The 57,671-nt window shown below is 40.3% G+C and carries 45 protein-coding genes and 2 pseudogenes (2 of these 47 cut by a window edge); 26 read left to right on the top strand and 21 right to left on the bottom strand.

The window, feature by feature from the left end:
- Nucleotides 1–360: the 5' portion of a DUF1997 domain-containing protein gene (locus QUD05_RS14755; protein ID WP_289796716.1), read on the bottom strand. 312 nt of this gene lie to the left of the window's left edge; 360 of the gene's 672 nt are visible here — the first part of the coding sequence; it begins with the start codon at nucleotides 358–360; the stop codon falls past the left edge of the window.
- Between the two features lie 178 nt (nucleotides 361–538).
- On the opposite strand from QUD05_RS14755, the gene QUD05_RS14750 reads away from it, so the two are divergent.
- Nucleotides 539–1,195, top strand: a complete 657-nt coding sequence (locus tag QUD05_RS14750) for an NAD(P)H-binding protein (RefSeq protein WP_289796715.1) — start codon at nucleotides 539–541, stop codon at nucleotides 1,193–1,195.
- Between the two features lie 141 nt (nucleotides 1,196–1,336).
- Here the strand turns inward: QUD05_RS14750 and QUD05_RS14745 are convergent, their stop codons facing one another.
- The 9 genes from QUD05_RS14745 to hpsA form a co-directional block, all read right to left on the bottom strand.
- The gene (locus tag QUD05_RS14745; protein WP_289796714.1) at nucleotides 1,337–1,990 is read right to left on the bottom strand and encodes a TIGR04282 family arsenosugar biosynthesis glycosyltransferase; all 654 of its coding nucleotides are present in this window, start codon (nucleotides 1,988–1,990) and stop codon (nucleotides 1,337–1,339) included.
- Nucleotides 1,991–2,020: 30 nt separating this feature from the next.
- Complete coding sequence (locus tag QUD05_RS14740; protein ID WP_289796713.1) at nucleotides 2,021–2,671, bottom strand: pilus assembly FimT family protein; 651 nt, start codon at nucleotides 2,669–2,671, stop codon at nucleotides 2,021–2,023.
- A 54-nt stretch (nucleotides 2,672–2,725) separates the two neighbouring features.
- Nucleotides 2,726–3,691, bottom strand: coding sequence for a glycosyltransferase (locus tag QUD05_RS14735; protein ID WP_289796712.1), 966 nt, complete (start codon nucleotides 3,689–3,691; stop codon nucleotides 2,726–2,728).
- Between the two features lies 1 nt (nucleotide 3,692).
- Nucleotides 3,693–4,685, bottom strand: a complete 993-nt coding sequence (gene hpsE, locus QUD05_RS14730) for a hormogonium polysaccharide biosynthesis glycosyltransferase HpsE (RefSeq protein ID WP_289796710.1) — start codon at nucleotides 4,683–4,685, stop codon at nucleotides 3,693–3,695.
- 25 nt (nucleotides 4,686–4,710) lie between these two features.
- Entirely contained in the window at nucleotides 4,711–5,670 is a 960-nt protein-coding gene (gene hpsE, locus QUD05_RS14725; protein ID WP_289799973.1) for a hormogonium polysaccharide biosynthesis glycosyltransferase HpsE, read from the bottom strand.
- 188 nt (nucleotides 5,671–5,858) lie between these two features.
- Nucleotides 5,859–6,578, bottom strand: a complete 720-nt coding sequence (locus tag QUD05_RS14720) for a prepilin-type N-terminal cleavage/methylation domain-containing protein (RefSeq protein WP_289796709.1) — start codon at nucleotides 6,576–6,578, stop codon at nucleotides 5,859–5,861.
- Nucleotides 6,579–6,603: 25 nt separating this feature from the next.
- Nucleotides 6,604–7,623: a hormogonium polysaccharide secretion pseudopilin HpsC gene (gene hpsC, locus QUD05_RS14715; RefSeq protein ID WP_289796708.1), complete on the bottom strand. Its 1,020-nt coding sequence runs from the start codon at nucleotides 7,621–7,623 to the stop codon at nucleotides 6,604–6,606.
- Between the two features lie 65 nt (nucleotides 7,624–7,688).
- Nucleotides 7,689–8,336 (bottom strand): hormogonium polysaccharide secretion pseudopilin HpsB, encoded by a 648-nt coding sequence (gene hpsB / locus QUD05_RS14710; protein ID WP_289796707.1) that lies wholly within the window; start codon nucleotides 8,334–8,336, stop codon nucleotides 7,689–7,691.
- A gap of 205 nt (nucleotides 8,337–8,541) precedes the next feature.
- Nucleotides 8,542–13,410 (bottom strand): hormogonium polysaccharide biosynthesis protein HpsA, encoded by a 4,869-nt coding sequence (hpsA, locus tag QUD05_RS14705; protein ID WP_289796706.1) that lies wholly within the window; start codon nucleotides 13,408–13,410, stop codon nucleotides 8,542–8,544.
- Nucleotides 13,411–14,178: 768 nt separating this feature from the next.
- Between hpsA and QUD05_RS14700 the strand changes: the two genes are divergently transcribed.
- The 3 genes and pseudogenes from QUD05_RS14700 to QUD05_RS34400 form a co-directional block, all read left to right on the top strand.
- On the top strand, nucleotides 14,179–14,994 hold the full coding sequence (locus tag QUD05_RS14700; RefSeq protein ID WP_289796705.1) for a transposase: 816 nt from the start codon (nucleotides 14,179–14,181) through the stop codon (nucleotides 14,992–14,994).
- Nucleotides 14,957–15,377, top strand: a pseudogene (locus tag QUD05_RS14695) (protein kinase domain-containing protein); the annotation flags it as partial. The gene QUD05_RS14700 and the pseudogene QUD05_RS14695, both read left to right, overlap by 38 nt.
- A gap of 32 nt (nucleotides 15,378–15,409) precedes the next feature.
- Nucleotides 15,410–15,895: pseudogene (locus QUD05_RS34400) on the top strand (DUF8082 domain-containing protein); the annotation flags it as partial.
- On the opposite strand, the gene QUD05_RS34060 reads toward QUD05_RS34400, so the two are convergent.
- Nucleotides 15,893–16,078, bottom strand: a complete 186-nt coding sequence (locus tag QUD05_RS34060) for a hypothetical protein (RefSeq protein WP_354666182.1) — start codon at nucleotides 16,076–16,078, stop codon at nucleotides 15,893–15,895. The pseudogene QUD05_RS34400 and the gene QUD05_RS34060 sit on opposite strands and share 3 nt — an antisense overlap.
- Nucleotides 16,079–16,427: 349 nt before the next feature.
- On the opposite strand from QUD05_RS34060, the gene QUD05_RS14685 reads away from it, so the two are divergent.
- Complete coding sequence (locus QUD05_RS14685; protein WP_289796701.1) at nucleotides 16,428–17,282, top strand: phosphate/phosphite/phosphonate ABC transporter substrate-binding protein; 855 nt, start codon at nucleotides 16,428–16,430, stop codon at nucleotides 17,280–17,282.
- 93 nt (nucleotides 17,283–17,375) lie between these two features.
- Here QUD05_RS14685 and QUD05_RS14680 read toward each other — a convergent pair whose 3' ends face one another.
- The 5 genes from QUD05_RS14680 to QUD05_RS14660 form a co-directional block, all read right to left on the bottom strand.
- Entirely contained in the window at nucleotides 17,376–18,146 is a 771-nt protein-coding gene (locus QUD05_RS14680; protein WP_289796700.1) for a hypothetical protein, read from the bottom strand.
- A 628-nt stretch (nucleotides 18,147–18,774) separates the two neighbouring features.
- Nucleotides 18,775–21,516 carry a GAF domain-containing sensor histidine kinase gene (locus QUD05_RS14675; protein ID WP_289796699.1) on the bottom strand — a complete coding sequence of 914 codons (2,742 nt, stop codon included), beginning with the start codon at nucleotides 21,514–21,516 and terminating at the stop codon, nucleotides 18,775–18,777.
- Between the two features lie 554 nt (nucleotides 21,517–22,070).
- A complete protein-coding gene (locus tag QUD05_RS14670; protein ID WP_289796697.1) occupies nucleotides 22,071–22,541 on the bottom strand; it encodes an N-glycosidase in 471 nt (156 codons plus the stop codon).
- Nucleotides 22,542–22,789: 248 nt separating this feature from the next.
- Nucleotides 22,790–23,563, bottom strand: a complete 774-nt coding sequence (locus tag QUD05_RS14665; RefSeq protein ID WP_289796696.1) for an SDR family oxidoreductase — start codon at nucleotides 23,561–23,563, stop codon at nucleotides 22,790–22,792.
- Nucleotides 23,564–23,702: 139 nt separating this feature from the next.
- On the bottom strand, nucleotides 23,703–24,542 hold the full coding sequence (locus QUD05_RS14660; RefSeq protein WP_289796695.1) for a DUF8623 domain-containing protein: 840 nt from the start codon (nucleotides 24,540–24,542) through the stop codon (nucleotides 23,703–23,705).
- 84 nt (nucleotides 24,543–24,626) lie between these two features.
- Between QUD05_RS14660 and murG the strand changes: the two genes are divergently transcribed.
- Both murG and QUD05_RS14650 read left to right on the top strand, forming a co-directional pair.
- The gene (murG, locus tag QUD05_RS14655; RefSeq protein ID WP_289796694.1) at nucleotides 24,627–25,700 is read left to right on the top strand and encodes an undecaprenyldiphospho-muramoylpentapeptide beta-N-acetylglucosaminyltransferase; all 1,074 of its coding nucleotides are present in this window, start codon (nucleotides 24,627–24,629) and stop codon (nucleotides 25,698–25,700) included.
- 25 nt (nucleotides 25,701–25,725) lie between these two features.
- On the top strand, nucleotides 25,726–27,015 hold the full coding sequence (locus QUD05_RS14650) for a murein transglycosylase A family protein (RefSeq protein ID WP_289796693.1): 1,290 nt from the start codon (nucleotides 25,726–25,728) through the stop codon (nucleotides 27,013–27,015).
- Nucleotides 27,016–27,038: 23 nt separating this feature from the next.
- Here QUD05_RS14650 and QUD05_RS14645 read toward each other — a convergent pair whose 3' ends face one another.
- A complete protein-coding gene (locus QUD05_RS14645) occupies nucleotides 27,039–27,404 on the bottom strand; it encodes a VOC family protein (RefSeq protein WP_289796692.1) in 366 nt (121 codons plus the stop codon).
- A gap of 313 nt (nucleotides 27,405–27,717) precedes the next feature.
- Here QUD05_RS14645 and psbA point away from each other — a divergent pair, with 313 nt between their 5' ends.
- From psbA to QUD05_RS14625, 4 genes are all read left to right on the top strand, one after another.
- Nucleotides 27,718–28,800, top strand: coding sequence for a photosystem II q(b) protein (gene psbA / locus QUD05_RS14640; protein WP_289796474.1), 1,083 nt, complete (start codon nucleotides 27,718–27,720; stop codon nucleotides 28,798–28,800).
- A gap of 157 nt (nucleotides 28,801–28,957) precedes the next feature.
- Entirely contained in the window at nucleotides 28,958–30,046 is a 1,089-nt protein-coding gene (aroC, locus tag QUD05_RS14635; protein ID WP_289796691.1) for a chorismate synthase, read from the top strand.
- 128 nt (nucleotides 30,047–30,174) lie between these two features.
- Complete coding sequence (locus QUD05_RS14630; protein WP_289796690.1) at nucleotides 30,175–31,968, top strand: hypothetical protein; 1,794 nt, start codon at nucleotides 30,175–30,177, stop codon at nucleotides 31,966–31,968.
- A gap of 27 nt (nucleotides 31,969–31,995) precedes the next feature.
- Nucleotides 31,996–32,901, top strand: a complete 906-nt coding sequence (locus QUD05_RS14625) for an RpnC/YadD family protein (RefSeq protein ID WP_289796689.1) — start codon at nucleotides 31,996–31,998, stop codon at nucleotides 32,899–32,901.
- A 266-nt stretch (nucleotides 32,902–33,167) separates the two neighbouring features.
- Here the strand turns inward: QUD05_RS14625 and QUD05_RS14620 are convergent, their stop codons facing one another.
- Nucleotides 33,168–33,317 (bottom strand): hypothetical protein, encoded by a 150-nt coding sequence (locus QUD05_RS14620; RefSeq protein WP_289800146.1) that lies wholly within the window; start codon nucleotides 33,315–33,317, stop codon nucleotides 33,168–33,170.
- Here QUD05_RS14620 and QUD05_RS14615 point away from each other — a divergent pair.
- The 13 genes from QUD05_RS14615 (at nucleotide 33,244) to gshB (ending at nucleotide 47,824) form a co-directional block, all read left to right on the top strand.
- Nucleotides 33,244–33,441: a SemiSWEET transporter gene (locus QUD05_RS14615; RefSeq protein WP_289799972.1), complete on the top strand. Its 198-nt coding sequence runs from the start codon at nucleotides 33,244–33,246 to the stop codon at nucleotides 33,439–33,441. The genes QUD05_RS14620 and QUD05_RS14615 overlap by 74 nt on opposite strands.
- 21 nt (nucleotides 33,442–33,462) lie before the next feature.
- Entirely contained in the window at nucleotides 33,463–35,118 is a 1,656-nt protein-coding gene (locus tag QUD05_RS14610) for a B12-binding domain-containing radical SAM protein (protein WP_289796688.1), read from the top strand.
- 97 nt (nucleotides 35,119–35,215) lie between these two features.
- Nucleotides 35,216–35,404: a CPXCG motif-containing cysteine-rich protein gene (locus QUD05_RS14605; protein ID WP_012411100.1), complete on the top strand. Its 189-nt coding sequence runs from the start codon at nucleotides 35,216–35,218 to the stop codon at nucleotides 35,402–35,404.
- A 19-nt stretch (nucleotides 35,405–35,423) separates the two neighbouring features.
- The gene (locus QUD05_RS14600) at nucleotides 35,424–35,867 is read left to right on the top strand and encodes an SRPBCC family protein (RefSeq protein WP_289796687.1); all 444 of its coding nucleotides are present in this window, start codon (nucleotides 35,424–35,426) and stop codon (nucleotides 35,865–35,867) included.
- Between the two features lie 457 nt (nucleotides 35,868–36,324).
- Nucleotides 36,325–37,086: a beta-carotene ketolase CrtW gene (gene crtW, locus QUD05_RS14595; RefSeq protein WP_289796686.1), complete on the top strand. Its 762-nt coding sequence runs from the start codon at nucleotides 36,325–36,327 to the stop codon at nucleotides 37,084–37,086.
- Nucleotides 37,087–37,199: 113 nt separating this feature from the next.
- Nucleotides 37,200–38,171, top strand: coding sequence for a 7,8-didemethyl-8-hydroxy-5-deazariboflavin synthase subunit CofG (gene cofG / locus QUD05_RS14590; RefSeq protein ID WP_289796685.1), 972 nt, complete (start codon nucleotides 37,200–37,202; stop codon nucleotides 38,169–38,171).
- Between the two features lie 92 nt (nucleotides 38,172–38,263).
- On the top strand, nucleotides 38,264–38,725 hold the full coding sequence (locus QUD05_RS14585) for a hypothetical protein (protein ID WP_289796684.1): 462 nt from the start codon (nucleotides 38,264–38,266) through the stop codon (nucleotides 38,723–38,725).
- Between the two features lie 10 nt (nucleotides 38,726–38,735).
- Nucleotides 38,736–40,955, top strand: coding sequence for a Z1 domain-containing protein (locus QUD05_RS14580; RefSeq protein ID WP_289796683.1), 2,220 nt, complete (start codon nucleotides 38,736–38,738; stop codon nucleotides 40,953–40,955).
- A gap of 243 nt (nucleotides 40,956–41,198) precedes the next feature.
- Entirely contained in the window at nucleotides 41,199–42,968 is a 1,770-nt protein-coding gene (hflX, locus tag QUD05_RS14575) for a GTPase HflX (protein WP_289799971.1), read from the top strand.
- Nucleotides 42,969–43,424: 456 nt separating this feature from the next.
- On the top strand, nucleotides 43,425–44,306 hold the full coding sequence (locus QUD05_RS14570; RefSeq protein WP_289796682.1) for a 2OG-Fe(II) oxygenase: 882 nt from the start codon (nucleotides 43,425–43,427) through the stop codon (nucleotides 44,304–44,306).
- 448 nt (nucleotides 44,307–44,754) lie between these two features.
- Nucleotides 44,755–45,945, top strand: coding sequence for an XDD4 family exosortase-dependent surface protein (locus tag QUD05_RS34395; protein WP_289796681.1), 1,191 nt, complete (start codon nucleotides 44,755–44,757; stop codon nucleotides 45,943–45,945).
- A gap of 396 nt (nucleotides 45,946–46,341) precedes the next feature.
- Entirely contained in the window at nucleotides 46,342–46,614 is a 273-nt protein-coding gene (gene grxC, locus QUD05_RS14560) for a glutaredoxin 3 (protein ID WP_289796680.1), read from the top strand.
- A gap of 235 nt (nucleotides 46,615–46,849) precedes the next feature.
- A complete protein-coding gene (gene gshB / locus QUD05_RS14555; protein ID WP_289796679.1) occupies nucleotides 46,850–47,824 on the top strand; it encodes a glutathione synthase in 975 nt (324 codons plus the stop codon).
- Between the two features lie 483 nt (nucleotides 47,825–48,307).
- On the opposite strand, the gene ftsZ is transcribed toward gshB, so the two are convergent.
- From ftsZ to QUD05_RS14540, 3 genes are all read right to left on the bottom strand, one after another.
- Complete coding sequence (gene ftsZ, locus QUD05_RS14550; protein WP_289796678.1) at nucleotides 48,308–49,624, bottom strand: cell division protein FtsZ; 1,317 nt, start codon at nucleotides 49,622–49,624, stop codon at nucleotides 48,308–48,310.
- A 60-nt stretch (nucleotides 49,625–49,684) separates the two neighbouring features.
- On the bottom strand, nucleotides 49,685–49,972 hold the full coding sequence (locus QUD05_RS14545) for a hypothetical protein (RefSeq protein ID WP_289796677.1): 288 nt from the start codon (nucleotides 49,970–49,972) through the stop codon (nucleotides 49,685–49,687).
- Between the two features lie 729 nt (nucleotides 49,973–50,701).
- Complete coding sequence (locus QUD05_RS14540; protein ID WP_289796676.1) at nucleotides 50,702–51,535, bottom strand: cell division protein FtsQ/DivIB; 834 nt, start codon at nucleotides 51,533–51,535, stop codon at nucleotides 50,702–50,704.
- Between the two features lie 881 nt (nucleotides 51,536–52,416).
- Between QUD05_RS14540 and QUD05_RS14535 the strand changes: the two genes are divergently transcribed.
- Together QUD05_RS14535 and QUD05_RS14530 are read left to right on the top strand one after the other, a co-directional pair.
- Nucleotides 52,417–53,748, top strand: coding sequence for a P-loop NTPase fold protein (locus tag QUD05_RS14535; protein WP_289796675.1), 1,332 nt, complete (start codon nucleotides 52,417–52,419; stop codon nucleotides 53,746–53,748).
- Nucleotides 53,749–53,832: 84 nt separating this feature from the next.
- Nucleotides 53,833–57,671: the 5' portion of a WD40 domain-containing protein gene (locus QUD05_RS14530; protein ID WP_289799970.1), read on the top strand. It continues 1,210 nt past the right edge of the window; only the first 3,839 of its 5,049 coding nucleotides appear in the window; the start codon lies at nucleotides 53,833–53,835; its stop codon lies beyond the right edge, outside the window.

Genomic DNA, 57,671 nt, shown 5'->3' with positions numbered 1-57,671 from the left:
TGTACGGATGCGGTAAATACCCTCCTCTGGAGGCAACAATTCCAAACCTATTTTTGGTTCTACTTCATAACCGAAAGAACCAAAACGACCAATTGTTAAAGCATAGCCATTTTCCCCAAGTGATTGTACCTTCATGGGTTCAGCACAGCGCGAAAACCATGAGGAGTGAGAATTGAGATACTCAGCAACCTTCTCTACTGGGGCACCCATTTCCATACAATCTTGATAACGACCGTAAAATTTTGTGAGCGTCGCTACATTTGGTTCTGTTAATGTGTCCTCGGCTTCTTGGCTGGACGCTACAGGTAAAACTGCTTCTGTTATTTCCCAGGATTTATATTCGCCTTTTCTTGAAAGCATAAATGCATTACTGTATATTTTGGCGTTGGTCTATATTAATGATTCCCCATATACCTGGGTCATTTCGCATTCAGATCCCATTTTGACCGAAACCTCATTAATCTGCGAGCGACTCCATAGAATTACTAAAATAAAGAACTAAACAGGCACACAATAGTTTCCCAGGATAGCATTTATTATGAAAGCATTTGTAGCAGGGGCAACAGGTGAAACAGGTCGCCGAATTGTACAAGAATTGATAGCGCGGAATATTCCCGTCCGAGCTTTGGTGCGGGATATAGAGAAAGCTAGAGCTATTCTGTCTCCTGAAGCTGAATTAGTAGTAGGTGACGTATTGCAACCAGAAAGTTTAACTACTGCGTTGGGAGATAGCACAATTCTGTTGGTTGCGACTGGGGCAAAACCTAGCTTTGACCCCACTGGCCCCTATAAAGTGGATTTTGAAGGGACTAAAAATTTAGTAGATGCTGCTAAGGCAAAGGGAATTGAACATCTGATCTTAGTTTCTTCTTTGTGTACTTCCCAACTTTTCCATCCGCTAAACTTGTTTTGGCTAATTTTGTTGTGGAAAAAACAAGCTGAAGAGTATATTCAGAAAAGCGGTCTTACTTATACAATTGTCCGGCCTGGTGGGTTGAAGAATGAAGACAACTCCGACCGCATAGTGATGCAGAGTGCAGATACACTGTTTGATGGTAGTATCCCCAGGCAGAAAGTCGCCCAAGTTGCTGTTGAAGCGCTTTTTGAAGCAGATGCACGCAATAAAATTGTCGAAATTATTGCCAAACCTGAAGCAGCCTCAAAAAGCTTTAAGGAGCTATTTCAGCAGTGCTGATATTCCACAGGATTTTATTGCTTCTGCCTCTTAGTCTCATCCCCAAGATCATCGGCTCACATCTTTGATGGAAAAGTAATGCCTACGCACTTTTTCAATTAGCTTGCATTATCTAAATTGACCGACCTTTGATGCCACTCCCTAAAGCGATCGCTCTATTTTCCCTGCAAGGGCTTGTTCCCAAATTGGTAGATCCTCCGGTCGGTCAACATCAGCTAAGGGCAACAAGTCCACGTATGACAAACTAAGTTTCTGGGCAATATCCACGGTTTTCTGGAATACGTGAGCAGTTCCCCACTCGATGTTAACGAATAGCTCCGGGATGGGTTGGCGCAAACCAATTAAGTAATATCCACCATCGATCGCAGGTCCAAGTACGAGGTCAAAGGCGTGTAACTTCTCAAAGGCTGTTGCTAAAATCTGGGCATTGACTCCAGGACAATCTGTACCAATGATAATTACTTTTTCTGCACCAGATTGAAAAGCATCAAAAAGCGATCGCGCCATCCGCAAACCTAGATCCCCTTCACCTTGACACTGGTAAACCAAATCCAACCCCAGCCAGTCTTGCATAAGTTGCGAATCGCCACCTGCAAAACGCACTTCCACAGATATGTCAATGGCTTTTTGCAATTCTTGAACCTGAAATATTGTATGCTCAGTCATTTCCCGTTGAAGATTGGCAGCACCAACATTTCCTAAAGCAGGTATCAATCGGGTTTTTGTCCTACCTGATTCTGGATAACGGGTGAAAATAATCAGGTGCTGTTTTAGGCTTGCTGGTAAGTTCAGCACAAAATACCTTGTTTAACAACTAAAAATATCTTAATAGCAATACTTGTCGTTTTCGTTAGCTCTAGCGCGATCTTTTCCCGTTCGCATAGCCCCCAAAATTGTAGAAACATAGACACAACGTCTAGCTTTACCACCATTCAAGCTGTAGAAGGTTATCTGTCCTAATCCGCCTACAGTACACTGATTTCCAATTTCAGAGATAGGACAACCGTGATAGTTAAATAAAACTCGCCACATTTGCTGTGAAGTATGTTTTTGTAAAGTTGTCTCCTTTTTTCCTTTATTGTTTTCTTCTTCATCTATGCGAATGTTCGGCTCAAGGTTATGCCATAGGTTGCCATTGTTTTTAACAGCATCAGGAATGAATTGTCCTGCTTCTGGCTGATGAACTGCCCATTGCACGACACCATTTTGTATGCGAAAACTGGCTTGCCTAGTCAATTTATCTTTGGTGGCTTGGCTTTGTGCTTGGCGCATAGCATAATAAACCTCATTTTGGCTTTTGTTGAGACGGCGAGTCTCCATAAAAGCCAGCCAATTGGATATTCCAATCGTAGCTAATATACCAATTAATACAATAACTACTAACATCTCTGGTAAGGTAAAACCACTGTTAGAATGATTATTCCTCAAAAGATTTTTTGCATAAACTAAAGACGGTAGATGCACCAGACTATACATTTTTTATTCTGATAGTTTTTCAGCTACGTCGCTGTTAAACAATGTTTCATTTTTTTAGCTTTTAACTTCGCGTTGGTTAATAATATTGTCGAATAGCGTAGGCATTAAAAGGATTATGAAAATTTTTAATAATAATTTTAAAGTGAAATTTATACGCTGAAGCCTTGAAGAATTATTCAGAACATAATTCCATAAAAATTTAGCCGCAGTTAAAGCTTTTTGTCGATTAAACGGCTTTTGTAGCGCTTTGCATGTCAGATATTTATATAAATTTGTCAGACTTAGATTCCAAGTATTCTTAAGTGCTAAAGGTCTTTCCTTATATGCTCTTTCAAGCACCTGCAAACAAGCTTTTTCTTGCCTTACAAGATTAGAAGAAACTGAATTAGCACTTATTCTGTACAATATTTGTACAGATGGTACGCATACAAAATCAAACTGGCAAGCTAATCGCAACCACATATCCCAATCTTGAGCAGCACTTAGAGATTCATCAAATCCACCCAATTTGATTAAAGCTTCTCTACGAATCAAAGGATTGGAGCCATTCTCTAAAAAGTTTGCCAACAATAACTTTTCATAAACGTCTCCATTGGCTGTAACGTGTGTACCAGAGAGTACTATTTCACCATTTTCATTAATATAATCAGTCCAACTGTAAGCAACTGTCGCAGTAGCATTTTCTTGCAGAGCCTTTAATTGAGACTGAAGCTTATCAGGTGTCCAAAGATCATCCGCATCTAAGAAACTCACAAATTCTCCAACTGCAAGCTGTAGACCTCGGTTACGACTAACATTTCCGCCAGCATTGGTATAGGAAAATATTTTTATTCGGGGATCTTTAATTTGTTTAACAACATCTAAAGTTGAGTCTTCTGAACCATCATTAATTACAATTAATTCTAGGTCACTCAAAGTTTGATTTAGAACAGATTGAATTGTATGATGAATAGTATTTTCACTATTATAAGCGGGGATAATTACAGAAGTTTTCGGCAAATCTTGACTATAGTTAATCATTTTATAGGGCTAATTTATTTTTTAATCCTTTGCGCAAATTAGATTTTAAGTAGTAAAAAGGACTCATCATACTAGCCAAGTAAAATTCCATTTCAAAAAGTGCAATTAAATTACTTTTCAATTTCCCTCTATAATGAATACGATGATGTAATACTCGGCGTAAATTACCTAAAATAGTTTTCATAAACACTATTGGTTTTTGCCAATTTTTAGTATTTATCAAGCTTAACTGGAAAATACACAAGCCACAACCGCGTGCCAGAGTTAAGAGATAATCTCTTTCAAGTCGCCAATGTGGTATCTGATGATAAGTGTGCATGGTAGGGTTATACCAAATTTGCCAGCCTGCATAATGTATGTAAAGCAATGGTTCATAGTCATCACCCTGTACCAAAATACCAGGCAGCTTCCCACTTAAATTAGGTCGCTGTGGTACATTTTCACACCATACCTGTTTCCGAACAACAAGCGCTGCACCAGGAGGAAGTCTTAAATTATCTGCGTCAAATAAATATGGATTTGAACCATGTTCTCTGATAGCTAAAAAAGCTTGAATTCTTTCAAAATTTTCTGGTGGGTTTACTTCAAAATCACCATGAATCTGTCCACTCCAAGCACCTGCTTGAGGATGCTCTAATCCAAAAGTATATGCTTCTGATAACCAATCAGGAGCAGGTAAATTATCATCATCTAAAAATGCAATTAGCTGCCCCTTAGCTTCACGTACTGCTCGCAATCTAGCAAAAGCTGCTCCTTGTTCGGGTTCTAAAAAATATCTTAAATGACAGTTTCCATTATACATTTTTTGGTAATTCTGGATAATTTCAAATGTATTATCAGAACTATTATTATCCACAACAATAATTTCCCAGCTAAGGTGTTCTACTGCTGTCTGGGTTAATAGCTTATCCAAAATTTTAGGTAAACGGATTGCTCCATTGTATGCAGGAATGGCTACGCTAATATCTAAATTTTCAGATGTTAATTCAGTCATACATAATGCCTAATATTTTAATAATTTATTTTTTGAAGTATCCATTTTTCCAAAGATAAAATGGACTAATAAAACTACTTAAAAAAAGTTCCATCTCGCAAGCAGCGACTAAATCATCTTTTACATTAGTTCGATATTTTAGTAAGTGTAATGTGATTTTACGTAAGTCATTTATCATATAAGACAAAAGAGCAAATGGTCTATATATTTGTTTTATATTTACCATTCTAGTTACACAACGGCTAAGTCCAATTCCTCTAAAAAATGGAATCAAATAATCTTTTTGCAAACGCGATTTTGGTATTTTGTGTGATATCTCCATTTCTGGGTTATACCAGATTTCCCATCCTGATTTTTGAATATAAGACAACATTTCTAAATCTTCACTAGTGAGCATATTGCCTTTAACTCTACCAGTTAAAATAGACTTATCGGGTACACTTTCTAACCATGCTTGTTTACGAACAACAAGTCCGGCAGAAGGGGGTAGTAGTTTTTTAGATGCTTCATATAATAGTGGTAGATTCCCCCGCTCTGTAATTGCTAAAAATGGAGCAATTCGCTTAAAGTTTTCCGGTGGTGCTACTTCCCAGTCTGGGTGAATTTGGCTGCCATAAGCTCCTGCTTTGGGATATTTTTCACCAAAAGCATAAGCTGCTGCCACCCAATTTGATACTGGGTAGTTGTCATCATCTAGAAAACCTATGAGTCTACCTTTAGCTTCTGCAACTGCCCTTTTTCGAGCATAAGCTGCGCCTTGTTTTGGTTCAAAACAATACTTTAAAGGGTTAGGACATTGCCAATCTTTTTGATAGGTTTGAACAACTTTAGCTGTATTATCAGTGCTGTTATTATCTACAACTATAATTTCCCAAGATAAATTTTCGGTGTGAAGTTGGTTGTGTAGTCGTTCTAGTAGTTCAGGCAAACGACTTTCACCGTTATAAGTTGGGATAGCTACAGTAAAGTCAAGGTTATCAGTCATTATTCCGAAAAGTATATTTTGATGATGACGCTTTTTATTATGTTCAGGCAATGGCTAATTTATCAATGGCTCTTAAATAAACTATCAAACATTAAAACTGCACATGATGTTTCAATTTTGCTATCAACGTGCAGTTTTATGTTCAGCAATATTACGTATTTTTAAACAAATATTGGTATTTAAATTACTTAACTGCATTTATCATCTTTTGCTGCCAGCATTGAGCCTAAGAGAGTTTTTACAATGACACATCGCTTTACACTACTAGGCAATGTAAAATTTGCAGAACTTGGTACAGCTACCACTATTTTTAACCCAGGTGGCTCTGTACCTGCTGGCACTGTTCCAAAGTTATTTGGCAGAGTTAGAACTCCCATATAGTCAAAAGTAATTTTTGCTGATGTACTTAAAGGATAGGATACAGGAGAATTAATAGTAGTATTAGCAATGTTTTCCCCACTAAGATTTCCGCCCAACAAAAATTTATCAGAATTGGCTCCCACATCGGCCGCTAAGGGTTTCCATGTCCATGTGCCGATTGCAGCATCGGCACGATAAATAGCAACCTCTATATTTTGGGTTGTGCTATTTCTCTGAAAACTGACACTGTAGTTAAGTTTTTTGGTTTTAGCTTCGCGTTGTGCTTCTTGCAGTGCGGCGAAAACGGCGTCGTTAACCTTATTTATCCGTTGCCGATTTACAAAGGCAGCCCAACCAGGAGCTGCGATCGCTGCTAAAATTCCTACTAGCAGCAGTACTACTATTAACTCTATAAGACTAAATCCAGCATCTTGTTGATTGTAGCCATTAGTAGAGGGTCTATTTGCTAAATATTGCTGCTTTAGCTTTGTTTTTCGGCTGTGCAACTGGAAAGAATCTAAGAGTTTTAAACTAAGAATATTCGGCATACTATCCTGCTTTTATTAATATTTATCAAAGATAGAAGCTATTTTGTAAAAAGAAGCTGCTTCCTTGAACCTTAATGTTTGCACTTGGAAAATAACTAGATTTACTCTGGGCGTAACGTACTTTAGTTTCATCATTTTGTATTAGGCGAGCTTGTGCATTACCTCTCAAATAAACTTCCGCAGCACTTCTATTATCTGTGCTAACTGAATTTATACAAGCATAGAATCCTGTTCTAACACTAGTTGCTGCTACTGGAACTTGACTAAAGTTAGTAGAGCATGTTACTGCTGGTGCTCCCTGTGCTATTGTTGTTTGATCTATAAAATCAACCAACACCACGGGAACTTGATCGTAAGCCCCNCCTCCTGCCCAACTATTCATTTTTGCTTGTAACGTTATGCCCTTTTGTGACAAGTCAAATGGTTTAAAACCTTTATCTGGACATGGGAGATATTTGTCGGTTGCAGTAAATCCAGAGCAAGTCACTGTAGCAGCAGTATTTGGAACGCCATCTTTAATTTCCCATCTAGCGATGCGTGCAGCGTTAGACCAAGTAGTGCTAGTGTCTTTAATTAAATAGTAGGCAACTAATGAGTAAACAAAAGTATCATCTTTTTGAGTGCCTGTAATTGTAATTGCTTGATTAACTAATTCTCGTTTCCAAAAAACAAGCACAGGAACTTTATCTGTTCCGTTAGGTAGTTGATTCCCAGTTGTACTTGCATTTGGGCAAGTGTTATTGGTACTAGCATCAACAGTACCGCTTAGACAAGCAATTCCAGTAGCATCATATATATATATTGCTTGTTGGAGATCGCGAGTAATATAATCTAGTGCAGCTTTAATTTCTTGTTCAGAGTTCGCTTTGGCTTGTTCCTGACCATCAGTGTTTAAAATACTGATCATAAAACTTAGTAACGGCGTAATTACTAAAAATGCAATGAGCATAGCCACTAATAATTCAATCAGGGTAAAACCACTATTTTTATTTTGCTTATCAGAGGGTTTTAGCTGAGTACTTAACAGCCACCTCAATATATTCATTTTGCTACAGGTTCTCCTTAATGACCGATACTGAGTCATGAAATTATTTATGTTTAACGGGTTAATTATGGTTGACAACCACCAAGGCGATCGCACAAAGCGCTATACGAACTTTGACCCCTGACAATTTCAGTTGTCATTTCTACTAGTGGTGCTTTGCGATCGCCTAGTCCCCCAGTGAATGTTGCTGCTGTTTTTCCACTGCTACCCGAAGTTAAGGTACCAAATTCAGCATCTGAACGATATACCCGAACTCCCAAACGATAGCCTTGACCTTTATCAGCGTCGCTATCTGTGACAGCAACGCGAATAGCCTGAATGTAAAATAGATCGCTAGTACAGTTGGGATTAGCAAGGCTACCATTTTTGTTAAAGCAATACAAACCAGTGCTAGCAGTAGGAGCTGACGTACTACTCAATAAATAGTCACTGCTTGAACTGGATACATTTCTACTTGTGCTAGCAGTCAGTGTAACGGTGATTGTCGGATCTGAGATTGTTTTGGACTTGATAGCATCAATAAAGGCTTTAGCTGCTCCTGTTGCCAATTCCACCCGTTTAGCTTGTACACGGGTTGCAGTTGACATGACTAGGACAGGTGCGATCGCTACTAGCAAAATGGCAACCACAAGGATCGCCACAAGCGACTCAATGATCGTAAAACCAGACTCGTTAGACTGGGCAGATAATTCTTTTAGTTGGCGTGGGTTCATACTCAATTTTTTAATAAGCCTATGTTTTAAAGTAATTTGCGATCGGGTGTAATACACTCGTAACCTCTCTTTAAACCTCTTCCCTACAAAGAGAAGAGGCTTTGAATTTTACCCCTTCCTGTCAGTGAAGGAGGTTAGAGGATTAGGTCTGTTAACGCGATCTATTCACCTAAAAAGTGCTATAAAAACTCTCATTCAGACTACTTTAGGATGGTTGGAGTTGGCAGTTAGTAGGACGTTCAGTTGCAGGTAGCGCAAATTTGAAACCGCTGCCAAAGTAACTAGTGTCCGCAGTATCAAACCCATCCGCTGCTTGAGTTTGGACAGAACACAACAAAGTTTTCACCCAAAGGTCATCCCGGCCTACTTCTCTGAAGTATTCATTCGGAGGATCTGTTGCTGGAGTTACAAAGCGCTGGGCAAACAAGTCGGGGTTTTGTGCCAATAACGCCACATCAAAACCCCAGTTACGGTTAGGAGGCATATAATAAGGCGCTTCCCCAGCACCATTAGTAGTGAAAGTACTATCTGATGTGTAACCAGGTCTTGTAGAAAAGAGAGTTCTGAAAAATATACTGTCAATATTGGCAGTAGAGGAAAGAGCGCTAGGGGTAGAAGAGGTTGCAGCAACAGTTGTTGATCCTGGTCTGACGAGAACTTGGAATGGTGCGCTAGCATAGATACTGCGTTTGAATTGGATGAATGAACCGTTGATATTGGCATTAATCCCATTCCAGTTTTCTAAGAAGCGCACAAAGTTATGCAAACCCCCGTTAATTTCGTAGGTAGTTGGAGTTGAACCCCCGCTAATTGAATTCACACGAGCAGGAGTGTCACCAGAAGCAATTACTAGATTAAAAGTTGTTTCACTTGCCTGAGACAACCATCTAGTATTTTTAACAAAACTAGACGATGATGCTATAGCGGTGTAAGTCTTTTCAGTATCGTCAGGATCTGTGGTTGTTACCTGTAATTGCAATACAGGCTCTAATAGTGGTTGAAAAGATCCATCTCTTGTGAATGTTGTCGTGCTTCCAGGAAAATCCCTAAACGTAGAAAGCAAAGAAGCTGGTACTTGGGGATACCTGTAAAATAGACGAATGTTATTTTTGTAGATTATATCGCTGCCGCTGAATCCTGGTGGCTTAGTAGTATTAATATCTTTCGTGGTTGCAAACCAGAGAGCATTATTTGCTGGTTCGGGTAGGCTGCCATCATTAAATTGAGCTACTACTTTAACTCCTCCTACTGTTGTTATGCCTAATGCAACGGGAGTATAGCCAGTTTGACTGATATTTGCACTAGTTATGACAGCACCACCGCTAGTAAGCAACTTACCATTAATATCTCGTTTGAACGCAACCCGGCGGGCAAATCTTCTAAAATCAACGTTTGCTGATTGGGCAGTTGTACCAGCTAAGAGTTTGGTAAGCTGTGCATTTGCTGGAAGATTATGAGATTTTATTGATCTATCGCCATCGTAACCAATATACCAATCAGTTTCTGTACATTCTGAAACTGGTATTTTGAAGCACATTTCCATTACATACTCTGGGAAACTCCCTCGTCGTTGAATGGGCGTGACGAAATTGTTCAAATAAGAACTGTTAAAGTTTACTGAGTCAGTAGCAGTGGGAGTCCCTTTGTAGTACGTATCATCATTAGATGAAGTGAAGAAGTTAGATGAAGTAACAAAGTTGTTATTCCAAAAGCCTGCCTTCAATCGATTCAATACGGTGTCAGCATCACTCACTTGGTGGTTATTTCGCAAGTCGTAATCACCCTCATTGCGGAAACCTTCGCGGAAGTTACTAGACAGCAAGGTGACAGCATCGGCAATTACTGATGCTGGTCGCCAAGTTTCGCCTGTTGTGCAATTAGGTAGTCTAGAGTCATTAGGCCGACAAGCAAAGTTAGGATCGCGATTTGTCGCAGTACGAGTATAAAATTTAGTATCGTAGTTACTAGCACTAGGATCTAAAAGATCCCCACCTAGAAATTCTTGTTTAGCGTGCAGATTAAAATTGCCTTTAACATACGCTGGTAGCTCAGTTGCTAAAATCAAGCCTTTTTCTTCCGGTCTGTAATCAGTCAGACGACTCAAGTTACTGCCATTAATCAACATAATGGCGTTGGGTCGGCGTTCAGGATCGAGCTTGTAGTCACTGGCGCTGACATTATCACTTGTTGAGTCACTGCGATCTTTTTGAGCATCATCACGAGATGCATAAATAATGCCGCTATTGGGCAATAGATATTCCTTGTCCGCTGCAACGCCGATTGCTTGTGTGCGAAGCAGACTTAAATCTATGGTAGTGGCACGAATTTCTAATGGCTGACGCTGTTCAACTTCCAGATTGTATTTTCCAGTTAATGCAGCACCTTTATCTATAGCCTTAATTTGTCGGGCATCAAGAAATGCAGTTTCTTTGATTGCGCCATCAGGAACGTAGGTAGTACTCCTAGTCAAAGTGCCATCAGCAATTTTGATTGCACAGATGGTAGAATCAATTGCTGATTGCTCAGAGAGAGTAAGTTTGCTAGTTGTTGCTTTGGCCAGTGCTTGCCGCAGTAATGGATTGACAAGACGACCATTGGGAAATACCAAGTTAGCTTGATGTTTCAAGCGATCTAGCAAAGTTACGCTAGTGTTAGTAACATCATCATCGTTAGTCACAGCTGCAAAAAAACCATTGCCATCTACTGCCTGTCCTCTAGTTATACCAGCGGCTGTAGTCGCGGGAGCAGCGTAAACAATCCCATTGTTAGATGCAGCTACTGTTGTCAAATCACTTGCATTGTAAGTGTTTGTAGTTGCTGTTGCCTGATTGGTAGGGTTATAGTAACTACTTACACAAGCCATAGGTGTCTGATAATCGTCTGGTGTAGCCGCCAGAGGATTGTAGGAATCAAAATTGTAGTGATACACTACCGTGGCACGCATTACCAAATCACCACGTTTTTGTTTACTCGCATCAAGAGGATCGGTTGGATCGGGTACAAGCATAGGCATACTATCAGGCCAGACTACTGTGCCAGCACTTTCGTTGACTACCGACACTGGTGTGCTTGGATCATCAGGTGGTGTAGGACGAGTAGGTAGCCCAGAACCTGTCGGTCTATATACTCCAGCGCCTGTAATCACCCTCAGCCCACCGACCACATCAAGGATATTAGTTCGGGGTGAAGCGGCTGAAATCTCCCAAAAACCATCACGTCCTGTTACCCCTAAATCTGATAACTGTCTAACGCGAGTGCTACGAGTACGATCTTTGGTAGTGCTACCTGTCCACTTCACCGCAGGGGAGATGGCTTGAGGATCATTCTCTCCTACAAAGTCTCCTTTTGTGCTATCCCATATAAGTTCAGGCAGGTTGTTGCCTAATACGATGCGATCGCCTAACTGTGTTTCTATTACGGGAGTATTATCTACAACGTCTGGATCTCTAGTAGGTAGTTGCGCTGTATTGAGTGTTAGTGTTGTATTAGCATCTGTTGGATAAATCCAAGCGTCCATTGGACGTAGCGTATTAACAGAACCTTTCATAAAAGTTGCTGCATCTGCTGTGGTGTAATCGACACCAGCAGATTTTTCAATACCAGAAGTACCATAAGGAACTTCTCTAAATGGTACACGCCTAGTACGCTTACGAAACCAGTTTTCTAATTCTTCCTTACGTACTTTAGTCGCATCTAAACTTGGATCGTTTAGAGTCCGGTTGGTTATATTAGTTTTGATTTCTTGGGGATCAGTAGTAGCAGCATTGTTAAGTTGTGCCTTCACTAATAAGTCTATGCGTTGAGCATAGGCTTGAGTGTTATAGGCAATGTCATTTGAGTTATTTGAGGTGGTTTTATTAGTATCTGCTAAAGATTTAGTTGTATCAGGTGCGTTATTTTCTCGAAATAAATCTATGCGTGTTCCACCTAGATTAGTTGTACTGATTGGACCACTAGTTGCAATATTACCGCCAACAACTATCTTGCCATTTTCTCGTTCGTAATAACATGAATACCTACTACTGACCTGATAGAAGGTTATATCTTCACTAGTTTCACCAGTAAATAAGTTACTGTTAGTAAAAATACGTCCATTGAGACGGAATCTAGGTCCTGGTGTAATATCTAAGTCATCCTCATAGACAACAGCATTATTAGTAATAGAAACTTGACTACGATCTTGTTGCATTTCTAATGCAGAAAAGCCCTTATTACCTCGATACTTCTCATATTTAGTTGTATCAAGAGAAGTAGCTTGAGCAATATCACTAATGGGAACCGTTACTGCATAAACGAAAAAGCTTTTTTTCAATTCGCCAGTTGGTAGCTTATACCAACCCGAACTACCTACTAAGCTAGCACTAGTATCACCAGCTACGTCACAAGCTCCACCTGCCTTAGCTGGTAGCATAGGAGGGGTTCTAGCATCTAGTGGGCTTCTATTTCTGGTTTGGGTTGTACCAGTTTGGGGNGGAGTACGGAAGTAGATACCATAGAGAATAAAGCTATCAAATTTACCGTTATTATCTGTATCGGCAGGAAATTTCCAGGCTGTTTGTATGTTTTCTTGATTTTCTAAAGCCATACTACTAGCTGCTTCAATCATCGGAGTTGAAGTACTTCCATTAAGGTTATAAGCCAGGGTTATAGGAGTTTCATCACCAAATGTATAGACAGAAAGTTTATTAACTAAGGTATTGTATAGGGTTAGATTTGATGGTACAGAACGTGGTAAAGTCGGGTCGGCAAACAGTGCACTTATTTTGGCTTTAGCCCTGTCTAGCGCAGGGGTAGCGGCTTGCATTGTCGCTTCATTTACGCGGACGTTACTAGCATTTTTAGAACGCTCAAAAGACCTAAATAAAATTGCAGTTGTTAACAGTACGACTACCAAAACTACCATCGCTACTGTTGGCAACACAAAGCCAGAGTTAACCGAACCGCGTCTTCTTTGAGTACCAGAGATAGTTCGCAAAAGCCAAATAATTTGCCTATTAATTGCAGATAAAAGCTGCTTGCTAATTTGTCTGAAGGTTTTTTGAATTACCTTGAATAGCTGACGTTTTCGAGACATATCTGCTTCCTGATCAAGTGGATTATAGCGAATTCTCTATTTTTTCAAAGTTTTCACTCATGCCTATCAAGTATTTTTACAGGCATTAGATGAGACGATATTTATATAACTACTCTATTTGGCTTGAGTAACTTCCAAATAAAGTAGTTATAAAAAAAGATAATTTATTAAAGTTATATCATTTATGAATTGTTCATTTTATCCGGTAAATACTGATTTTTTCAGAATTATTTAGTTCGAGTCTGATAAATAATAAGAGCATTACCTCACAGTAGATTTGCGTAAATGTGTTTTATTTGAAGACAAATTTATGAAGATGTTATTAGCAGAGTAGACTTATAATACCCATCTGTTAAAGGAAAAATATCAGTTAGGTGCAAAATAATCAGATGTGCAGCTTAGATTCCCGACTTCTTTAATTAAGAAGTCGGGAATCTTGTTGTTCACATTGCTTTGATGAATTACTAATTACTCATACCAATTCTGTATGAAGATGCGCCAAACTATATGAGGAACGAACCGCAAAGGGCGCATACTCCTACGGAGAANGCAAGCTACGCGCAGCGTCTCGTAAGAGTTGGACACAAAGAAGAAAGAAAATTTGGCGCAGCCTCACAAAGAAATGGTATCACTAGTAAGCTAATCAGCATTCAAGTTGCATAATCAGGCCGGGCAAGATGCCATTGGTGTCAAGTTAAGAAAAATAGAAACTTGTCAAGTGGGTAAAGCTCAGTAGTTAAACTCAACGTAAGGGTGTTGAGAATAGCCATGAGTAAGCCACGGAAAAAACAAGGAAATCCAGACTTTCGACATCAGGTAACTTGCCCAGCCCCAACAAGTCAAGAGATAGAATCACGGTTGGTAGAACTGCTAACTCCAGGGACATTTGCCAATCTCAAAGGGGTAAAAGACTTTGAGCGTAGTTTGCGCTCACGCATACTAACTCTACCAGTGATGGCAGCGATAGTACTGAGTTTAGTGTACCGACAAATACATTCTTTAACAGATGTGCTGCGCTGCCTAGAAGTGGAAGGATTATTGTGGGCAGAAGCAATGTCAGTGAGTCGGCAAGCGTTATCTCAACGCCTAGAGAGCTTACCNTGCTTGTTTATCAAGCTGTTTGAACAAGTTGTAGAGCGTCTAGCAGCCAAGAAAAATCCAACCGAAATTTCACCAATGTGGGCATCTGTGGCATCATCGTTCGGTGCAGTCTGGATTGCAGATGCATCGACATTAGAAGCAGTCAAAAAACATTTGGGGCAACTTCAAGAAAAAACAGGTGCAGTATTGGGAGGGAAGATGTTGATGGTAGTGGAAGCATTTAGCCATCGCCCAGTTGCAGCATTTTTCGATGCCGATGCCAAACACAATGAAACCAAGTGGTGGCAAGAACTACAAATGCGCTTACCAGTGGGTGGTTTACTGATAACAGATATGGGCTTCTACGGGTTTGAGTGGTTTGATACCCTGACTGAGCAAGGGAAATATGTCTTAACTAGACAGAAAGCCAAGGTACGCTATCAAGTAGTGCGTGTACTTTCGAGTAGTTCTCACTATAAATATCAAACCGGACAATATAATTAGGCGGCAACAAGACGATAAGCTTGTGCTGATTGACTTTGGTGCTGTTAAACAAGTCCAAACTCAACTGCTCACAATTGCAGGGCACACGGGGGCTACTATTATTATTGGTACTCCTGGATATATGTCTACAGAGCAGGGACAAGGTAAGCCCCGCCCCAATAGTGATATTTATTCTTTAGGCATTATTGGTATACAATCGCTGACAGGGTTACATCCGATAAACTTTGAGGAAGACCCAAATACAGGAGAAATTTCTTGGCAGCATCAAGCTAACGTCAGTTCTGAGTTGGCATCTGTGCTATCTAAGATGGTGCTACATCACTTTAAACAGCGCTATCAGTCTGCGGCTGAAGTTTTACAGGTGCTTAAGAATCTCGATACTAGAGGAGAAGCGCAATGACTTCAGTTACCATCTTTGACACCCAAAGAGCAAGAATATTATCGTCAAGATTACCAGGTAGAAGCGCAATCACTTCAACTACCAGATTTTACACAACCGCCTCAAGCTTCGCTTTCTCAACAAAACTCAATTGGGTATCCAACTGCTTCTATTCTGTCTGGGGAAAATTACAACCGCTTAGAAACAATTCTTTTAGAATTTGTCGGCCCCATCGCCTCAAGATTGCTACGACAAGTTGCCGCATCAGTGTCCAATTTGGAAGAATTAATTAGTCAATTAGCCTTTCATCTTCGAGAAAATCAACAAATTGATTTCAAGAATAAAACAACATTTCTACTAGAGAAAACTACTCTATTACAAGAACTTACTGTAAAATCCAACCAATCTGATATTAACTCAAATAATTTAGCAAACCAAGAATCTAAAGTCATCAGTGAAAAATTTATGGAAGAGTGCGAACGTGAGTTGGCTGATTTAATTGGCCCAATAGCTAAGTTTCTAGTTCAAAAAGCTAGAAAATCTTCTGGACAAATCTCTCGTGCAGAATTTGTGAAAATTTTCAAAGACCTCTTTAGAGGAAAAAGTTGGTATTACTTCAGGCGTGAATGTTGGGTTAGTATCTAATCTAGGTTCTAATAGAGGAGCAATACGATTTTGTGTATAATCTCTAACTGCATTCACCATTTGGATGAGAGTCTCCGCTTGAGAACTTACTTCATTTTGCGCCCTCCCTTGAAGTACACTGGATAAGGCAACGCCACTTCCCAAAATACTGATGATGAAAACTAATATTAAAAGCAAGTTAAATTTAGCACCTATTTTTAAGTTTTTTAACGTAATGTTGTTTAACATAACCTAAGCAAGGAAGGTGATCTGTGAGTTCGTCTAATATTTATTTATACCTGTTATAAAGCATCTCAGCAGGTTCTAAATAAATATTAATTTTTGACTGCAATATAACCCCTTTAGGCAGTAGTCAAGTTTATCTAAATTAGTCCTGAAAGCCAAATTATTTTCTTAACTATAATTAGTGATGTTTGTGCGATTTCCCCGTCGTTTATTTCTGTTTCATCTACTAGGTTTTACATTTGCTGCTTGCAAACCACAAAGTGGGGTTGAGGGCACATTAACTATTGGTGTGATTAACTATGGTGGAGGTGAACAGATAATTAATCAATATGCTAAATTTAATAGTTACTTAGGTGAAAAAACAAACTCATATATTCAGCTAGAGCCTGTTTTTAATGAAAATAGAGCGGTTGAGCGCCTTGACGCTCGTGCTTGGTCATTGGTATTTGCTCCACCGGGTTTAGCAGCTATTGCGATCGCACGTCACCAATATGCTCCTCTATTTCCTTTAATAGGTATTAGTAATTTACGTTCAATCTTCGTTGTTCGCAAAGATAATCCGATAACTGAATTGAAACAATTGCAAGGCAAAACAGTGGCTTTAGGACAGTTAGGTTCAGCAACAGGATATTATTTTCCTCTTTACAATCTTTATGGTACAACACTAGCTGAAATACTGTTTGCACCCACACCCAAAGCAGCACTGGAATTGGTCGCTCAAGGAAAAGCGATCGCCTGTGCTGTCTCGGAGGCGGAATTAAGTCTCTACAGTTCACAGTTGGCGCCAACCGAATTCCGCATACTATTTAAAGACCCTCACTATGTACCATTGGGCGTGGTCTTGATTGGGCCGAATGTAGAACGTAACCGTCAAGAGTTTATCCGCAAAGTGATGAGTGAATCGTCTTCAGATTTAGCTCAAGAAGTGGGGTATGTACCCAATGGACAAGTACCAGATTACAAATACATGATTTCTGTGGTCGATCGGGTAAGTTCAATTAGTTCCAAGCTGCAAAATAAACCTGTTCGTTTATTCTAATTAAAGTAATAAAAATACCATTGTTATTGCTAAATTTTATCAAATTTAAACTGAGAAGAAAAAACAGCCAGCAAGTCTGACAGGGAAATTCGGTCAAAAAAACAATTTGAATCGTGCTAGCTGGTTTTTAATCGTCTCTGTCAGGATTTTGTCCAGTTCTGTAGTGTCTTGAAATTGTAAAATTTGCTGTGTCGGTAAGTCGAAGGGAAATTCACCTTCCAAATCTGGGCGTTGCATTTGCGCTAGTAGAATCTGTTCAGATCGCTTACTTTGGAGGGCATAGCCAATCTCAATACAGACATTCGGACTGGGAATTAATTGGGAGGCTTCTTTCCCATCAATACTAGCGATGGGCGTGGTGTCAGCGATAAATAACAAACTCTTACGGATTTTCCGCATGATTGTGCGGTTAATTCGGAAAGTAGCACCGCTAGGACGAGAGGATTCTATTAATGTTAGGGGAAGACGCGATCGCAAGTTTAAATTGTCTAAACTTTTTCGCAGTTCTTCTTTGAGAATATTCGTCGCTGCGGCATACTCAGTTTGATAGGATAAAAAAATCGTTGGTTCTAACTGAGCCAACACCGCCTGCTTGGTGAAATAAATTTCATGACTAATTAAGTCAATGTTAGAGACGCAATAGCCGCCACTACCTTCAATATAAAATTCAATATTTTCCCCTTCTAAATAGCGCCCAAACCAAGTTGATTTCTTAACTTCGTCACTGTCTTCCAAAAAGTCTGCTCGCAATGCTGATTTCAGCAGACTTTTTTTGCTTAAGCGAATGTCTGGCGGACGTTTTTCCAGTTCTGGAATCGGCTCATAATCCTGTAGATACCACGCTCTGAGCGCAATTATTGACATAAGGCGCTATTTTAACTATTTCTCGCTATTCAACTTCGTATAATCTTACACCCAGAGGAGTCCTTATTTCAGACTTCTCTTTAAACACAACAACACCCAAACCTCTACTCGCTGAACTATCTCCTCTCTTTGTCGATCGTAGTTAGGGATGTACTAACTTCCATTGCTTTTGTAAACAAGTAATGAAGATCAGTTACAGTGCCCCCTAATCTTCTAGATTTGAGGAAACAGCAGTTTTCGCGTTGGGTGTTGCTGTATTTTGACGAGACAGATGTAAGTTAAACAGCGTCTTATACCTCTTACTAACATTTCAAATGCAGCTGTTATATCTGCCACGGGAAGCTTGTTTCTTTGCTTCTACCTATGAGATTATCACTTATAGCTGGGAGGGATTTATTTTGCAATTAAACTTTACTTTTAAATGATTTTTAATCAAATTAAATATATTGCACACCCTGGATCGCTGATAGCTATTTTTTTAGTTTATATGTTAAGAAAATTATCATCTATCTTGTGGATGAATTTAAAAATTGCTCAGTCAATTTTAAGTTTTGAAACTAACAATTGAGCATTAGTCAATGACCAATAGTGATTCTTCGCCTGCGTCCTCATTTCCCACTCCCGATCGCTAGTTAACTATTTTGGCTGGAGGCTTGACGGGAATCTCAATCCAGAACTCTGTACCTTTGCCAGGTTCTGAAATGCACTCCATTATTCCCCCATGTTTTTCGACAATAATCTGATAGCTAATTGCTAGTCCCAATCCTGTACCCTTACCTACAGGCTTGGTAGTGTAAAACGGGTCAAAAATTCTCTTTTTTACGTCTTCATTCATTCCGGGACCGTTGTCAGTAATCCGAATTAACAGACGAGAGTTGTCTGCTGAGACTTTAGTGGAAATCTGGATCGTTGGAATTGGGCATGAATTATTCTCCTTGTCACCCCGATCCCGCCACTTTCCACGCCCTACTTCCAGAGCATCTATGGCATTGCTGAAAATATTCATGAATACCTGATTCATTTGACCGGCATAGCATTCCACCCGTGGGATATTGCCATAATCTTTAATTATCTCAATGCGTGGAAATTCAGCATTTCCTTTCAGCCGATGTTGCAAAATTAATAAGGTGCTGTCAATGCCTTCATGCAGGTCAACGCGCTTGTTTTCAGACTCATCCAAGCGAGAAAAATTGCGTAACGACAGCACTATTGAGCGGATGCGATCAGTTCCTACTTGCATTGAGGTCATGATTTTTGGGAGGTCTTCTACCAAAAATTCAAAATCGATCGCTTCGATCGCGGCTTTAATTTCATTATGGGGATGGGGATAGTGTAGCTGGTAGAGACGTAAAATTTCTAGCAGTTGTTCAGTGTAATCACTGGCGTGGCACAGATTACCGTAAATAAAGTTAACGGGGTTGTTGATTTCGTGGGCGACACCCGCCACCAACTGTCCTAAGCCGGACATTTTTTCGGTCTGAATCAACCTTGTCTGTGTTTCTTGGAGTTCATGTAGGGTCTGCTCTAACTGAATAGCTTGATTTCTGGCTTCAGTTTCGGCCTCAGAGGTTTGTTCGTAGAGTTGTGCTTGTTGAATAGCGATCGCAGCCTGATCTGCCACCTGCTGCAATAAATCAATTTCTGTATCCTGCCAATTTCTGGGAGCCTCACATTCATGGGCAATTAGTAGGCCCCATAGTTCTATACCCATATTAATCGGAACTATTAAGTTTGCTTGCACTTGCAGACTCTGCAAAAATTCTCGATGACAATCACTTAAAGAAGCCGTTGAAACGTTGTTAATTGCCCGTACCCTACCCTGACAGTATAGACGAGTATAATCATCAGGAAAGCATTCTGGTGGTGCATTCACTCCCAAAACTGACTGCCAATTGCCATTAATTTCTTCTACAATTACCGATTGAGTCTTTAGGTAGAAAATCAGCACTCGGTCGGAATTTAGTAGGGGACGAACTTCTCGAACTATGGATTGCAGAGTTGCTTGCAAGTCCAATGTGCGGCGAATATGCTCTGTGACTTGCTTGATGACTTTGGTAAACAGTAATGATTTTTCGAGTTCAGCGGTTTGCTCTTGCACCCGCAGTTCTAGGTTGGCATTCAAAGATTGCACCTGTTTATACATTTGCTGCTGCTGAATTGCCATTGAGAAATGATCGTATAAGGCTTGTGCCAAAAAGATATCTTCCAACTTCCACTCAGGTGCTTGCCCTTTTTTCTGCTCTCGCCAAACCTCAAAGGAAAGCTGGGGTAAAAGTTGTCGCCGATTTTGTTCGCATCGTCCCGCCCACAAGATTTCTGTTTCAAATTCAGAGCGAAAAATACTTAATACACCGATAAATTTTTTGCGGTAATGTAGAGGAATCACCATGAGTCCACGAATTTGAGTAGAACGGAATGCTAAAGCCAAAACTCGCAAACGTGGTTCTTTATAAAGGTCAGTAGTTGCCCAAATATTACCTGGTTGAAACTCAGCCATCCAGTTTTGCCAGATGGGATGCTGTTCGATAATAATGTTATCTAACTCGTAGGAGAGTGTCGGTTGCTCGCCCCAGGTGTATAGTTCTTGACTCTCTGCAATGTAAAGCCTGCCACCAGCTCCATTGAAAGCAGTAATAACTTCTTCTAGTGCTCCTTGTAATTGGATTGTCGGCAGTTTATGCAATAGTGTGGTGACTCGATTAATAGTAGCTTCCCGTTTTTGCTTGGCGTGGGCTTCAGTGAGTAGATTACTTTGAGCGATCGCGATCGCTACCTGGTCAGCAACTTGCTGCAATACTTTTAGTTGCCGCTTCAAAATCTTTTGCGGTTCACTGTGGTGAGCTACCAACAATCCCCACAATTTAGGCTTTGCCAATTGTTCTTGGGGATCGCAATCTAAAATGGGTACTACCAACGAAGACTGCACGCCCATTGCTTTGAGGTATTGAATATGGCACTCGTCTACCTGCCGATAGTAGATATTAGTTTCTAGACGTTTGCCAGTTTCTTTTGACTGTAGAGGCAATAGCCCGATCTTCCCATTTGCCACATCGACAATCGAACGTTGCCCCATTAACAAAAACATCTCTCTAGCAGCTTCTGGAATATCATTAGCTGGGAAGCGTTGACCTAATAAGGATGGCAGACGTTGTTCATGAATAGATTCTGCAATGACTTCACCACTACCATCAGCATCAAAGCGATACATTTTCACCCGATCTGAACTCAAAAATAAACGCACTTCACTAACAGTAGTCGTTAATATCTCTTGAAGGTCGAGCGATCGCCTAATCTGTTTTGTCATCCGGTGCAGTAAATTTCCTTGGTCAAAGCTTTGCTGCAACTCGTTTGGTTTATCCCTACGTGTCATTGCTTATATACACCATGACTGAAGTATAATTTTTTTATATATTTGTCCCTGATCGAAATTTTCAACTTAAAATGCTTTGATGATCATCCTATTTCAATAAATTCTTGCGACTAATGCGTTTCTCAGGGCATACATGTATTACAAATATTTTTGGAAATGGATTAGAGGATGTTTGAAAAGTAACAGATATTTTGCTTGTTCCCTGTAGCCCTTGTAAAGTGGATTTAGGGAGATATAAAAACGCTGTATCATTCAATACTTTTCAACTATCATTTCAAGTCTAAAGTTAATAAATTTTTCATCATTGACATTTACTAATTTTATATTCTCAATCATTAAACTATTCCAGTAATTTTACTTAATTTAGAACTGGAATAATTTCTTGAAATTAAAAATATTTTTTTAACATTTTTGCCCATTAATTCAATTAATTAAAATTTTTTCCAAGCAATAACTCAATTATTAGTAATTTTTTAAAATATTTTTTCCTGGGGAATTTGAATATTCCCCGTTTAATTGCTGACTTTATGTTGAATGTAACTATTTTGATTAAATTATTCGTAAATTACCGTTAAAGAGAGTAAATTACGAATTTCTTCACGCACACTCATGAGAGTTTTACCGAGATGGTTTTGACCGCTTTTATTAGCACCACAGCCCCAAAAAGAATCGGTTGGGGAATTTTCAACTAAAATCTCATCACCTGTCTTTAAGAGAACTTCTCTGATATCAGTATGAGTGAGAAACTTTTTGAGTACAGCTTCTCGCATAATTTGAGTTTTGACCAAATCCCAGTCTCGACGCAGTTGGCGAGTGCTACATCTTCCCAAAGTAGCAGCTTCTTCTGGGGTAGCGGCAGCATGGATGAGAGGTATAATTGCCGCATCTGTGCTGCCTACAAACTTTTGCGCTTGATAATAATGCTCAACCGTTGGCCAGTAAGAACCCTCGATGTGGATTCCGTGGAGAGAAAAGTTAGAAAAACAGCCATAAGGCTGCCAAACCTTATAAAAGTAAATGGTCATTTGAAAATTGCTCTTTTATATATCAATTTCACTCTAGCTGAGTAGGTAAAGCCTTAACAAACTCTCTAGATGTAAACTGAAACATCAACTGTAAGACTTTAAATATTTGGTGAAATTAAATATGCGTTATCCAGAACCCTTGTAGAGACGTAGTAGTGCTACGTCTCTACATTTTTTTACCAAATGTCTCTTGAGTAGAGTAAGTGGCAGGGGTAAGCTTTTTTAGAATCGTATGAGATGGGTTACTTTCATGCTCGTCGATTAACTAGGGTAGCGCTAGCTTGGTCAACAGGCATTAGCACAACTTCATTAATATTGACATGGGGCGATCGCGTCACACAGAAAAATATCACATCAGCCACATCATCTGCTGTTAGGGGTGTAACTCCTTGGTAGACTTTGTTGGCACGTTCAGTATTTCCGTGAAAGCGTACCTCGCTAAATTCCGTTTCTACCATACCAGGGTCAACGGAAGTTACACGTACCTGTGTTCCTAATAGGTCTTGTTTTAAACCTTCAGAAATTGCTCTGACAGCAGCTTTGGTAGCACAGTAGACATTACCACCAGGATAGGTTTGATGTCCGGCGATGGAACCTAAATTTACCACATGACCGCGATCGCGGCTTACCATTCCCGGAACGACATAGCGGGAGACGTAAAGTAAACCCTTAACGTTAGTATCAATCATGTCTTCCCAGTCTTGAAAGCTGCCTTCGTGCAACTTGTCTAAACCACGACTTAGACCAGCATTATTAATGAGAATATCGATGTCAGACCAGGCAGAGGGTAGAGTCGCAATGGCAGATTCAACAGCATGGCGATCGCGCACATCTAATTGTAGTAAATGAATTTCAGTACTAAAATCTTTACTCAGAGTATCTGCTAGCTGCTGCAAACGTTCTAACCGTCGTGCTGCTAAAATCAGTTTTGCACCCGCACCAGCAAAGATTCTTGCACAAGCAGTACCAATACCACTACTTGCACCAGTGATCAAAATAATTTGATTTTGTAGGGAAATCATTAGGATAGTTAAGAGTAAGGAGTTAACAGTTATGAATTATGAATTAGCACAAGTTTCATCGTTCATAATTTATCATCAGTCGGTCTCTAACTCCTAACTCCTAACTCCTAACTCCTAACTCCTAACTCCTAACTCCTAACTACTTCTTCACCACTTGCAAGCGCTGAGTTACCATTGTCATTCCATTACCCCGCAGGATGACGGCAGAAACCCATTGGCTACCTGGCATAGATGGTGCTTGTCCAACTTTAAACAGTCCGCCAGATGTTAATAATTGCAAATCCACGGGTGTAGGGTTAAGAAATTTCTCTGGTTTGATGGGTTCTTCTAGCGCCGTTCCTAGTAGAAAATCATCACCAAGTGGCTCTTGGACGATCGCATCAAAATTATACTTCTGACCAACTTGCACCTGCTGTGGTAATTTAAAATCAATTTGGGGCGGTTTGCTACCAGAGGTAAGCAAGGTTCGTTCTGACAAAATGTCTTGGCGGACTATTTTTCCGCCTTCAATACGCTGACGCGATTTAATCGTCGCATTAAGAGCCAACTTATTAGTGTTACCAGAGGGTAAGCCAGTTATCTTTGTTTCTGTTTCAGCAATAATCCCATTAGCTTCAGGTTTTGAAGATAGCAGTTTCGTGCTGTATTGCAATTTCGGATATCGTTGCCAAAGTGAAGTCAAAGACTTTTCCAGAGTTTGGAGGTTTAATCCATCGCCATGAGTGAAATTGGGGCTGTAAAATTGCAACACTCCTCTGACATCGCCTCGGTTAGCAGCGCTATCAACTTGTGTCAACAGGTTTTTCAGATCGGCTGGTGCATTTTGGGGTGTTGTGGCTTGGGATAATTGCTGTGGTGTTGCAGCTTGAGTACGTTGCCAACCAGTTGTTAAACCAATAGTCAGCAGAAACGAAACCAGCCAGATATTTGCTGGAAATTTGGGTTGTCGTCTCACTAAGGCGGTAATAATGTTAGTCATTGGTAAGAATTTACTGATTTGATTAGAGAAAGTAAGCAAATTGTTTTATCTTAGTTAAGCTAGACGCTAAACGGTAGAGGTTTGATGGCAAACGCACCGATACGATTATTAATAGCTGCCAGTGGGACTGGTGGACATTTGTTTCCAGCGATCGCCCTGGCGCAAAAACTTCCAGACTATCAAATAGAATGGCTGGGAGTACCCGATCGGCTAGAAACTCAACTTGTCCCCAAACAGTATCCCTTGAATACTATTGCAGTTGAAGGGTTTCAGCAAGGGTTTGGACTTGACTCGATTCGCATTTTGGGTAAACTCGCCCTTTCCATTCTAGAAGTCAGACGAATTCTCAAACAGGGGAATTTTCAAGGGGTATTTACCACAGGCGGTTACATTGCCGGGCCAGCCGTCATTGCGGCGCGTTCTCTCGGTTTACCAGTGATTTTCCACGAATCTAACGCCTTACCAGGTAAAGTAACTCGCTTTTTTGGCCCTTGGTGTAGTGCGGTAGCCTTGGGATTTGAAGTCGCTGCTAAGTATTTACCTCGTGCCAAAAATGTCTATGTTGGTACTCCGGTAAGAGAGCAATTTCTTGATAGGGCAATTAATGCGCCACTGGATTTAGCTATTCCTGATGGTGTGCCTTTAATTGTTGTTTTTGGTGGTAGCCAGGGTGCAGTTGCAGTAAATAAGTTGGTGCGCGAATCTGCAAAAGCTTGGTTTGATGCTGGTATTTATGTAGTACATTTAACTGGCGATCGCGATCCCGAAGCAGATAGTCTCAAACATCCACAGTACATAGCCTTACCTTTTTACAACAATATGGCAGCGTTGTTGCAACGAGCAACTCTTGCTATTAGTCGTTCTGGCGCAGGTAGCTTAACAGAATTGGCAGTGTGTGGAACGCCAGCGATTTTGATTCCTTACCCCTTTGCCGCAGAAGACCATCAATCTTACAATGCAGACGTATTTACTTCATCGGGTGCGGCGTTAACACTGAAGCAATCTGAGTTGACGCCTGAAACATTGCAAAATCATGTGTTGAATTTATTGCAGTCACCGCAAGAGTTAGCAAAGATGGGGGAAAAAGCAAAGGCTATCGCAGTTCCTGATAGTGCCGACAAGTTGGCGCAGTTAATGCGTGAGGCGATAGAAAAATAACTTTGATTATTTAGTATTAAAGAATATGTTATTTAGCAAAAAATTCCGCTTTACAGTAGGTTGTGCTGCCTTATTAGTTGTCAGTTTGGCAAGTAGTTATCTATATACCCACTCAAAAAATAAACAGCTAGCTCAAGAAAATCACTCATTTACTCAACAAGAAAATTCTGCCCTACTTCAATCACAGATTTCTCTGACATCAAATCAAGCTGCCGACCAACTTACCTCAAGGTTTCAAAATGCTTTTTCATCTCGACAGAATTTGTTAGCAGCATCTGTACCCTATCCAGTTATTGATGAGTTCAAAAAATATAAATTTAACATTAATGGTAGCCAGATTGCTACCGCAGGAAAATTACCAAATAGTAAAGTTAAATTCAATCAAGGAGATTTATTAACTGTTCTCGTTAATACTAAAAAATATTTTCAAGATTATGCTTCAAAAGACCCAGATATTATGCGTCCAGGAGTACTTACTACTCAAGGAGTTACTGTAGCAGATGTCCTCAAAACTTTGGATTTCATGATTGCTGTTTTGAAGGATGATATTGCTAATAATCGGGCTACTCGTTTACAAGACTCTAAATTTATTAATACCAATTTTCGAGTCATTAAATGGTCTGCCTACAACCCCAAAAGTAAACAGCAAAAACAATTACGAATCACCAAATATGCTGTATTTACTCACCCTGGTTCCCGCAAGAAAACCTCTACTTTTAATATACCAATTTATAGCTTAAAAGATAACTCTAATAACGATAAATTTTACACTCGGTACACAAAGCAAGATGTTTTGTCTGGTATTTATGAACCAGGTGGTAGAGAATTTGGAAAAGTTACAACTCTTGCTTATCTAACTAGAAATGGCTTAGAAGAAGCAATTATGCAAGGAACAATCCTGATTAATTTTACAGATGGTGATCAGGCATTTTTTAATGTAGATAGAAATAATGGAATGGCTTATATCCGCGGATTAAAGGCAACAGCACAAAAGCGTTATTGGTATTTTAGAGAAGTTGATGATATTAAAGGCTATGGATACAAAATAGATGCAAAAATTTCTATCAAACCCGGAGTTACTTTTGCTGGAGATGTTTTGAATATCGGTTTAGGTAAGGTGATTGTGATTGAGCATACTCAGGGTGGGCGCAAACATTTGCAAATGGGAGTCATCGCCGATACAGGCGGAGCATTTTTACCCAATCTTTATCAGCTAGATTTTTTGGCAGGTATTTTTAAGAATAAAAAAGAATTTGGGCAGAATATCAGCCAATTACCGGAATATGCCACAGCATATTTTTTAGTCAAGAAGTAATGCATTGACCTGATATCAAAAATCTATGCACGGGTTAACAATTCTAAGTTGTGGCCATCGGAATCATAGAAATAGAAGCCACGACCTTCCTTTCTGTGGTTAATTTGTCCTTTATTCTGATGCATGGGGTCGCTACTGTATTCAATATCTGCCTCTTTGATGCGTGCAAAAATTGCATCAAATTCTTCATCACTGACATGGAATGCATAATGATGTGGCTCGAACGCTTCAGCGTCGGCGAAGTCGAGCGTTAATGCATCATTTATATGCACAGCAGCGAAGTGACCAACGGGAAGCTCGACCTCTAAACCGAAAATTTTTGCAAAGAACCTTGCTGATGCTTCTTTGTCATGTGCGGGCACTATGGTGTGATTTAAAGTAATTGTCATGTCACACCTTCCCTCCTAATTTTGGTAGTAATCTATATCAACTCTCGATTTCAGAGTCGATAACAACAATGTTCTTTTCTATTTTATCTTTTGGGCGCTAACACCGGAGTAAATATATCTAAATCCTGTGTTCAATGTATTTGGAACGACCGCAAACACTAAATATCAAGCTTAAATAAGCAAACCTGATACGAGTTATCAGGTTTACTGTAGTAATAGAACTTGATTAAAAAATGTAAAGCAGTGTAAAGTAGTTTCACAGGCAAAGACCTTACCGCCTGATTCATAAATAACTAACCGCAATCATAAAGCAATGACAACAACCTTACAACAGCGCTCAAGCGCTAACGTATGGGATCGATTCTGTGAATGGATCACCAGCACCAACAACCGGATCTACATCGGTTGGTTCGGCGTAGTAATGATTCCAACCTTGCTAGCCGCAACAGCTTGCTTCGTAATCGCCTTCATCGCCGCTCCTCCCGTTGACATCGATGGAATCCGCGAACCAGTAGCAGGTTCCTTGATATACGGAAACAACATAATTTCCGGTGCAGTAGTACCTTCCTCCAACGCTATCGGTTTACACTTCTACCCAATTTGGGAAGCAGCATCCTTAGATGAGTGGTTGTACAACGGTGGTCCTTACCAATTGGTAATCTTCCACTTCCTGATAGGCGTATTCTGCTACATGGGACGTGAATGGGAACTATCCTACCGGTTAGGAATGCGTCCTTGGATTGCGATTGCATATTCAGCACCAGTAGCAGCAGCAAGTGCAGTATTCTTGGTATACCCAATCGGACAAGGTTCATTCTCTGATGGTATGCCTTTAGGTATCTCAGGAACCTTCAACTTCATGATCGTGTTCCAAGCAGAACACAACATCTTGATGCACCCCTTCCACCAACTAGGTGTAGCAGGTGTATTCGGCGGAAGTTTGTTCTCAGCAATGCACGGTTCACTCGTAACTTCCTCCTTAGTTCGTGAAACCACCGAAACCGAGTCACAAAACTACGGTTACAAATTCGGTCAAGAAGAAGAAACCTACAACATCGTTGCAGCCCACGGCTACTTCGGTCGGTTAATCTTCCAATACGCTTCCTTCAACAACAGCCGTTCACTGCACTTCTTCCTCGCAGCATGGCCTGTAATCGGCATCTGGTTCACCGCCTTGGGTGTAAGCACAATGGCGTTCAACTTGAACGGTTTCAACTTCAACCAATCAATCATTGACTCTGAAGGTCGTGTGATTGCAACTTGGGCGGATGTAATCAACCGGGCTAACCTGGGTATGGAAGTAATGCACGAGCGCAATGCTCACAACTTCCCTCTCGATTTGGCTGCTGGCGATTCTGCTCCTGTTGCTCTTACTGCTCCTGCTATCAACGGTTAATTCTGAAGTTTCGCTAAATTGAGAAAGCGCCCTCTCTAAACAGAGGGCGCTTTCTTATTTGTACTCATACAGTCCAAGTACCAAAACAAGTACAAGAATTAACTTTTGCACAAACTCTAGGTAAAATACATAAGCCTCATCCTTTTTCTTTAAGATCATGGGCAACACTTTTGGTCATCTATTTCGCATCACTACTTTTGGTGAATCTCACGGCGGCGGTGTGGGGGTTGTGATTGATGGTTGTCCTCCACAACTAGAAATTTCGGCAGAAGAAATTCAAGTAGAATTAGATAGAAGGCGTCCGGGACAAAGTAAAATCACCACCCCTCGCAAAGAAGCGGATACCTGCGAGATTTTATCAGGTGTATTTGAAGGTAAAACTTTGGGAACGCCTATATCAATTTTGGTACGGAACAAAGATACTCGTCCCCAAGATTATGACGAGATGGCCGAGAAGTATCGCCCTTCTCATGCGGATGCAACTTATGATGCAAAATATGGCATTCGCAATTGGCAAGGTGGGGGTAGGTCGTCAGCGCGTGAGACAATTGGCAGAGTAGCAGCTAGTGCGATCGCTAAAAAAATTCTCCGTCAAGTTGCCAATGTTGAAGTTATCGGTTACGTCAAGCGCATCAAGGACTTGGAAGGTGTAGTTGATCCAAATACCGTCACCTTAGAACAAGTGGAAAGCAACATCGTCCGCTGTCCTGATGCTGAATGTTGCGATCGCATGATTGAATTAATTGAGCAAGTTGGTAGACAAGGTGATTCTATCGGCGGTGTCGTAGAATGTGTGGCGCGTAATGTTCCGAAAGGTTTGGGCGAACCAGTCTTCGATAAATTGGAAGCTGATATTGCTAAGGGTGTGATGTCTCTTCCTGCTAGCAAAGGCTTTGAAATCGGTTCCGGTTTTGGCGGAACGCTGTTAACCGGAATTGAGCATAACGACGAATATTATATTGATGAAAATGGGGAAATTCGCACTGTAACTAACCGTTCTGGTGGTATTCAGGGGGGAATTTCTAACGGGGAAAATATCATTTTACGAGTTGCATTTAAGCCGACGGCGACAATTAGAAAAGAGCAAAAAACAGTAACTCGTGAAGGTGAAGAAACCCTATTAGCAGCAAAAGGAAGACACGATCCTTGTGTGTTACCGCGTGCAGTTCCAATGGTTGAGGCGATGGTGGCGCTGGTGTTGTGTGACCATTTGTTACGACATCATGGACAGTGTAAGGTGTTATAGGAATTCTACTTTGACTTTCAGAAAATATTTATGCTTCGGGGGTGAGTGTCTGACTCGCCCTTTTTTACTGGGATTGCTATAGTAGCGGATAACACATTTAACTACGTGCGATCGCATCTGTAAGCAATATGGCTAAAGAGTCTCCAAATCGCTTAAAACACTTTGCTGCTTTAAAGTCCAGGTATCAAGCAACTCAATATCAAGATTCATCACCCACTAGTCTGTTGTATCTCATACTGCGTAAAGTTGATTTAGGTATTGAACTCAGTGACTTAGAATTTAATTGGTTGAAAGAGTATGAGCTTGTAGAAACTTTAAAAGCTATCAAGCAAGAGCAGCAACATAGATTCCAAGAAGTCGGGAATCTAGAATTTGAATTCTCCAAATTACAATCTAAGTACAAAGCTACAAAACATGACGTTTCTTGGCAATCCAGTCATCTGTATTTCATACTTATGAAACTTGAGTCAGGAAATTTCCTCACTGATTCAGAAGTGAAATGGCTAAGAGCAAACGGTTTACATGAGACTAATCAAATTGCTCAAGAGGTCAACCGATTTACTCAACTTAAATACAAGTACAAAGCTACTCAATATCAAGACTCATATCCTGATAGTAAACTGTATCAAATACTGAAAAAATTAGAGTTAGCAGAACATTTAAATAATTCTGAATATAATTGGCTGCTCAATAACCAACTTTTGGAAACAGCAGAAATTTTTAAGCAACAAGAGTCAGTAAAAGAAACTCGCTTTGCTCAGTTAAGAGAGAAATACGAAGCGAATCTACACTCTGATTTATCATTATCCAGTCCACTATATCCAATACTGCAAAACATTGACGCAAAAAATAATTTAAGTGAGTTAGAAATTAACTGGCTCGAACAGCAAGGACTTAGCCAAACAATTGCAATTGCTCAAGACTTGGAACAAACACGAGAATTTGCTGCATTGAAAGCTAAGTATAAAGCAACTGAGTATCAGGATTCATCCCCTAAGAGTCACTTGTATAAAATTCTCAAAAGGCTTGAGTTGTCCAATCAGTTAGGTGAACAGGATATTAACTTTCTCAAAAAATGCAAGCTGACTGAGATTATAGAAATTGCAAATGAAAAATACGCCTCTACCCTAAAATCTAAGATCGATTTAGGAGAACTACTTAATGAATCAGAAATTGATTGGCTACAAAATAATAGACGTGAAGATATTATTATTCTCGCTCAACAAAAGCACTTCACTATTCTCAAGAGAAAATATAGATTGATATGTCTTTCACTTGCGCTAGAGCCATTTTACCCGATCATGGTCAAATTAGAGAAAAAAGAACGGCTAGATCCTAAGTTAGTTTTGCAGCTTATGGAAGAGGAACTATTATCTCCTGGCGGCAAAATTGCTCTTGCGTATTACAGGCTAGAAGCAGAGTTTTATGAGCAGGAATTTCACCGCACTGGAAATAAATGGGATATTCCCACCGCTAGTAGTTATTGGCGCAAAGCAGATGAACCGGAACAGGCATTAAAACTTACTAACTTAGACTTAAACCAAATCAGAGAAAGCAATCTAAAGTCAGCAATTTCAGTTACTAGAGGTGCATCATTCAGAGATATGTATAACTTAGCTGATGCAGAAAATTGTGCAAAAAAAGCTATGGAGTATCAGCCAGAAAGTTATCAACCTTGCACATTGATGGCAGCTATTGCTCATGATAGAAGTGACTATACAAAAAGAGATTATTGGTATGAGCAAGCAATAAAACGCGGTGCTAAGCCTGAAGATATAGATGATGAGAGAAAACGAGTAGTCAGGAGTACAAAAGATGAAAATAAACGACATGAAGCAGCAGAATATTTACTGAAAAAAGATTCACAACGATATGCTTGGGCTAAGTCTTATCTCAAAAAATGGTCAGACAATGGTAAATAAACTGGTTTGCATCACCAAATTACCAACATGACCAGATTCATCCATGACCAATTTGCCAAAGACTACCTCGAACAATTACTCACTCCTTACTGCGAAGTCCAAGCACCTAGACGAGTCGCAGGAGAAGTTAGACAGATTGATGTTTATTTCATTCCCAAACCACAACCAAGAGACATACCAGGAACACTCGGATTATTAGGTCAACTTGTCACTACACCTTCTCTATTTGAACTATTTCGTAACGCAGCCTCAGCTACAGAAATTTGCGATTGTCTCTTAAAATTATTAGAGGTGCGTGGCGATTTACAACGACAAGCAAATCTGAATAAAACTCGTATTCTAGAATCTGACTTACCCAAATTATGGATTCTTACCCCCACAGCATCCGCACAACTCTTATCAGGATTTGGTGCTAACCCAAAAGATGACTACCTGCCTGGAATATACTTCATGCCAGAATATTTGCGTACCGCGATAGTAACAATTCATCAGTTGCCATCTATCTCAGAAACCTTATGGCTGAGAATCATTGGTAGGGGAAACGTTCAAAAGCAAGCAATTGACGAACTAGAAGCACTTACTCCTGATAATCCATTCCGAAAAGCAGCGTTAGAATTGCTGTACAACTTGCAACAAAACTTACAAGTCACTCAAAATCAAGACGAGGAAGATAGGGAATTACTTATGCGATTAGCACCACTTTACCAACAAGACCGAGAACAGGCGATACAAGAAGGAGAAGAACGGGGACTCCAAACAGGAATTCAGCAGGGAGAACGTTTAGTAGTGGAAAACTTGCTCAAAGTTCGCTTTGGTGAAATAGATAATGAGCTTCGAGCAACTATTGAACCTTTATTATCGTTACCGCCAGAAGAGTTTACGCCTTTACTGTTGCAGTTGTCTCGTGAAGAATTAATTTATCGGTTTTGCTAGTGTTTATCACATATACTTTAATGAGTTTTATTTTGTCATGCTAATTGCATTTATAATCGGTTTTTTTTGGTGGTTAATATACATAAATTACAATTTTTACCGATTATTCTTGCTAATAACGTGATACATTTTTAGATTCCCGACTGATTAAATAAGTCGGGAATATTGTTGTTAATCTGTTGTAGCGATCGCTCAACAGTGTAAAATCTCTTGTATAGCGTTGCATTAAACAGAAAATGTCGATCGCTGATATATAATATGGCAACTTAATATAAATAATTAAACATGGATTTTTTGACAGTTCTAGGATTAGCTGCCGCCACAATAACCACAATTTCTTTTTTGCCACAGATGCTTAAAACTTGGCAAACCAAATCAGCAAAAGATGTGTCTTTAGTTACGCTGATGACATTCATAAGTGGTGTTTTTTTGTGGCTAATCTATGGAATTTATTTACAATCCTTGCCGATTATTCTTGCTAACGCCGTAACATTGATTTTTAACTTAATTATTCTATGGCTTAAAATTAAATATAGATAAACTTGCCTCTAACAAACACCTGTGACATCATCTGTATTTAACTCTGAACGCCTCCTTTTTACACCCACCACCCCAGACACGAACGCTATCCCCATAATATTCGCCTTTCCCAACGAGTACAGCGTAGGTATCACTAGCCTTGGTTATCAGGTGGTGTGGGCAACTTTTGCAATGCGTGATGATGTACAGGTGAGTCGCCTGTTTACCGATACTCACGAACAACTCCCTAGAACGCCGGAAATTGTAGGATTTTCGATTTCGTGGGAATTGGATTATGTGAATATTTTAAATTTGCTGGAATCTTTAGAAATTCCTATTCGGGCAACCTCTCGTGATGATTATCATCCGATAATTTTTGGTGGTGGCCCAGTTCTCACGGCTAACCCCGAACCTTTTGCAGATTTTTTCGATGTCGTTTTACTAGGGGATGGTGAAACTCTGTTAGGGAATTTTGTTGAGGCTTACAAAGAAGTCAGAAATGCCTCAAGACAAACTCAACTAAAAAGACTTGCACAAATACCAGGAATTTATGTACCCAGTTTGTATGAGGTGGAATATCACACAAAAGATGGTGAAGTAAAGTCTATTAAACCAATTTCTTCTGAAATTCCCGCAGTGGTGCAAAAGCAAACTTACCGGGGAAATACTCTATCGGCATCGACTGTAGTCACCGAAAAAGCCGCATGGGAAAATATTTACATGGTGGAAGTGGTGAGAAGTTGTCCAGAAATGTGCCGCTTTTGTTTGGCGAGTTATCTCACACTGCCTTTTAGAACAGCCAGTCTGGAAGATTCATTAATTCCAGCGATCGCAAAAGGTTTAGAAGTCACAAATCGGCTAGGATTATTAGGGGCTTCAGTTACTCAGCATCCAGAATTTGAGACTTTGCTAGATTATATTAGTCAGCCAAAGTATGATGATGTCCGTCTCAGTATTGCTTCAGTTAGAACTAATACTGTAACAGTCCAGTTAGCAGAAACTTTGACTAAACGAGACACGCGATCGCTTACCATTGCTGTAGAGAGTGGTTCCGAAAAAATCCGGCAAATCGTCAACAAAAAGCTGCATAACGACGAAATTATCCAAGCAGCCATAAATGCCAAAGCTGGCGGATTAAAAAGCTTGAAACTCTATGGAATGGCCGGAATTCCTGGTGAGGAAACAGAAGATTTAGAACAAACTGTGGCGATGATGCGTAATATCAAAAAAGCTGCGCCGGGATTGCGCTTAACATACGGTTGCAGCACCTTTGTACCCAAAGCACATACGCCGTTTCAATGGTTTGGGGTAAATCGCCAAGCCGAAAAGCGGTTGCAGTTTTTGCAAAAACAGCTAAAACCACAGGGAATAGAGTTTCGCCCAGAAAGCTATAATTGGTCGATTATACAGGCTTTATTGTCGAGAGGCGATCGCAGACTCTCTCAACTTCTCGAACTTACTCGTGACTTTGGCGATTCCTTGGGTAGCTATAAACGTGCTTTCAAGCAACTCAAAGGACAAATCCCCGACTTAGATTTCTACGTCCACGCCGAATGGTCAACAGAACAAGTATTACCCTGGAGCCACTTGCAAGGACCTCTGCCACAGTCTACACTACTAAAGCATTTGGCTGATGCTAAGAGTTATATCAATCCATCCCCAAAAGAATTACAGCCAGTTCTGGGGACTAGGAACTAGGGACTGGGGACTAGGAATTAAAAGTTAATACTCAACACCCAGTACCCAGTACCCAATACCCAGTCCCCAATACCATNNNATTCATACTGAAAACTTGATGCAAAACACAGCTGAGTATTATTGCGCCTATTGCGGCGAACCGAACTTAACTTTTATTGATTTGAGTGCTGGAGGACAGCAATCTTACGTTGAAGATTGTCAAGTTTGTTGTAACCCAAATATTTTGTATGTGCGGGTTGATGAAGACACCCTAGATATCGAGATTGATACTGAATCCGAAAGTTGAATTTTAGGTTTTTCTTTCCATGCTGCACTTTAAACATTCCTCAGTAATTAACGCGCCACTAGAAGTAGTTTGGAAATTTCACGAAAGGCCAGATATTTTGCAACTGTTGAATCCCCCTTGGCAGCCAGTCCAAATACTCCGCCGTGAGGGAGGGCTGAACGTAGGGGCAATCACAGAATTTCGCCTATTTCTGGGGCCATTACCTTTAACTTGGTTAGCGCGTCATACTGAATGTGAAAAATATCGCCTGTTTACTGATGAACAGATATCTGGCCCCTTTGAATCTTGGGTACATCGACATGAATTTAAACCGGAAAACGGCAAAACCAGATTAAATGACGCTATTTCCTTCTCTATGCCTGGTGGAGGAGCAGTTGAATTTGTCAGTGGTTGGCTAGTGCAAGCGCAATTAGAAGCGATGTTTCGCTACCGCCACTATGTAACTAAACAAGAATGCGAGTAATTATTAGCTAATCGTTATTCATTTTTCCAAGATGATTCTTTTGTAGTAAAAATACTAGTACCGCACGGCGGAAATAAACATACCCTTCGGGTTCAGCAGTTCCTCATGTGGGAAACCCCAAGACCGGACTGCCTCACCATTTCAAATGACGCAAGAGCTTGGAATACAATTATGCGTGACTTTTGACTTCCGCCTTGCGCTACTAGTTATTAAAACTACCTAGCTAGCAGTATTATAACTTACACAAATCAACCTCTAAACCAAAAACAGTTGTTGGTATGGAGGTTGTATGTGTAATAATAGTTAAAGTATCTTAATATTTCTAAATATTCTAAAGTGTTGGCACTATTCGATGCAAAACACTTACCACTAATAGAGTTTTCTAGCTGGTGGTTAGTGATTTTTGTGGTGACTATATTTTAGGAATTTTCACCTGAATACTAGGCGGAGTAAAAGCGTGATTCCATTAGAACAACCACCCAGTTATCAAACAAAACTGACTCCAGCAGTGAAAAGTAAATCTCAGTTTCAAGGAATTTTCATTGCTATTGTCATTGTTAGTACATGGATCATGAGCTTGAGTTTATTACTTGCCATTGACATCTCAAAATTACAATTTTGGATGCTATTGCCTAGCATAGCTTGGCAAACATTTTTATATACGGGATTATTTATTACATCTCATGATGCTATGCATGGGGTAGTGTTTCCCCAAAACAGTAAAATCAATCATCTTGTTGGGACATTAACCCTATCTCTGTATGGTCTTTTACCATATAAAAAATTATTGAAAAAGCATTGGTTACACCACCAAAATCCAGCAACTAAAATAGACCCAGATTTTCATAATGGTGAACATAAAAACTTCTTTGCTTGGTATTTCCATTTTATGAAAGGTTACTGGAGTTGGGGACAAATTATTGCTCTAACTCTTATATATCAATTTGCTAATCGTATCCTTCATATACCCCATGCTAATCTAATAACTTTTTGGGTGCTTCCTTCGCTTCTAAGTTCATTCCAATTATTTTATTTTGGTACTTTCCTTCCACATAGCGAACCAATAACAGGTTATATTCAGCCTCACTATGCCCAAACGATTAGCCGTCCAATTTGGTGGTCATTTATCACGTGCTATCATTTTGGCTATCATGAAGAACATCACGAGTATCCTCATGTTCCTTGGTGGCAGTTACCAGAAATTTACAAAGCAAAATAATTCTTGTTTATTTAATAAATAAGTAGGCATGAGTAATTAAAAGTTTCTAATCAGCATTTCTAACCCTTAAAATCAGCCTGGATCTGCTTACTAAAAGCAAATTTATTCTGCTTATGCCAATTAATAATCCTCGTCTTGTCACTTATAGCCCTGCTTATACAATCGTTCCCACTTACGAGTGCTTTAATCGGTGTAGTTACTGCAACTTTCGCAGCGAACCGGGTAAAAGTCCCTGGATGAGTCTTTCAGATGCAGACAGTATTTTAAAATCACTTCAAAGCGAAAAAGTCTGTGAAATTCTCATACTTAGTGGTGAAGTACATCCTCATTCACCAAAGCGTCAGGCGTGGTTTGAGCGGATTTATGATTTGTGTGAATTAGCGCTTTCAATGGGATTTTTACCTCACACAAATGCGGGGCCACTGAGTTTTGAAGAAATGCAAAAGCTCAAGCGTGTGAATATTTCGATGGGGCTGATGTTGGAACAGTTAACGCCAATATTGTTAAATAGCGTACATCGGCACGCACCGAGTAAATTACCAGAAGTTCGTTTACAGCAATTGCAATGGGCGGGAGAGTTACAGATTCCCTTTACAACTGGCTTACTGTTGGGAATTGGGGAAACAGTTGATGATTGGTGGGAAACACTAACAGCTATATCTCAACTGCATCAACGTTATCACCATATTCAAGAAGTTATCTTGCAACCTCATAGTCCAGGATATCAGCAAACCTTTGATGCACCACCTTTTGACCCTCATCAGTTACCAGAAGTAATTGCTAAAGCGCGTGAGATTTTACCGCCAGATATTACTATTCAAATTCCGCCGAATTTAGTTAAAGATGACCGATGGTTACTCGCTTGTATCGAAGCTGGTGCGAGAGATTTGGGTGGAATAGGGCCAAAAGATGAAGTAAATCCCGATTATCCTCATATACAAGAACAGGCATTAAGAGAAATTTTACAGCCTGCGGGGTGGGAATTAGTGCCCCGTTTGCCAGTTTATCCGCAGTTTGACAGCTGGTTGTCAGGGGAATTACAAATAGCAGTGAAGCGATCGCGGAATGCTACGTTATTGGTTTAACAGATTTAGTGCGATCGCTAACCAAGAGCGATTACCTTAGTACTGATTAACCAGAACGTATACATCTCCCTTGACTTTGCCCAGATTTGACAATGATCAATGATCAGGAATTCCTTCATGGCGCTGCATTTTTGCGGCTAATTGATCATGGAGAGCGCCTCACAATAACTCATGCATCTTCGACACATTCATCCATTTATCTAGTTGAAACTGAGATTAGTAAATCGGCCATTCTGTTTAAGGTTTCTAAAAAACCCAAATCTGCATGGTCTTTTACCTTCAGTAGTCAAGAAGAATTAGCCTTAGATACTCTGCATAGTAAATACCAGGGTATTTCAGTCTTTTTGGCATTTATCTGCCATAAAGACGGTATCTGTTGCATCTCTCAAGAAAGGCTTTGGAGTATATTGGACAAAAATGCTGATATTGCTGGCCAACACATATCTGTGTCTCGAAAGATACATGGTAGCTATCATATAAGTGGCCCAGGTAGACAACAGATGGATCAGACAGTACCTCAAAATGACTGGCCTCGTGTACTTTTTTCCAATTAGGGCAACACCGATGACTAAGATAGATATTGCAACGGATGGATATTGTATTAATAAAGTTATTGACAAAGTTAAAAGCAAAATTGGGGATAAAGCAGCAGAGCAATTAAAACAAACAGCTGTTGAGGTAGTCCAGAATTGCGTTCATTTTTACTCCACAACTTTTGGTTTTGGTGATGTTGGTGCTACTGGTACAGGTATTGTTAGTCAACCTCACAAGGGAAAAATAGCTAATGCTACTACCGGACTAATTTATGGCAAAGTCCAAAGCGGTAAAACTAATACTACCATTGCTACACTGGCACTTGCTCAGGCTAACCATTTCCGTTGTTTCATTGTCTTGACTTCTGATAATACTTGTCTAGGCGAACAAACTGCCGATCGTTTTGCCGAGCAGCTTAAAGGTGGGCCTCGTATTTGTAATTGGAAAGAATGGAGAAATGATCCAGAAGACTTTGCAACTAATCAATTACTTGATTATATGAAAGATACTGGTGTTGTCCTAGTATCTACAAAAAATAAAAGTCATCTAGACAATTTGTTGAAAGTTCTTAAGTACGCTAAAGCCAGTAGTGTACCTACTCTAATATTTGATGATGAAGCCGATAATGCTAGCCCAAATACTAACGAAGCAAAACAGGCTAAAAAAGGTAAAGAAATAGTTCCAGATAGTGCAATTTTTGAAAAAATTGGCAATATTCGTAAAGAGGTAGCTAATCATATATATTTGCAGATTACCGCAACTCCTCAAAGTCTTCTATTACAAAATATTAATCATCCCTGTAAACCAGTTTTTTGTGCTGCTCTTCCTCAACCTGGTGATAGTTATATTGGAGGAAATTTATTTTTTTCAGACAACAGTAAATATTGCTGTACACAAGTCGAACTAGAAGAGCTAGACCAGTTAAAAAAACAGGGAGGAAAGATAAACCCTGGGAATAATTGGGATATACCTCCTGGATTGAGGCTATCTCTATGCTGTTTTTTCTTAGGTTCAATATATAAAATAGAATCTGCAAAAAATTCAGAAGCTAAATACTCTTTTCTGGCTCATCTTGACCACAAACGCATCACTCATAGCACCTTAGAAAAGGTTATTCGCGGCTTTGTTGTGGAGCTTGATAAGGCTCTTCGAGGAAAACTATCGGCTACAAAGCGTGAAGAAGCAATGAAATGGCTAAATCAAGCCTATACAGAGTTAAGTGAAACCGCAAAAAATCTACCATCACTAGATGATTTAGTTATAGAGTTAGAGCATGAGCTACGGAATGCTATCCCAAAAGTCATTGATGCGAGTAATCCAGATAAAGAACTAAAGTATAGCTCAGGAATGAACATTCTTATAGGGGGTAACAGACTTGGGCGAGGTGTCACTATTGAAGGATTAATGATTACTTATTACGGACGTGATGCCAAGCAAAAAACTATGGATACAGTACATCAGCACGCACGAATGTTTGGTTATCGTCAAGAACTACTTGATGTAACTCGCCTTTTTTTACCTCAGCATATTTTAGAAGATTTTCGAGCGATTCATGACGCTGATGAGGGTATGCGTCAAGCTATAGGTGATGATCCTAACAATATTAACATTCAGCCGGTTTGGGTAGGGTCAAAACTGAAACCAACTCGTTCTAATGTATTAAATCCGGCAGAAATTAATGCTTTTACACCAGGGAAAGCTATTTTCCCACCTGATCCACTATGGAAAGCTTCGGAAATTAAGGAGCATACAGAGGATTTAACCAAGCTTTTAGAGCCGTATAGCGATGAAGATATGCTATATGAAGTAGATATTGACTTTTTACTACAGATTCTATCGTATATGCCAAGTCGCCCTGCTGGTAATTATCCCTGGGAGGATAAACGAGTTCAAGAGGTACTCAAGGCAATGAAGAATATGGCAGGTATTCAGCAGGGACGACTCAATGTTCGTCGGGGAAAAGAAACAAAAGGAAAGGGATTTAGATTAACAAATAGACCGGCAAAAGATGGGTCACGAACATGGACAGGAACTTCTGGTTTTACTAGTCCTGAATGGGTAAATAAGGCAAAACAAGAATATCCTAATGTTCCTACACTTATTGTAATTTTAGAACAAGGTAGAAAAGAAGATTACTGGGATAACCAACCGCTTTATCTTCCAACGTTGATTCTACCTAAAAACAAATTTGTCTTCATGTTCAATTATTCAGAGGCTGCTGAAGAATTAGAAGATGATATAGACTTGTAGGATTAAAAAATAAGTGCATGATGTAGCGATCGCACAATTAAGATAATTTTCTCATAAGCGATCGCTATTACAATCTCACTTGTAATAGCAACTTAAGCCATTACCACCAAAATAGCTTTAAATCAAGACTGTGGGCGACAAATTCCCAACGCATCCCTCAGAAGATATAGATGGCAGCCTAAACCCTGTTGTAAAATAGACATAAGAAGGATTTGGGGGGCCATTTACTGGTCATAAACGCCTATAGAAACTATTTTTGGAAATCTCCAAGGTCTGAAGTCCAGCCAGCTGAAGCAACTACAGCGGCTGTATCACCAGCGCATACCAGGCGATCGCATCACCACGCCTGAGTTTTCCCAGCGTTTGGCAGCAATTAGCACAGAAGTCAATCAGCCTGTGTGCGCCTACATCAACCGTCGCGGACAAGTGATTCGCGTCGGGGTAGGCACACCGCGCCAAACGCAAATACCACCGATGGAATTGCCCCGTTACGGTGCAGAACGACTCAGTGGTATTCGTTGTATTGCCACACATCTCAAGCCAGAACCGCCCAATGAAGCGGCACTCACGGCAATGGCACTGCAACGCCTAGATGCCCTAGTTGTCCTAAATATTACCGGAACGGGATTTACACGGCGGGGAGGCGGTGCAACTGGGTATGTGAAAGAGGCTTATCTAGCTCATCTGACACCCCAAGAGTCTCGCACCCTGATTCCTAGTCCTGCTGCTGTCAAAGTAGAGGAAAGCCAATTCGGCTTCGCTCACTCTAAACAAATCCAATCCCCAAGTTGGAATATATCGCCACCTCTGAGCTTGGATGATCTGGCAGACCAGGATTTAGTAGACTTGGTAGAAAATCTGGAAGCAGAATTCCAGCGGGAATTTATCGCCCAGGAAGTAGATGCTGACCACGATCGCGTGCTGATTGTGGGGCTGATGACCAGTGAGATGACTCCCCTACAATTCCAAGATACCCTATTAGAATTGGCACGGTTAGTTGACACTGCTGGGGGAGATGTATTACAGACAATACAACAAAAGCGATCGCGTGTTCATCCCCAGACCGTAGTTGGCGAAGGTAAGGTGCAAGAAATTGCCCTAACTGCCCAAACACTAGGAGTCAACCTTGTTGTCTTCGACCGCGACCTCTCACCCTCTCAAGTCCGCAACTTAGAAATGCAAATTGGTATCCGGGTGGTTGACCGCACCGAAGTAATTTTAGATATCTTTGCCCAACGCGCTCAATCTCGTGCTGGTAAATTGCAAGTAGAACTAGCACAGTTAGAATACATGCAACCGCGACTGGCTGGTAGAGGTCGCACCATGTCCCGATTGGGTGGTGGTATTGGGACTCGTGGCCCTGGTGAAACTAAACTGGAAACTGAACGCCGTGCCATTGGGCAACGAATTTCTCGACTACAAAAAGAAGTAACTCAGTTGCAAGCCCATCGTTCGCGGTTACGGCAGCGACGGCAGCATCGGGAAGTTCCTTCAGTGGCTTTGGTTGGATATACCAACGCTGGCAAGTCCACTTTGCTGAATGCTCTTACTAATGCAGAAGTTTATACAGCCGACCAGTTATTTGCCACTCTCGATCCTACCACCCGCCGCCTGGTAATTCCTTATGGCGAAACCAATGAACATCAGGAAATTCTGATTACAGATACAGTAGGGTTTATACACGAACTGCCTGCATCGTTAATGGATGCCTTCCGCGCCACCCTGGAGGAAGTCACAGAAGCCGATGCCCTACTACATTTGGTAGATTTGTCTCACCCAGCTTGGTTGCGTCATATTCGCTCAGTCAGAGAAATTTTGGCACAAATGCCAATAACTCCTGGCCCGGCGCTAGTGATTTTTAACAAGATCGATCAAGCCAATAGTGAGACACTAGCCCTAGCTAGAGAAGAATTTCCCCTCGCGGTATTTATTTCTGCGAGTCAGCGCTTGGGATTGGAAACCCTACGTCAGCGCCTTGCCAAGCTGATTGAATACGCTGTTGATTCTCAGTAAATACTGAAATAAATTTTTAATTTCTAGTTGAAAATGCCGTAGTTAATAGTAACTATGGCATTTTTTATTGAAATAATAGATATTCCTACTTTACTAAAGCTTTATCGGGTTATGTGGAATTTGCTGAATGACAATATTATAAAAGACGTGCTAGAACAATTGATTAATGGTATTTTTCTGTTTATAACTGATACAGTAATTGAATTTATTCACAAAATAAANTTCAATTACGTATAAAGATTTAAGCATTGAACTTGTTCTTAATTAATTTTCTACAGCAGAATTCAGAATGGGCTGCGCCCCGCTGCGTTAACAGGAGTAAAACACACTTTATATCTGGGTAACAGACTTAGCTTGTGTACCTTATAACTTTAAGTCTGCTGTAAGAACTGTATTAAACTTTCAGAATGACTTTTAGAGTTATCTCATTTATCAACATTATATAAATAAAGGTATATGCAATTAGCTTCACAGCCATTTGAGTCGAAAGATGTCAAAGTACAGCTTCTTTTAACTGGAGGATATCAATATACTGTTTATTTAAAATCGGATGCACCTTTACTGCATAGCCTTTTAACAACAGTTGTGGCTCGTGCTTACAAACAAGAATCTGAGTTACAGAATTTATTCCAAATTCCCATCAATGAAGGTCGCTCAGTTTTGTGTTTTCCTGCCGAACATCTTATAGGCGTGGTTACAGAACCCCCAATCTTTGTACAGCAATCAGAGAAAATACAATTGCAAAATGATTATATTCTGGATTCTGATTATATACAAATAGATAATTTTTTTAAACCAGAAGAGCACAAGCACTTACTCCAATATGTCCTGGAGAAAGAGTCGGACTTCTTGCCAAGCAATACTTCTACAAGGGATATTAATTATCGCCAATCAATGGTTATCTACTCATTTCCTGAATTTTCTGAACTGATTTTAAAGAGAATTCAAGCAATGATTCCTGATATCATCAGCAAATTAAACTTACCATCATTTTCAGTATCACAGATTGAAAGCCAACTAACTGCACATAATGATGGTAACTATTACAAACTTCATAATGACAATGGCAGTCCAGATACTGCTACTAGAGAATTAACATACGTTTATTATTTTTATCAAGAACCAAAATCATTTTCTGGTGGTGAGTTGTTGATATACGACAGCAAAATTGAAAATAACATATATGTCAATGCTGAGACATTCAAAACAGTCGAACCTCGCAACAACAGCATTGTATTTTTCCTTAGCCGTTATATGCACGAAGTACTGCCTGTGAATTGTCCCTCTCAAGCTTTTGGAGATAGTCGATTTACTATCAATGGCTGGGTGCGTCGATAAGCAAATTCAGTATAATTACTGTATACTACCACCATGAATATTTAACTTTAGGTAAGGCGATCGCCTTACCTAAATTATTGCAAACTCATAGCCAATAGACTTTATGAGTAATATCTTTTATTGCATTAAAAATATTCTATCAATCTTACTTAATCAATTTATTTATGATTTTGAAATAAAGATTTAGTTTGCCAATTAAAACTAGAAATATTACGTAATTAAATAAAAATTATTTTCATAGTATAAACACTTAACACTCGTAATTTTATCGCGTATATGTCATTTATTTATATTCTATTAAATTTTTGATAAAGCTTAAAAAAAACAGTACTATATTTCTTTTTTTTGTATAGATTTAGATTAGCAAATGATGTCAATAATGCTCATATAAACATCATTATTAGGAAGCTTTTCCATATCTTGTTTAAGACAAAGAGGTTTGATTTACATGTCTCAAGCATATTCAAAAAAAGTAATAGGTTATATAAGTTGTGGTCTATTATCATTCAGCTTAGCTTTAGGGTCACAAATACCTCAAGCACAGGCCGGTAACGGTAACGGTAACGGCAACGGCAACAAAAATACACCAGCACCTGCTCCAGCACCAGCACCTGCGCCTGCGCCTGTACCAGCACCTGCGCCTGCGCCTGTACCAGTACCAACACCTGCGCCTGTACCAGCACCTGCTCCAGCACCTGCGCCAGCACCCAAGAGTTTAGGGTCTATAAGTTTTTCAGCTACAGGAACCAATACCTACGACAAATCTAATGATCCTCTGGCAGCGTCAGTCCTCTTTAGTTACCTAGACAATGGTTTATTGTCACTGATCCTGACTAACAATTCTTCTGTAGGAATCTCAAACCCTTCTGATGTTCTGACATCAGTCTTCTGGGACTATGCTGGTTCTCCCCTAAATAACTTATCGCTGGTTTCGGCTTTAGCTCCGACAGTGACCTCAAGCGCAGGCTCTACCACTACAAAGAATGTCGATCTTCTAGCTCTAAATGAATGGAAATTGCCAAACACTAGTAATACTGGAGGACTTCCTGGCATTGACCAACACTACGGTCTGGGTACCGCTGGCTTAGGCATTTTCCAAGGTGGTGGTGGACAGCAATTTAATTACGGCATCATTAGTGGTTACGCTAATGATGCAAATCCAGCTGTGAGTTCGGGGACTTTTGTTCAAAGTTCAGCTACTTTCCTGCTATCAGGGCTAACTTCCGACTTTGACATCACTAAGATTGGCAACATCCGTTTTCAGTACGGTACATCACTAAGCGAAACTAGTATAAAACCTGCCACAACACCAGCGCCAGCACCTGCGCCTGTACCTGCGCCTGCGCCTGCACCTGTACCTGCGCCTGCACCTGCGCCAGTACCTGCACCTGCGCCTGCGCCTGCACCTGTACCTGCGCCTGCACCTGCGCCAGTACCTGCACCTGCGCCTGCACCTGCACCTGCACCTGCACCAGTACCCGCACCTGCGCCCGCACCTGCACCCTCAATACCGCCTTACTATCAACCCCCTGCACCTCAACCGAAAAAAGTACCTGAACCTAGTACAACCGCAGCATTAGGATTATTAGGCTTGGGTGTTTTCGGACTCCAGAAGAAAAACAAAAAAAATCTTTCCTAAACTTAAACCGCACAGCTAAGTTTTAGTAGGAAGGGGCCTAAATACATGGGTTTAGAAGAGCATAAGCACTTCTAAACCCATATTTGTTAGAGGTAAGAAATGCGAAATTAAAACTCGCCTAGAAAATTCCTGCTTTTTAACTAGCGCTTAGTACTCAAAAAAAGTTGAATGATAGAAACAATCTCAATACAATTACTGGTATTCCCAGCATTTAAACTGAAATATTATTAGTTTTTTAAGTCAGATAAAAAATAACAACTCTCTACATATTTGGCTAGCATTAAGTTTGCAGTCCATATTCACTGCTTCTGTAGATTAGGTTATGAAGGAATAAAGCAGCCACAGTCAGTGGCAAAGCTCTAAAATTAAAAAGTATTAAATCAAGTTGAGGACATCATGGCTGCAAAAGTAGAAATTTACACCTGGAGGACTTGCCCGTTTTGTATCCGTGCCAAAAGTTTGCTGAAAAACAAGGGTGTTGAATTTATCGAATACAGTATTGATGGAGATGAAGCAGCCAGAAATAAAATGGCTCAAAGGGCAAATGGACGGCGCTCTTTACCGCAAATTTTCATCAATGACCATCATGTAGGTGGTTGTGATGATATCCACGCTTTAGACAGTCAAGGCAAGCTGGATGAGTTACTAACTTCTAGCAATAGCGTATAGATTCAGAAGGTATTGCACTAGCGACAAGCCGCTGCAAATTAGACGGCAGTCGCTACAACTATAGAAAAACAACGTGCTGCCTTGTCTACGGGTTTTTTCCCGACAAATCGATATCTGTCCACAAGACTTTACCCTCCAGTTCTACTCAGCAGTACAGATGTACGTCAATTGCTAAGATCATCAAGGGATAATAATTGCATAACCATTTAATTTCTTGGTGATTGAGGTATAAAGGGTGAAACTGGCTTTTATCATTGATTCCATCCATCTACTTGACCCGTGTCATGATACCAGTGTTGCCCTAATTGAAGCAGCGCAAATTCTGGGACATGAAGTTTGGGTGACTCAGGCAAATCTGCTGAGTGTGGTGGAGGGCAAAGCTTGGGCTGTCTTACAGCGAGTCGAACTTGTACCAGTGCAGTTGGCGGAGGGACGTTGGGTAGCAGCGAATCCTTGGTATAAGTTGAGCGATTCCTTCTTAACTTCTTTAGAGACAATGGACGCCGTATTTATGCGGACAGATCCACCTGTCAATGATTCCTATTTATATGCCACCTACATTCTGGATTACATTGACCAAAATAAAACCCTGGTGATTAACAGTCCCAGTGGCATCCGAGGGGCAAATGAAAAAATGTATGCCCTCCAGTTTACCAAAGCGATTCCAGAAACGATTGTCAGTGCTGACAAGCAATTTATCCGGCAATTTGTGGAAGCAAAGGGGGCAGGGGTTCTCAAACCACTGGGTAATAAAGCTGGCGAAGGAATTTTGTTTTTGCAATCAGGCGATCGCAATTTTAACTCCATTGTCGAACTCAGTACCCTTCAAGGTAAAGTGCCAGTAATGGTACAAACCTATTTACCGGAAGCAAAAGAAGGAGATAAGCGAATTATCTTGCTCAATGGCGAACCAATTGGCGCACTCAATCGCCTCTCTAGTGGAACTGATTTTCGCAACAATATGGCAACTGGTGGTACAGTCGCTCAAACCCAAATTACGCCAAGAGAATATGAAATATGTACCCTAGTAGCCGAACGCTTACGCCAAGACGGCTTAATTTTTGTGGGTATTGACGTTATCGGTGGCTACCTAACTGAAGTTAACGTCACTAGTCCTACCGGCATTCGTGAGATTGACCGCTTAGATGGTACTCGCCTTGGTCATCAGGTTATTCAATGGATTGAACAAACACTAAAAATCAAAAAATAATTTACATTTTTTTGTTTGATGTTCTATTCCTCAGCAAACAGACTTCTTTCGGATACTTGAGTGGGCTAGTTCCCTATGCTAGTGGTTTTAAGTAAATATATTTACTTGTACGGAATAGGAGTTTAGTGGATCGCGAGGGGGTAGATGTATTATTCCTGCGATCGGCTGTGATGCTCGTTTGCCCTTGGTGTCTCCTTCTGGGAGAAGACTCGTTAACACTGCGCTATCGGTGATGCATCCATAGTTGGGCAGGTATTCCTATTGTTTTGTTTGAAAGTATAGCTGGACATGCAAGCTAGTAGACTCCTGCCCAAATTCATTCTATAAAGTAGCGTTGACAAGTTTTTTTACCAATTGGCAAAATTGGGTACAGCAAAATATTGCTTATCCCTACCCTTGGTAAAACCCTGGTGGAAGTAGCAGATTTTATACAGCGTTCAGCCTGACCTGAGACTGCTAAGTTAATCTAAAATCTAAAATCTTTTAATTTCTTGGTGTACGTCGGTTTCTCAGAAAATCAGGTATATCTAATCCAGGTTTTTCCTTTGGTTCTGGAATTGGAGTTGGAGTTGGAGTTGAACTTGGAGTCGAGGTTGAGGGATTAACTGCGGGTTGCTGTGTTGTTGGACGCTTCGAGGTATTAGGTGCTACTCGAACGTTAGCCACGCTTTGTTGTACCGCAGCTTGCACTTCACCTGTAAAACCGGTGGCAATTACAGTAATTCTTACCTCTCCTTGGAGCCTGTCATCAATTACAGCCCCAAAAATAATATTGGCGTTGGGATCAACTACCTCATAGATTGCTTCTGCGGCTGCATTCACCTCATGCAAGGTCAGGTCAGTACCACCTGTTATATTAAATACAACTCCTCTAGCACCTTCAATAGAACACTCTAGTAATGGTGAAGAAATAGCTGCGATCGCGGCTTCTCTAGCTCTAGACTTTCCAGAACTAACGCCAATTCCCATCAATGCCGATCCCGCATCTGCCATAACTGCTCGGACATCAGCAAAGTCAACGTTTACTAAACCGGGGATCGTGATGATATCAGAAATACCTTGCACCCCTTGACGCAGCACATCATCTGCATAACGAAAAGCTTCTTGCACAGGCGTTTGTTCGGGGATCACTTCCAGCAGTTTGTTGTTGGGGATAATGATCAGTGTATCTACTCTACTTTTTAGTCCTTCAATACCTTGTTCCGCTTGACTGGTGCGGCGGCGTCCCTCAAAAACAAATGGACGTGTGACTACACCAACAGTGAGAGCGCCCATTTCTTTGGCCACTTCTGCCACGATTGGTGCTGCACCCGTCCCAGTACCACCCCCCATACCAGCAGTGATAAATACTAAATCTGCACCCTCTAAAGCCGTAGCAATTTCGTCCCGTGATTCCTCAGCTGCCTTTTGACCGATTGCCGGATTACCACCTGCTCCTAAACCCCGTGTTAGCTTCTGCCCAATTTGCAATCGACTTGGAGCGCCAGCTAAGGTAAGAGCTTGGGCATCGGTGTTAATGGACCAAAACTCTACCCCGGAGACATCAGACTCGATCATGCGGTTAACAGCATTGCCACCACCACCACCAACACCAATCACTTTGATGTTGGCGACCCGACCAGGAACAATCTCGCCAATTCGGCTATTTTCCGGAGAAATTTTCTTATTATCGTGATTTTGCCCGAAGTTCAGCCCAGAGTTATTAAAGGGATTGGTCGAGTTAACTGCCAGAGAGAACCCAGGCTGTCCCGTAGATTGGGAATTTTTATAGTTAAGTCCTTGGTTATTATCAAGTGTCATTGGATTTGTGAAAGGGTAGATAAACGACTTTTTCAGGTGTTATTCACCTAAGAGTCAACTTTAGTTTGACAATGCCACAATATTATGGCGTTGTTCTTTATTGTTTTCACTACTGCCAAGCCTAACAGAATTGGCAGTGCGAAAATTTGCTATGGGATAAGCTTTTAACACAGCCGATCGCACAGCCAATTCTAGAGAAGTATACCTATATTTATCTAAAACAGACCTGTATAACTTCAACCAGACATTAATCTCTTCATTATTCTCAGCAGCGGGCATAACTTGTAAAGACACACTACAGCGTATCTTCTCTGCCTCAATAATAATATTGTTAATAGGTTTCACCATTGGGGATGATTGCAAGTTTAGACACAAAATTTACCTTCTACTTACTTATGCTNNNNGTTAAACTAAGCAAGAATTTACTTGTCAGACTATACCTGATTATTTGTTGTTTGGGTGATCTCAATGGACACTTTGTTGGAGCAATAGTCTATCCTACAAGAACCCTTACTAGTGCGGCCAACAAATCAAGATTTCCTAAGAGATTTCGNTTACCTAATAGGAATTACAGCACAGAACAGTCCAAACTTATTACCCAGAAGCAATGCTTACACAACTTTGGCTGGCATTTTTCGTTACAGATTGAAACTTCGGTACACTGTCTTTGGAAGTGTCCTCGACAGACCAAAGCCAGAGCCTTTTTGCGTCTGTACTGGGATGGCGGCATAAACCGTTTTCATCAGTGACCTCTGTTCACGAGTCTGAATCTGAATAAAAAGCTCAAGCAACTTTCTCTTTTTTGCACTGGGTTTAGTCAAAGAATGTATGGGCAGAAGGCGTTTTGTACGCTATGAACCCTCTTAGACTGTTTGACATCTTGCACCCTACTATTAGATGTTAGGGTAACAACTGAGAGTCTGTTACTCGCAATAGAGATTTTATGATTGATCTTCTCATTTTAATTAGAAGTTAATGCCGATTTTCGGGCCATTTGCTGGAAAACTGAAAATAATAAATATATTTATCAGCATAAAGCTTCTTAATTTACTAAGAGCTATCAAAATAATAAACATACTAAATGTTTTTAGGTATTTTGGGAGTTAATTTTTGGTCTTTTTGGTTCATCTGTACTAATGGAAATTCGGGATTTTTCAGATCAATATACCCTATTTGACCAGGATTAAATTTTGTTGCTAAATGACGCATTTGGGCGAGTACCTTAATTTGTTCAGATAACTGGGGTCCTGGAACACCAAGATGCACATTTCCTAATTCTGTTTTCAAAATTAAATTTGTTGGATTTTGGCAATCAATTTCCATCACTTTCACGGGACTTTGGCTCACGGCTTTATGGAGTTGAGTCCAGTAGAGGCAGTATTGATTTGGTGAACCAATTACTCTGAGATTGGGTAATTTTCTAGTGGGATTCAGTGATGTGTATTTTTCTAAAGGCATCCAGGCCCCAGTTGCATCTAGTAAGCCGATTGTTACTTTTTTGGTGCCACGTGTTTGAGTTACCGCTACAGGTACTCGTTCTTGGATTTCAATGATTAATCCAGGAGGAAATAGGCGGCGTCTGACGATCGCTTGGGCAATAGTTGGTTGTTTCTTCAAAGAGTTAGCGATCGCTGACGGTTCAATCCGCCACAAAGATTGAGGGTAAGACAACACCAACAATGACTGAGTTGTTTGATTCGACAGCAACTTATTGCCTGATTTCATCACTATTTGTTTGGGAGCTTTTAGCATCCACATCGGTTGGACTGCCATCCAGAACAATCCACCCGCCAAACCAGTAATGGCAAAGGTTCGCCAAATAGCTTGAATAATTCTCATCTGCCGCTGCCGACGCAATTTCTGACGACGCTGGGCTAGATGCGTGCGGGAAACTGATATTATGCCAGCCATTCACACCCCTTTTTGATTGCAATCTAAATTCCTTGACAAGCTCGTATCATTATTAATTTCAGTAAACACTGTTGGCATCTTTGAGCCGCTCTCCTCAAGACTTTTTTATTTTTAGTAACACTTTACAGTAACTACACAATCATTATGGCGCTAGTCATTATTCCTATTAAAGTTTCCGGTGTCCATTTTTAACTGACTGTAGTCTTTTTGACAAGTTATTTTTGAAGATTTTTCCTTAAAGATTACAAAATATTAATTGAGATGTGTGGGATTTTGCTTTCTTGACAAATAGAATGTGAAATGATACACAAGTATTCCTACATCTCTGTATAGCTTGCTATAATTCATACCAGCGAGACTCATCAGATATTTAAACTGAGAACAATGAAAAAATGTAGCTTTTTTTACTTACTCCCTCAGCCATATCATTTTGTGGCAGGTCAAACAGAAGGGAGAGATTGTCAAAACCTCAATAGCAGGTGTAAAAAGGACAGATATGCTTAAGACCTAACCGGTCGAATGGCACGAATAAAAGATGAAACCCTTGCCAGCTATGGATATAGAGGATAGGGTGTAGGTTCGGAAAAAATCAAGAAAAGTAAAAATAAGTGCGAACATAAATAAAGTTATTCGTCACTATACCCCACACCCTACACCCCACACCCAAAAGCTTTGTAGATAATGGGTTTGCATTATCTTAGTGCCATTCGCTATTAGGATCAATTAAATCTCTACCATACTACTGACAGTAATCTGGAAATAAGTGCTGTCTTTTGCAAGACACTACCACCTTGTGAGTCAATCCTGTATCTACATCCTAGATAGGGATTAATTGTATAAAAAATTCAAACTAAACTGCATCTACATAAACCTCTACATACATGAAAACGACATTAAATTTGTCACGTTTTTATAAAGCATGTAACCCTAGCTACACGCTAAATATAAGTAACGTACTAGATCGGCAGTATTACATAGATTTTGCTGATGTACGTGGTTGCAAGATTGTCGAAGAATTGCAACGGACTATCGTTCGGATTTCTCCTGATGAGCCAACCTGTCAGTTATTTACGGGTCATATTGGCTGCGGTAAGTCAACGGAATTGCAGCGCCTCAAGACAGAATTAGAATTGGCGGGATTTCATGTGGTTTATTTTGAGTCCAGCCAAGACTTAGACATGGCGGATATTGATATTAGCGATATTTTGCTGAGTGTAGCCCGTCAAGTCAGTGCCAGTTTAGAAAGTATTAGCATCAAACTCAAACCTGGTTACTTTACTAATTTGTTTAAAGAAGTAGGCGATTTTTTGCAAAGCCCCATAGAGCTTTCTGGACAAGCAGAGTTGTCCTTGGGTATTGCCAAAATTACCGCCAAAACCAAAGATAGCACCCAGATGCGGAATCAACTAAGACAATATCTGGAACCACGTACCAATAGTATTTTGCAAGCGATTAACGAAGAGATTTTAGAAAAGGCTGTTGAACAGCTAAAGCTAAGGGGTCAAAAAGGACTGGTAGTGATTGTAGATAATTTGGATCGAGTGGATATGCGTCCCTTAGCATCCGGGCGATCGCAACCAGAATATCTCTTCATTGACCGAGGCGAACAGTTACGCCGACTTAAATGCCACCTAGTTTACACAATTCCCCTAACATTAATTTTCTCCAATGAATATGAGACACTGAAAAATCGTCTGGGGGGAGGGATTGCACCAAAAGTACTGCCGATGGTATTAGTGCGGCAAAGAGATGGCAGTGACTACGAACCAGGAATGTCACTAGTACGCCAGTTAGTTCTAGCTAGGGCTTTTCCAGAAGTTCCTTTGAATAGCAGACTTTTATTAATTACAGAATTATTCGATCACTCCCAAACCTTGGATCGTCTATGTCGCGTTAGTGGTGGTCACATTCGTAACTTATTAGGCTTACTTTATAGCTGCCTGCAACGACAAGATCCGCCTTTTTCTAGGGACTGCTTAGAAGCCGTGATTAAGGACTACCGTGACGATCTGCTATTAGCTATTGATGAATCCCAATGGGAATTATTGTTTGAAGTAGTACAGCAGCAGAGAGTTAAAGGTGAGTCTGACTATCAGAGCTTACTAAGAAGCATGTATCTGTTTGAATATCGCGATCCTGTGGGGCGCTGGTTTGGCATCAGTCCAGCCCTGGCAGAAACAGAAAAAGTTTTGGCTTGGCAACAAAACAAGTAACAGTCAATTGTAATTTGTCATTGGTCATTTGTTAGTCAACTAATGACCAATGACCCATATCCAATGCCTAATACCCCATATCCAATGAGTAATGATAAACAGCTACGTGTCTACACCAAAGAAAATCAGCATACTTTGCAAAGACTGATTAGAGCGATCGCACTTTCCGAAGGTCAATTTGCTCTGATTTTAGTTCGATGCAACTATGGGCGATTACGTGAGCAAATGTTGGAGAATATTCGCTCGACCACCAAAGAAATTAATATCAGAGAAATCGTTCTCAATCCATCAACTACTTCTTTACACAGCACAATCATCTCAGAACTATCTTTAGATAATCCTGCCGTCCTTACAGACACTTTGCCATCTGCTGTGATGGTTTTCGGTATTGAGTCAATTAACGACCTAGAAAACTTACTTACAGGCATCAATCAAGCACGAGATATCTATGCTGCAACTTTTCCATTTCCAGTGGTGTTGTGGCTACAGGATGAAGTGGCATCATTGCTTTCAAAATTAGCACCTGATTTCAAAAGCTGGGCTGCAACCACTATTAAATTTGAAATGGCCAAAGCAGATTTAATTGCTTTGATCTCTCAAGAAGAAGAATCTCTATTTGACAAAGTTTTAGAAGCAGGTGCTGAAACATTTTTATCTAACGCCTTTCTAGATTTAGATCCTAAGTCGCAACACCGTCACGAAATAGAATCAGCACGTAATGATTTACTACGCCTGTATGGGGTTAAATTAACACCAGGATTAGAAGCTAGTTTAGAGTTTGTATTGGGGCGAGATAAATACGCCAACGATCAAATTAATGGTGCTTTAGCCAATTATCAAAGAAGCCTAGCATTATGGCAGCAGGAAGCAAGGAGAATAGCAGAGTGGGAAAATAATTCTTCTTTGCCTATCTCATGTCCTCAACCTATGCCCCCCTCATCTTTACTCAAGCAGGCAATAGTACTATTTCACCTGGGGCTTTGTTATCACCGAATGGCAGACTTATACCAGAATACTAGTAGCTATTGCGAACATGCTCTGTCGTGGTTTAAACAATGCTTGGAGCTATTGGAAGAGGTACAAAGAGAAGACTTAGTTGCTAAATTCATTTTGCCTGCTTGTGAAATGCTGCAACGTTTACAAGCCTGGGATGACTTAAAAGAATTAGCTCAAAAGTCATTACATCTACATAAAACTTATGGAACTCCCGCACAGGTTGCTCAAAATTATGGTTTTTTGGCAAATGTGGCGGCTTCAGAATCAAATTGGGTACTGGCTCATGAATTAGCAAATACAGCGCTTTCTATCTCTGAAGAAGTAACACAAGTTTCTCTGCGAGACGCTTTGCGAAGACGACGACAAGAAAGTTGGTATCTTCTCTTGCTAGCACGCACACAACGGCATTTGGGTGAGTGCGAAGAAGCTATCAATAACTTGGAATGGGCGAGGGTAGTTTGTGAGCTACAACATCAGCCATTACTGTACTTAGAGATTTTAGAGGAACTGCGATCGCTTTACTTTTTTGAGTGTCATAACTATACAGAAGCCTTTAAGCTGAAGCAAGAAAAAATTAAAATAGAACATCAGTATGGCTTTCGTGCCTTTATCGGAGCAAGTCAATTACAGCCACAACGCCCCAGAATCAACCCAGTACTAGAACCTCACAAAATACCATTTATTCCTGAAGAAATTGCTCAAGAAATATCTGCTTCTGGACGGCAACAAGATGTCAATCGCTTAATTGAAAGAATTGCCCGCGCTGACTACAAACTCACAGTTATTTATGGGCCATCAGGTGTAGGTAAAAGTTCAATTCTCAAAGCTGGTTTAGTCCCAGCACTCAAGGGAAAAGTTATTGGTGAACGTATTCCTATACCGATTGTTTTGTCTGTTTATACTGATTGGATAACAATCTTGAGTAACAGTATCAATCAAGCATTAGCATACACAGGAATATCGGTTAATATTGACTCTACACCCACCATAATACTAGAAAGAATTCGGTTAGCATGTGAGCGTAATTATACAATAGTTATTATATTAGACCAGTTTGAAGAATTTTTCTTTGTTAGTAATCCTCCTACACAAAGAATAGAATTTTATAAATTTTTTAGTGAATGTTTAAATATTTCTTATGTAAAAATTATTCTTTCATTACGAGAAGATTACTTACATCATTTATTAGAATTTGAACGTTTGAGCCAGAAAAATAGTACTGGCTTATATGATTTAGGAGTAATTAATAAAAATATTCTTGATAAAGACATTCGCTACTATTTAGGAAAATTCTCTAGTCGAGATGCCAAAGCCATAATTCACAGTCTTACTCAACGTTCACATTATGAACTAAGTGAGGAATTAATTAACCGATTAGTCCAGGATTTGACAGGGGAACTAGACGAAGTACATCCAATTGAATTACAAATAGTCGGTGCTCAACTACAAATAGAAAACATTACGACACTTGCGGAATATAAGCTTTGTGGTGGCTCGGCAAAATTGGTGGAACGCTGGTTAGGGGAAGTTATCAAAGACTGCGGTCAAGAGAACGAAGAGTTAAGTTGGAAATTATTATTTGAGTTAACAGACGAAAAGGGGACGCGACCTTTAAAAAATAAAGCTGATTTAGCGGCTGCATTAGTTAATAATTATGATATAGATACAATATCAAGCTTTGACAAAGTTGGAGAACTGATTTTAGAAATATTGGTGGGTTCAGGCTTGGTATTGCGAGTTAGAGAAGAGTTAGGCGATCGCTACCAGTTGGTTCACGATTATTTAGTTGAACCAATTCGCCAAAAGAACAACTATGGTATGCTCGCCGAATTAGAAAAAATCAAACTTGAAAAAACTAGAGCAGAAGCAGCCCAACAACTTAGTCAAAAGCAACTAAATTTGGTATTACAACGACGACTGCGGGAAGCGCGGATAGCAGGTGCGATCCTAGCAATTATGGGTGGAACAATAGCAGCATTATGGTGGCAAGCCGACTTACAAAAAAGAGCAGCAGTCCGCCAAACTCTACGCGCTGAACGTAGTGAAACCAACTTGCAAATTAGTGCGATCACTGCCGCTAGTGAAGCTCTGTTTGCATCTAATAAAGAATTTGATGCCCTCTTAGAAAGTTTGCGGGCTTGGAGAGGACTTAAACAAGCAGATGGAGTTCAGCCAGATACCCGAATGCGGGTGGTAACAGCTTTACAACAAGCAGTTTATGGGGTAACTGAGGTTAACCGCCTGGAAGGGCACACTGATATCGTCTGGGGAGTGACTTTCAGCCCAGATGGTCAGTTGATAGCATCAGGTAGCCGAGATCAGACAGTGAAACTTTGGCATCCTGACGGTAGTTTACTCCAAACCCTTAAAGGTCACAGTGATGCTGTTACCTGTGTAAGTTTCAGCCCTGATGGTCAAACCCTAGCCTCCGCTAGCCTCGACAAAACAGTGAAAATCTGGCGCAAAAACTCGGTTACAGGTGAATTTGACCCCAAACCATATAAAACCCTGAGAGGACATGAAGATTGGGTTTATAGCGTCGATTTTAGTCCTGATGGCGAGTTATTAGTTACTGGCAGTAAGGATAAAACCATAAAACTCTGGCGCAAAGACGGTAGCTTAGTAAAAATACTGAGAGGACATCAAGGGTGGGTTAACTGGGTAAACTTCAGTCCTGATGGTCAATTTATCGCCTCAGCTAGCGACGACAAAACAGTGAAAGTTTGGCGACGGGACGGTAGACTCGTTACAACTTTGCAGGGACATAAGCAAGGCGTAATTGTGTCTATTTTCAGCCCAGACGGTAAATTTCTGGCGTCAGCAGGTCGAGATCAGACAGTGAAACTTTGGCGGCGGGAGAGTAGTAACACTAAAGACGGTTTTGACTTTTTTCCTTACAAAACTTTACGGCAGCATAACGGTACGGT

Source organism: Nostoc sp. GT001, assembly GCF_030382115.1.
Classification (GTDB): Bacteria; Cyanobacteriota; Cyanobacteriia; order Cyanobacteriales; family Nostocaceae; genus Nostoc.
Note: the sequence above shows the minus strand (reverse complement) of the source record. Positions and strands in the feature narration are given on the sequence as shown.

Excerpts from the sequence above, each read along its gene's own strand:
- psbA (WP_289796474.1), top strand. The coding sequence starts at position 27,718 with ATGACAACAACCTTACAACAGCGCTCAAGCGCTAACGTATGGGATCGA.
- QUD05_RS14625 (WP_289796689.1), top strand. The coding sequence starts at position 31,996 with ATGACCAGATTCATCCATGACCAATTTGCCAAAGACTACCTCGAACAA.
- hpsE (WP_289799973.1), bottom strand. The coding sequence starts at position 5,670 with ATGACTGATAACCTTGACTTTACTGTAGCTATCCCAACTTATAACGGT.
- hpsB (WP_289796707.1), bottom strand. The coding sequence starts at position 8,336 with ATGAACCCACGCCAACTAAAAGAATTATCTGCCCAGTCTAACGAGTCT.
- hpsE (WP_289796710.1), bottom strand. The coding sequence starts at position 4,685 with ATGACTGAATTAACATCTGAAAATTTAGATATTAGCGTAGCCATTCCT.
- QUD05_RS14620 (WP_289800146.1), bottom strand. The coding sequence starts at position 33,317 with ATGAATGTCATCAGCGTAACTAAAGACACATCTTTTGCTGATTTGGTT.
- QUD05_RS14750 (WP_289796715.1), top strand. The coding sequence starts at position 539 with ATGAAAGCATTTGTAGCAGGGGCAACAGGTGAAACAGGTCGCCGAATT.
- QUD05_RS14665 (WP_289796696.1), bottom strand. The coding sequence starts at position 23,563 with ATGATTTCCCTACAAAATCAAATTATTTTGATCACTGGTGCAAGTAGT.
- ftsZ (WP_289796678.1), bottom strand. The coding sequence starts at position 49,624 with ATGACACTTGATAATAACCAAGGACTTAACTATAAAAATTCCCAATCT.
- QUD05_RS14675 (WP_289796699.1), bottom strand. The coding sequence starts at position 21,516 with ATGACACGTAGGGATAAACCAAACGAGTTGCAGCAAAGCTTTGACCAA.
- QUD05_RS14650 (WP_289796693.1), top strand. The coding sequence starts at position 25,726 with ATGTTATTTAGCAAAAAATTCCGCTTTACAGTAGGTTGTGCTGCCTTA.
- QUD05_RS14630 (WP_289796690.1), top strand. The coding sequence starts at position 30,175 with ATGGCTAAAGAGTCTCCAAATCGCTTAAAACACTTTGCTGCTTTAAAG.
- grxC (WP_289796680.1), top strand. The coding sequence starts at position 46,342 with ATGGCTGCAAAAGTAGAAATTTACACCTGGAGGACTTGCCCGTTTTGT.
- QUD05_RS14720 (WP_289796709.1), bottom strand. The coding sequence starts at position 6,578 with ATGCCGAATATTCTTAGTTTAAAACTCTTAGATTCTTTCCAGTTGCAC.
- QUD05_RS34060 (WP_354666182.1), bottom strand. The coding sequence starts at position 16,078 with ATGGTGAATGCAGTTAGAGATTATACACAAAATCGTATTGCTCCTCTA.
- QUD05_RS14645 (WP_289796692.1), bottom strand. The coding sequence starts at position 27,404 with ATGACAATTACTTTAAATCACACCATAGTGCCCGCACATGACAAAGAA.
- QUD05_RS14660 (WP_289796695.1), bottom strand. The coding sequence starts at position 24,542 with ATGACTAACATTATTACCGCCTTAGTGAGACGACAACCCAAATTTCCA.
- QUD05_RS14585 (WP_289796684.1), top strand. The coding sequence starts at position 38,264 with ATGATCAATGATCAGGAATTCCTTCATGGCGCTGCATTTTTGCGGCTA.
- QUD05_RS14570 (WP_289796682.1), top strand. The coding sequence starts at position 43,425 with ATGCAATTAGCTTCACAGCCATTTGAGTCGAAAGATGTCAAAGTACAG.
- QUD05_RS14535 (WP_289796675.1), top strand. The coding sequence starts at position 52,417 with ATGAAAACGACATTAAATTTGTCACGTTTTTATAAAGCATGTAACCCT.
- murG (WP_289796694.1), top strand. The coding sequence starts at position 24,627 with ATGGCAAACGCACCGATACGATTATTAATAGCTGCCAGTGGGACTGGT.
- cofG (WP_289796685.1), top strand. The coding sequence starts at position 37,200 with ATGCCAATTAATAATCCTCGTCTTGTCACTTATAGCCCTGCTTATACA.
- QUD05_RS14540 (WP_289796676.1), bottom strand. The coding sequence starts at position 51,535 with ATGGCTGGCATAATATCAGTTTCCCGCACGCATCTAGCCCAGCGTCGT.
- QUD05_RS14680 (WP_289796700.1), bottom strand. The coding sequence starts at position 18,146 with ATGTCAATAATTGCGCTCAGAGCGTGGTATCTACAGGATTATGAGCCG.
- QUD05_RS14580 (WP_289796683.1), top strand. The coding sequence starts at position 38,736 with ATGACTAAGATAGATATTGCAACGGATGGATATTGTATTAATAAAGTT.
- QUD05_RS14545 (WP_289796677.1), bottom strand. The coding sequence starts at position 49,972 with ATGGTGAAACCTATTAACAATATTATTATTGAGGCAGAGAAGATACGC.
- QUD05_RS14670 (WP_289796697.1), bottom strand. The coding sequence starts at position 22,541 with ATGACCATTTACTTTTATAAGGTTTGGCAGCCTTATGGCTGTTTTTCT.
- QUD05_RS14685 (WP_289796701.1), top strand. The coding sequence starts at position 16,428 with ATGTTTGTGCGATTTCCCCGTCGTTTATTTCTGTTTCATCTACTAGGT.
- aroC (WP_289796691.1), top strand. The coding sequence starts at position 28,958 with ATGGGCAACACTTTTGGTCATCTATTTCGCATCACTACTTTTGGTGAA.
- QUD05_RS34395 (WP_289796681.1), top strand. The coding sequence starts at position 44,755 with ATGTCTCAAGCATATTCAAAAAAAGTAATAGGTTATATAAGTTGTGGT.
- QUD05_RS14605 (WP_012411100.1), top strand. The coding sequence starts at position 35,216 with ATGCAAAACACAGCTGAGTATTATTGCGCCTATTGCGGCGAACCGAAC.
- QUD05_RS14600 (WP_289796687.1), top strand. The coding sequence starts at position 35,424 with ATGCTGCACTTTAAACATTCCTCAGTAATTAACGCGCCACTAGAAGTA.
- QUD05_RS14735 (WP_289796712.1), bottom strand. The coding sequence starts at position 3,691 with ATGATTAACTATAGTCAAGATTTGCCGAAAACTTCTGTAATTATCCCC.
- QUD05_RS14740 (WP_289796713.1), bottom strand. The coding sequence starts at position 2,671 with ATGTATAGTCTGGTGCATCTACCGTCTTTAGTTTATGCAAAAAATCTT.